57 protein-coding genes and 1 tRNA gene (2 of these 58 only partly in view) are annotated in these 57,671 nt (G+C 38.7%); 13 read left to right on the forward strand and 45 right to left on the reverse strand.

The genetic code is table 11. The features are described from left to right. From BUW93_RS00305 to BUW93_RS00380, 16 genes are all read right to left on the reverse strand, one after another. Positions 1-325: the 5' portion of a sugar phosphate nucleotidyltransferase gene (locus BUW93_RS00305; RefSeq protein ID WP_081208079.1), read on the reverse strand. The gene continues 686 nt to the left of window position 1, outside the view; 325 of the gene's 1,011 nt are visible here — the first part of the coding sequence; its start codon is at positions 323-325; the stop codon falls past the left edge of the window. A 90-nt stretch (positions 326-415) separates the two neighbouring features. Beyond that, positions 416-850, reverse strand: coding sequence for a dUTP diphosphatase (gene dut / locus BUW93_RS00310; RefSeq protein WP_081208081.1), 435 nt, complete (start codon positions 848-850; stop codon positions 416-418). A 39-nt stretch (positions 851-889) separates the two neighbouring features. Next, the gene (locus BUW93_RS00315; protein WP_081208083.1) at positions 890-2,329 is read right to left on the reverse strand and encodes a lipopolysaccharide biosynthesis protein; all 1,440 of its coding nucleotides are present in this window, start codon (positions 2,327-2,329) and stop codon (positions 890-892) included. Between the two features lie 27 nt (positions 2,330-2,356). Continuing rightward, positions 2,357-2,797: a hypothetical protein gene (locus BUW93_RS00320; protein ID WP_081208085.1), complete on the reverse strand. Its 441-nt coding sequence runs from the start codon at positions 2,795-2,797 to the stop codon at positions 2,357-2,359. Positions 2,798-2,910: 113 nt separating this feature from the next. Then, the gene (gene atpG / locus BUW93_RS00325) at positions 2,911-3,771 is read right to left on the reverse strand and encodes an ATP synthase F1 subunit gamma (protein WP_081208087.1); all 861 of its coding nucleotides are present in this window, start codon (positions 3,769-3,771) and stop codon (positions 2,911-2,913) included. Positions 3,772-3,852: 81 nt separating this feature from the next. Beyond that, on the reverse strand, positions 3,853-5,433 hold the full coding sequence (gene atpA / locus BUW93_RS00330; RefSeq protein WP_081208089.1) for a F0F1 ATP synthase subunit alpha: 1,581 nt from the start codon (positions 5,431-5,433) through the stop codon (positions 3,853-3,855). Between the two features lie 41 nt (positions 5,434-5,474). Then, positions 5,475-6,032 carry an ATP synthase F1 subunit delta gene (gene atpH, locus BUW93_RS00335; RefSeq protein ID WP_081208091.1) on the reverse strand — a complete coding sequence of 186 codons (558 nt, stop codon included), beginning with the start codon at positions 6,030-6,032 and terminating at the stop codon, positions 5,475-5,477. Positions 6,033-6,038: 6 nt separating this feature from the next. Further along, positions 6,039-6,536 carry a F0F1 ATP synthase subunit B gene (locus tag BUW93_RS00340; RefSeq protein ID WP_081208093.1) on the reverse strand — a complete coding sequence of 166 codons (498 nt, stop codon included), beginning with the start codon at positions 6,534-6,536 and terminating at the stop codon, positions 6,039-6,041. A gap of 89 nt (positions 6,537-6,625) precedes the next feature. Further along, entirely contained in the window at positions 6,626-6,847 is a 222-nt protein-coding gene (atpE, locus tag BUW93_RS00345; protein WP_072553516.1) for an ATP synthase F0 subunit C, read from the reverse strand. Between the two features lie 23 nt (positions 6,848-6,870). Then, entirely contained in the window at positions 6,871-7,959 is a 1,089-nt protein-coding gene (atpB, locus tag BUW93_RS00350) for a F0F1 ATP synthase subunit A (protein WP_081208095.1), read from the reverse strand. A gap of 135 nt (positions 7,960-8,094) precedes the next feature. After that, positions 8,095-8,481, reverse strand: a complete 387-nt coding sequence (locus BUW93_RS00355) for a hypothetical protein (RefSeq protein ID WP_081208097.1) — start codon at positions 8,479-8,481, stop codon at positions 8,095-8,097. Between the two features lie 4 nt (positions 8,482-8,485). Beyond that, on the reverse strand, positions 8,486-8,701 hold the full coding sequence (locus BUW93_RS00360) for an AtpZ/AtpI family protein (RefSeq protein WP_081208099.1): 216 nt from the start codon (positions 8,699-8,701) through the stop codon (positions 8,486-8,488). After that, the gene (locus BUW93_RS00365) at positions 8,682-9,083 is read right to left on the reverse strand and encodes a bactofilin family protein (protein ID WP_081208101.1); all 402 of its coding nucleotides are present in this window, start codon (positions 9,081-9,083) and stop codon (positions 8,682-8,684) included. Before BUW93_RS00365 ends, BUW93_RS00360 begins: the two co-directional genes overlap by 20 nt. Before the next feature lie 10 nt (positions 9,084-9,093). After that, complete coding sequence (gene porW / locus BUW93_RS00370) at positions 9,094-11,613, reverse strand: type IX secretion system periplasmic lipoprotein PorW/SprE (protein ID WP_081208103.1); 2,520 nt, start codon at positions 11,611-11,613, stop codon at positions 9,094-9,096. Positions 11,614-11,703: 90 nt separating this feature from the next. Next, positions 11,704-12,429 carry an ABC transporter ATP-binding protein gene (locus BUW93_RS00375; RefSeq protein WP_081208105.1) on the reverse strand — a complete coding sequence of 242 codons (726 nt, stop codon included), beginning with the start codon at positions 12,427-12,429 and terminating at the stop codon, positions 11,704-11,706. 11 nt (positions 12,430-12,440) lie between these two features. Continuing rightward, on the reverse strand, positions 12,441-13,925 hold the full coding sequence (locus tag BUW93_RS00380) for a DUF5687 family protein (RefSeq protein ID WP_081208107.1): 1,485 nt from the start codon (positions 13,923-13,925) through the stop codon (positions 12,441-12,443). Between the two features lie 97 nt (positions 13,926-14,022). On the opposite strand from BUW93_RS00380, the gene BUW93_RS00385 reads away from it, so the two are divergent. After that, entirely contained in the window at positions 14,023-15,069 is a 1,047-nt protein-coding gene (locus BUW93_RS00385; RefSeq protein WP_081208109.1) for a ferredoxin--NADP reductase, read from the forward strand. Between the two features lie 57 nt (positions 15,070-15,126). Here BUW93_RS00385 and BUW93_RS00390 read toward each other — a convergent pair whose 3' ends face one another. The 3 genes from BUW93_RS00390 to BUW93_RS00400 form a co-directional block, all read right to left on the reverse strand. Next, the gene (locus BUW93_RS00390; RefSeq protein WP_081208111.1) at positions 15,127-16,194 is read right to left on the reverse strand and encodes a glycosyltransferase family 9 protein; all 1,068 of its coding nucleotides are present in this window, start codon (positions 16,192-16,194) and stop codon (positions 15,127-15,129) included. A 96-nt stretch (positions 16,195-16,290) separates the two neighbouring features. Continuing rightward, positions 16,291-16,896 (reverse strand): DUF4254 domain-containing protein, encoded by a 606-nt coding sequence (locus tag BUW93_RS00395; protein ID WP_081208113.1) that lies wholly within the window; start codon positions 16,894-16,896, stop codon positions 16,291-16,293. 130 nt (positions 16,897-17,026) lie between these two features. After that, complete coding sequence (locus tag BUW93_RS00400; RefSeq protein WP_081208115.1) at positions 17,027-17,950, reverse strand: DUF6427 family protein; 924 nt, start codon at positions 17,948-17,950, stop codon at positions 17,027-17,029. Between the two features lie 119 nt (positions 17,951-18,069). Between BUW93_RS00400 and BUW93_RS00405 the strand changes: the two genes are divergently transcribed. Next, positions 18,070-18,300 carry a DUF6341 family protein gene (locus BUW93_RS00405; RefSeq protein ID WP_081209467.1) on the forward strand — a complete coding sequence of 77 codons (231 nt, stop codon included), beginning with the start codon at positions 18,070-18,072 and terminating at the stop codon, positions 18,298-18,300. On the opposite strand, the gene purD is transcribed toward BUW93_RS00405, so the two are convergent. After that, positions 18,292-19,566 carry a phosphoribosylamine--glycine ligase gene (gene purD / locus BUW93_RS00410; protein WP_081208117.1) on the reverse strand — a complete coding sequence of 425 codons (1,275 nt, stop codon included), beginning with the start codon at positions 19,564-19,566 and terminating at the stop codon, positions 18,292-18,294. The two genes, BUW93_RS00405 and purD, sit on opposite strands and share 9 nt — an antisense overlap. Positions 19,567-19,652: 86 nt before the next feature. On the opposite strand from purD, the gene BUW93_RS00415 reads away from it, so the two are divergent. After that, entirely contained in the window at positions 19,653-20,960 is a 1,308-nt protein-coding gene (locus BUW93_RS00415) for a phenylacetate--CoA ligase family protein (protein WP_081208119.1), read from the forward strand. On the opposite strand, the gene BUW93_RS00420 is transcribed toward BUW93_RS00415, so the two are convergent. The 7 genes from BUW93_RS00420 to BUW93_RS00450 are packed head-to-tail and all read right to left on the reverse strand — an operon-like array spanning position 20,957 to position 28,228. Next, positions 20,957-21,730 (reverse strand): glycosyltransferase family 2 protein, encoded by a 774-nt coding sequence (locus BUW93_RS00420; RefSeq protein ID WP_081208121.1) that lies wholly within the window; start codon positions 21,728-21,730, stop codon positions 20,957-20,959. The genes BUW93_RS00415 and BUW93_RS00420 overlap by 4 nt on opposite strands. Next, positions 21,730-22,719 (reverse strand): UDP-glucuronic acid decarboxylase family protein, encoded by a 990-nt coding sequence (locus BUW93_RS00425; protein ID WP_081208123.1) that lies wholly within the window; start codon positions 22,717-22,719, stop codon positions 21,730-21,732. The genes BUW93_RS00420 and BUW93_RS00425 overlap by 1 nt, the downstream gene beginning before the upstream one ends. A gap of 28 nt (positions 22,720-22,747) precedes the next feature. Further along, a complete protein-coding gene (gene rfbD / locus BUW93_RS00430) occupies positions 22,748-23,611 on the reverse strand; it encodes a dTDP-4-dehydrorhamnose reductase (protein ID WP_081208125.1) in 864 nt (287 codons plus the stop codon). Next, positions 23,608-24,153, reverse strand: coding sequence for a dTDP-4-dehydrorhamnose 3,5-epimerase (gene rfbC, locus BUW93_RS00435; RefSeq protein ID WP_081208127.1), 546 nt, complete (start codon positions 24,151-24,153; stop codon positions 23,608-23,610). Before rfbC ends, rfbD begins: the two co-directional genes overlap by 4 nt. Positions 24,154-24,163: 10 nt before the next feature. After that, complete coding sequence (locus BUW93_RS00440; protein WP_081208129.1) at positions 24,164-25,849, reverse strand: DUF6909 family protein; 1,686 nt, start codon at positions 25,847-25,849, stop codon at positions 24,164-24,166. Positions 25,850-25,852: 3 nt separating this feature from the next. After that, positions 25,853-27,352, reverse strand: a complete 1,500-nt coding sequence (locus BUW93_RS00445; RefSeq protein ID WP_081208131.1) for a GH3 auxin-responsive promoter family protein — start codon at positions 27,350-27,352, stop codon at positions 25,853-25,855. A 6-nt stretch (positions 27,353-27,358) separates the two neighbouring features. After that, positions 27,359-28,228 (reverse strand): M23 family metallopeptidase, encoded by an 870-nt coding sequence (locus BUW93_RS00450; protein WP_081208133.1) that lies wholly within the window; start codon positions 28,226-28,228, stop codon positions 27,359-27,361. A 239-nt stretch (positions 28,229-28,467) separates the two neighbouring features. Here BUW93_RS00450 and tatA point away from each other — a divergent pair, with 239 nt between their 5' ends. Beyond that, positions 28,468-28,659, forward strand: a complete 192-nt coding sequence (gene tatA, locus BUW93_RS00455; RefSeq protein ID WP_081208135.1) for a twin-arginine translocase TatA/TatE family subunit — start codon at positions 28,468-28,470, stop codon at positions 28,657-28,659. Positions 28,660-28,713: 54 nt separating this feature from the next. Here the strand turns inward: tatA and BUW93_RS00460 are convergent, their stop codons facing one another. From BUW93_RS00460 to BUW93_RS00470, 3 genes are read right to left on the reverse strand one after another with little or no spacing between them, the layout of a single operon-like run. Continuing rightward, positions 28,714-29,691 (reverse strand): DUF4837 family protein, encoded by a 978-nt coding sequence (locus BUW93_RS00460; protein WP_081208137.1) that lies wholly within the window; start codon positions 29,689-29,691, stop codon positions 28,714-28,716. Between the two features lie 25 nt (positions 29,692-29,716). Further along, positions 29,717-31,294 carry a lytic transglycosylase domain-containing protein gene (locus BUW93_RS00465; protein WP_081208139.1) on the reverse strand — a complete coding sequence of 526 codons (1,578 nt, stop codon included), beginning with the start codon at positions 31,292-31,294 and terminating at the stop codon, positions 29,717-29,719. A 54-nt stretch (positions 31,295-31,348) separates the two neighbouring features. Beyond that, entirely contained in the window at positions 31,349-32,530 is a 1,182-nt protein-coding gene (locus BUW93_RS00470; protein WP_081208141.1) for a phosphoglycerate kinase, read from the reverse strand. Between the two features lie 70 nt (positions 32,531-32,600). Here BUW93_RS00470 and BUW93_RS00475 point away from each other — a divergent pair, with 70 nt between their 5' ends. Both BUW93_RS00475 and BUW93_RS00480 read left to right on the forward strand, forming a co-directional pair. Then, on the forward strand, positions 32,601-33,755 hold the full coding sequence (locus BUW93_RS00475; RefSeq protein ID WP_081208143.1) for a DNA polymerase III subunit: 1,155 nt from the start codon (positions 32,601-32,603) through the stop codon (positions 33,753-33,755). Between the two features lie 2 nt (positions 33,756-33,757). Then, positions 33,758-34,153: a DoxX family protein gene (locus BUW93_RS00480; protein WP_081208145.1), complete on the forward strand. Its 396-nt coding sequence runs from the start codon at positions 33,758-33,760 to the stop codon at positions 34,151-34,153. Between the two features lie 69 nt (positions 34,154-34,222). Here the strand turns inward: BUW93_RS00480 and BUW93_RS00485 are convergent, their stop codons facing one another. The 5 genes from BUW93_RS00485 to BUW93_RS00505 all read right to left on the reverse strand — a co-directional run bounded on the left by BUW93_RS00485 (position 34,223) and on the right by BUW93_RS00505 (position 41,469). Next, positions 34,223-34,735, reverse strand: coding sequence for an OmpH family outer membrane protein (locus BUW93_RS00485; protein ID WP_081208147.1), 513 nt, complete (start codon positions 34,733-34,735; stop codon positions 34,223-34,225). A gap of 233 nt (positions 34,736-34,968) precedes the next feature. After that, the gene (locus BUW93_RS00490; protein WP_081209469.1) at positions 34,969-35,778 is read right to left on the reverse strand and encodes a class I SAM-dependent methyltransferase; all 810 of its coding nucleotides are present in this window, start codon (positions 35,776-35,778) and stop codon (positions 34,969-34,971) included. Between the two features lie 121 nt (positions 35,779-35,899). Next, on the reverse strand, positions 35,900-37,771 hold the full coding sequence (gene mnmG, locus BUW93_RS00495; RefSeq protein ID WP_081208149.1) for a tRNA uridine-5-carboxymethylaminomethyl(34) synthesis enzyme MnmG: 1,872 nt from the start codon (positions 37,769-37,771) through the stop codon (positions 35,900-35,902). Positions 37,772-37,781: 10 nt separating this feature from the next. Then, positions 37,782-38,198 carry an rRNA maturation RNase YbeY gene (gene ybeY, locus BUW93_RS00500; RefSeq protein WP_232778307.1) on the reverse strand — a complete coding sequence of 139 codons (417 nt, stop codon included), beginning with the start codon at positions 38,196-38,198 and terminating at the stop codon, positions 37,782-37,784. Further along, positions 38,194-41,469 (reverse strand): DUF4175 family protein, encoded by a 3,276-nt coding sequence (locus BUW93_RS00505; RefSeq protein ID WP_232778308.1) that lies wholly within the window; start codon positions 41,467-41,469, stop codon positions 38,194-38,196. The genes ybeY and BUW93_RS00505 overlap by 5 nt, the downstream gene beginning before the upstream one ends. Before the next feature lie 144 nt (positions 41,470-41,613). Here BUW93_RS00505 and gltX point away from each other — a divergent pair, with 144 nt between their 5' ends. Together gltX and BUW93_RS00515 are read left to right on the forward strand one after the other, a co-directional pair. Further along, on the forward strand, positions 41,614-43,131 hold the full coding sequence (gene gltX, locus BUW93_RS00510) for a glutamate--tRNA ligase (protein WP_081208155.1): 1,518 nt from the start codon (positions 41,614-41,616) through the stop codon (positions 43,129-43,131). A 110-nt stretch (positions 43,132-43,241) separates the two neighbouring features. Next, on the forward strand, positions 43,242-44,228 hold the full coding sequence (locus BUW93_RS00515) for an SPFH domain-containing protein (protein ID WP_081208157.1): 987 nt from the start codon (positions 43,242-43,244) through the stop codon (positions 44,226-44,228). Positions 44,229-44,323: 95 nt separating this feature from the next. On the opposite strand, the gene BUW93_RS00520 is transcribed toward BUW93_RS00515, so the two are convergent. From BUW93_RS00520 to BUW93_RS00535, 4 genes are all read right to left on the reverse strand, one after another. Further along, a complete protein-coding gene (locus tag BUW93_RS00520; protein WP_081208159.1) occupies positions 44,324-44,557 on the reverse strand; it encodes a DUF6327 family protein in 234 nt (77 codons plus the stop codon). 3 nt (positions 44,558-44,560) lie between these two features. Then, positions 44,561-44,911 carry a phage holin family protein gene (locus BUW93_RS00525; RefSeq protein ID WP_081208161.1) on the reverse strand — a complete coding sequence of 117 codons (351 nt, stop codon included), beginning with the start codon at positions 44,909-44,911 and terminating at the stop codon, positions 44,561-44,563. Between the two features lie 7 nt (positions 44,912-44,918). Then, positions 44,919-45,293 carry a YtxH domain-containing protein gene (locus BUW93_RS00530; RefSeq protein ID WP_081208163.1) on the reverse strand — a complete coding sequence of 125 codons (375 nt, stop codon included), beginning with the start codon at positions 45,291-45,293 and terminating at the stop codon, positions 44,919-44,921. Between the two features lie 128 nt (positions 45,294-45,421). Next, entirely contained in the window at positions 45,422-47,098 is a 1,677-nt protein-coding gene (locus tag BUW93_RS00535) for a glutamine--tRNA ligase/YqeY domain fusion protein (RefSeq protein ID WP_081208165.1), read from the reverse strand. Between the two features lie 114 nt (positions 47,099-47,212). On the opposite strand from BUW93_RS00535, the gene folB reads away from it, so the two are divergent. Next, positions 47,213-47,569: a dihydroneopterin aldolase gene (folB, locus tag BUW93_RS00540; protein WP_081208167.1), complete on the forward strand. Its 357-nt coding sequence runs from the start codon at positions 47,213-47,215 to the stop codon at positions 47,567-47,569. A 52-nt stretch (positions 47,570-47,621) separates the two neighbouring features. Then, a tRNA-Cys gene (locus BUW93_RS00545) sits at positions 47,622-47,692 on the forward strand. Positions 47,693-47,750: 58 nt separating this feature from the next. On the opposite strand, the gene BUW93_RS00550 is transcribed toward BUW93_RS00545, so the two are convergent. Genes BUW93_RS00550 through rnr form a run of 3 tightly spaced genes read right to left on the reverse strand, consistent with a single transcriptional unit; the run spans position 47,751 to position 51,369 of the window. Beyond that, entirely contained in the window at positions 47,751-48,449 is a 699-nt protein-coding gene (locus BUW93_RS00550) for a LysE family translocator (protein WP_081208169.1), read from the reverse strand. A 30-nt stretch (positions 48,450-48,479) separates the two neighbouring features. Further along, positions 48,480-49,157 carry a head GIN domain-containing protein gene (locus BUW93_RS00555; RefSeq protein WP_081208171.1) on the reverse strand — a complete coding sequence of 226 codons (678 nt, stop codon included), beginning with the start codon at positions 49,155-49,157 and terminating at the stop codon, positions 48,480-48,482. Positions 49,158-49,170: 13 nt separating this feature from the next. Next, positions 49,171-51,369, reverse strand: a complete 2,199-nt coding sequence (rnr, locus tag BUW93_RS00560; protein WP_081208173.1) for a ribonuclease R — start codon at positions 51,367-51,369, stop codon at positions 49,171-49,173. A gap of 451 nt (positions 51,370-51,820) precedes the next feature. On the opposite strand from rnr, the gene BUW93_RS00565 reads away from it, so the two are divergent. The 3 genes from BUW93_RS00565 to BUW93_RS00575 all read left to right on the forward strand — a co-directional run bounded on the left by BUW93_RS00565 (position 51,821) and on the right by BUW93_RS00575 (position 53,601). Next, positions 51,821-52,063, forward strand: a complete 243-nt coding sequence (locus BUW93_RS00565; RefSeq protein ID WP_081208175.1) for a putative signal transducing protein — start codon at positions 51,821-51,823, stop codon at positions 52,061-52,063. A gap of 517 nt (positions 52,064-52,580) precedes the next feature. After that, positions 52,581-53,015 (forward strand): ribose 5-phosphate isomerase B, encoded by a 435-nt coding sequence (gene rpiB, locus BUW93_RS00570; protein ID WP_081208177.1) that lies wholly within the window; start codon positions 52,581-52,583, stop codon positions 53,013-53,015. 145 nt (positions 53,016-53,160) lie between these two features. Next, the gene (locus BUW93_RS00575; RefSeq protein ID WP_081208179.1) at positions 53,161-53,601 is read left to right on the forward strand and encodes a GNAT family N-acetyltransferase; all 441 of its coding nucleotides are present in this window, start codon (positions 53,161-53,163) and stop codon (positions 53,599-53,601) included. Here BUW93_RS00575 and BUW93_RS00580 read toward each other — a convergent pair whose 3' ends face one another. From BUW93_RS00580 to BUW93_RS00590, 3 genes are all read right to left on the reverse strand, one after another. Next, positions 53,602-55,230 (reverse strand): S41 family peptidase, encoded by a 1,629-nt coding sequence (locus tag BUW93_RS00580; protein WP_081208181.1) that lies wholly within the window; start codon positions 55,228-55,230, stop codon positions 53,602-53,604. Positions 55,231-55,265: 35 nt separating this feature from the next. After that, positions 55,266-55,643, reverse strand: a complete 378-nt coding sequence (rnpA, locus tag BUW93_RS00585) for a ribonuclease P protein component (protein ID WP_081208183.1) — start codon at positions 55,641-55,643, stop codon at positions 55,266-55,268. 210 nt (positions 55,644-55,853) lie between these two features. After that, positions 55,854-57,671, reverse strand: partial view of a M1 family metallopeptidase gene (locus BUW93_RS00590; protein WP_081208185.1) — the 3' portion only. Its footprint extends 21 nt past the window's final position; the window shows 1,818 of its 1,839 coding nt (coding positions 22-1,839); its start codon lies off the right edge, out of view — the gene reads right to left on this strand; it ends in the stop codon at positions 55,854-55,856.

A 57,671-nucleotide genomic window follows, 5' to 3' on the forward strand; every position in this document is an offset into this window, starting at 1 on the left:
ATGCTATTACTGCAGGACCTTCAAGGGATTCTTTAGCGCACATTATAGCGTGCCCTGTGCCCAAAGGTTGATCCTGATAATAAATTGTTCCTTTTGCTCCTAAACTCTCGGCTATAGCTTTCAAATCGGTTTCTACTTTATCGCCAAAATCCTCAGCGATCACGAAAGCGATCTCGTCTATTTTTTCATCCAGCACCCCGGCAATATCTTCTACCAGGCGGTGTACTATTGGTTTTCCAGCAATAGGGATTAATGGTTTTGGTACTGTTAAGGTATGTGGGCGAAGTCGCGAACCACGACCTGCCATTGGTACTATAATTTTCATAGGTTTAATTTGTGACTCCCAAAATTACAGGGAATCTTCTGTTAATATTAATTTTCCGCACAACCGGTTATTTCCGGTTAAATTATATTCTTATTTATGACCCGTACTGCCAAATCCGCCGGCACCTCGGGTGGTCTCTTCAAGAACTTCTACTTCCTCCCAGGTAATATGTTCGTGTTTAGCAATAACCATCTGGGCAATTCTTTCGCCGTTTTCGATAGTGTAAGCCTCATTGGAAAGATTTACCAGAATCACCGCTATTTCTCCACGATAATCGGCATCTACTGTACCCGGGGAATTTAAAACTGTGATTCCTTTTTTAGCGGCGAGACCACTTCTTGGTCTAACCTGTGCCTCGTATCCTACCGGTAACTCCATAAAAAGTCCGGTTTTTACAATTGCACGCTCAAGTGGTTTAATAGTTATTGATTCTGATATATTTGCACGCAAATCCATACCCGCAGAAGCTTCAGTCCCATAGTGAGGCAGATTATGCGCCGATTTGTTGATAATTTTAACTTTCATTTATTTAATTTTAAAAGTTGATTTAAAGACAAATGCCTGTTACTTTATTAGTTCTTGTACCTGTTTCCTTTCATTAAAAAATGCTACCAAAAGGAATCCCAAAACCAGGGCCGAACCGGCGATATAGTTTTCCCTGAAAAAGGCAAAGGAAATTATGGAAAAGCCGGTAGACAACAACAGGTAAAAAGCTATTTTTTTAACGTTATAAGGCACCGGATAGTATTTTCTTCCGAGGAAATAAGAAATTACGGCCATACTTGCATAAGCCGCAAGAGTAGCCCAGGCGGCCGCGATAAAACCAAGTACCGGAATGAGGACAATATTGAATAAAACGGTAATAATGGCTCCAAAAATAGAAATATACATCCCCATTCTCGTCTTGTCGGTAAGTTTATACCATACCGAAAGGTTATGATAGATTCCTAAAAACAGGTTAGCAAGCAGTACGATAGGCACGATAGAAAGCGCTATCCAATAATCGCTGTTGCGGATTATGAGTTCCTTGAAAATATCTATAAAAGCCACCAGGAACAGTAGAATAAAGCTTCCTGCAATCACAAAATAAGTAAGGATAAGGGAATAGGTCTTTTTTGCATTTTCAGCCTTAGCCTGATTGAAAAAGAAAGGTTCGGCGCCAAGCTTAAAAGCCTGCACGAAAATAGTCATAAACACGGCCAGTTTGTAACAACCCGCATATGCTCCCATAACTTCATCAGAAATCATATCCTTAAGCAGCAGTTTATCCAAATTTTCATTGATCACAAAAGCAAGTCCTGCAAACATAACCGGCCAGCCGTAATGCCACATCTTCTTCAGCAAGGAAAAACTGAAATCTATCTTTGTTCTGAAGAAATACGGCAATAAAATCAAAAATGTAACCGCACTGGCAGCAAGGTTGGCAAGGAAAATATATCCCACCTTATCGGCATCGGAATAATTATTAAGAATAATCTGAGGCGTAGATCCCGGAAATCTTTGAACCCACCATAGAAAATAAAAATTCAGCAACACCACAATCGCAATATTGATAATTTTCACTCCGGCAAATTTAACCGGTTTATTAGAAGCACGTAGCCAGGCAAAAGGTACTACTACAAGGGTATCCAGTGCAAGGATTCCCAAAAGGATATTGAAGTAAAATGGCTGCAGATCCAGAAGGCCAAAAATATAATCTCTAAAAAGAAAGACCAGGATAAAAAAGAAAAGCGTTGTCACGGAAAGTGTGATGAAAGCCGTAGAAAATACTTTCCCCTTTTCTTTAGAATGGCTAAAAAACCTAAAAAAAGCGGTCTCCATTCCATAGGTTAGGATCACGTTAAAAAACGCCGCCCAAACATAAAAAGTAGTGTTTATGGCATAGTTTCCCGTACTAAGGGCAGCAGTGTGCAGGGGGACCAAGATAAAGTTCATTAACCTGGGAAGCACCGTGGCAAAACCGTAAATTATAGTGTCCTGAAAAAAGCGTTTTAAAGTACTCAACCGGAGACCTGTTTTGTCGTCAAGATATTAATTTCTTTGCTCTATTCCGGTTAACTTATAGTATTTTGTCTTATCGGTTTGTTTGAATACAAGGATAGCTTCATCTTCTTTAATTTCAAACGGACTCTTTTCGGGAGCTTGTGGAGCTTTATTGCCGTATTCTTCTTTAGGATCTTCATGCATGATCTTATCTCCTTTTCCCAAAGCAAAGGAAGCTACATAAAGATTAGGTTTCTCTGCATCCAACTGCAGGGGGGAATGCATCCCGCGAAAATAAACACTTTCCAACTGCACCCTGTTTTCCTGAATAACAGCTACAGGAATGTAGAGATCTAAGCCATCTTCGGTTTCAGAATAATAAACCTCATTGAACTGAGCCGGAGCTCTTTCCTGAAGTTCTTTATTACTGCCGCAGCTGCTTAAAACACTTAAAAGTACTATACTGAATAGAAAAAAGGGAGCTTTCATAATCAAGGATTTTGTGATTTTAAAGTTACAAAAACAAAAGATATACCAAATAAATAAACCCTGCCGTTAGACAGGGTTTATTAACGGAAAGAAATTCCGCTTATTTTATATAATTAGCCATTTAGGGCTTCGGCTCCACCAACGATCTCAAGGATCTCATTGGTAATAGAAGCCTGTCGGGCTTTGTTGTAAGATAATTTAAGATCATCTCTAAGCTCTGTAGCATTCTCTGTCGCTTTGTGCATGGCTGTCATTCGTGCGCCGTGTTCTGAAGCGAAGGAATCTCTAAGGGCTTTGAAGAATTGCATCTTCAATGACTTAGGAATAAGATCTTTTACGATTTCCAGTTTTGAAGGTTCAAAAATATAATCCAGTTGTTTGTTTTCTTCAGAATCGAATTGCTCGATAGGCAAAAACTGCTCATGCTGAACAATTTGAGTTGCAGCATTTTTAAACTGGTTGTACATTAAAACTATCTTATCATACTTCTCATCAAGGAAAAGTTGCATTAGTTCTTCAGCAATGACTGAGGCATTCTCAAAGCTTAGATCATCAAAGACTTCATTGTTATTCTTATAGATATCATACTCTTTTTTAAGAATATCATTCGCCTTTTTCCCAACGGTATAAACATCTACATTTTTAGCTTTGTAATCGTTTTTAGCCTTGTATTTTACGGCCTTAATTACATTGGTGTTAAAAGCACCTGCTAACCCCTTATTTGACGAAACAGCAACGATTAACACATTGTTTACCTCACGCTCCTCGGCGTATTTACTGCTGGTATCATCATCTAAGGTAGCACTTAAATCCTGTAGCAATTGGGTCAACTTCTCAGAATAAGGACGCATTTGGGTAATGGCATCCTGAGCTCTGCTTAACTTTGCAGCCGATACCATTTTCATGGCACTGGTAATCTGCATGGTTGATGAGACCGAAGTAATCCTGCTACGTAAATCTTTTAAGTTTGCCATAAGTTTCTTTATGTCATTCCCTCGAAGGAGGGAATCTTTAATTCTCTATGAGATTTCCGTCTTCGCGGAAATGACAATATCTTATTTTTTATACTTCTCTGAAATCTCCTTAGCTACCTGCGTAAGGGTATCAGTAATTTCGTCGGTTAATTTACCTGATTTAAGACCATCTAACACATCCCTGTGCTTTGTGTCAAGAAACTCCAGGTAATCCTTTTCAAACTCCTTAACCTTTTCTACAGGAACATCTCTTAATAGGTTTTTAGAACCTGCGAAGATAATCGCAATCTGGTTTTCTACCGGATATGGATCGTTTTGCCCCTGTTTAAGAATTTCTACGTTTCGCTTACCTTTTTGAATAACCCTTAAGGTAGCAGGGTCAAGATCTGAACCGAACTTAGCAAAGGCTTCTAATTCACGAAACTGTGCCTGGTCAAGTTTAAGAGTTCCGGCAACTTTCTTCATCGACTTGATTTGCGCCGAACCACCTACACGAGATACAGAGATACCTACATCAATTGCAGGACGCACCCCCGAGTTAAATAGATCGGAAGTAAGGAAAATCTGCCCATCGGTGATCGAGATCACGTTAGTGGGAATATATGCCGAAACGTCTCCTGCCTGGGTTTCAATAATTGGAAGTGCTGTTAGGGATCCTCCACCTTTTACCTTATCTTTTAAAGGGTCGGGTAGATCGTTCATTCCTTTAGCGATATCATTGTCATCAATCACTTTAGCCGAACGCTCAAGTAATCTTGAGTGAAGGAAGAAAACATCTCCAGGGTATGCCTCACGTCCCGGTGGACGACGAAGCAAAAGAGAAACCTCACGATAAGCAACGGCTTGTTTAGAAAGGTCATCATATACGATTAATGCAGGACGACCAGTATCACGGAAGTATTCCCCGATTGCCGCACCAGCAAATGGAGCATAAACCTGCATTGGAGCAGGATCTGATGCGTTTGCAGCAACAATTGTTGTATAGGCTAGAGCCCCCCGGTCTTCAAGTACCTTGGCGATACCGGCAACGGTAGAAGCCTTTTGGCCAATAGCCACGTAAATACAGTATACCGGTTCTCCGGCATCATAAAATTCTTTCTGATTCAGAATAGTATCAATACAAACGGTAGTTTTACCGGTTTGACGGTCACCAATTACAAGTTCCCGCTGGCCTCTACCTACAGGTACCATAGCATCAATTGACTTAATACCCGTTTGAAGCGGCTCATTTACCGGCTGACGGAAAATCACCCCAGGCGCTTTACGCTCAAGAGGCATCTCAATGGTTTCTCCTTCAATTGCACCTTTTCCATCAATAGGATCACCTAAAGTGTCAACAACGCGTCCAACGATGCCTTCTCCAACCTTAATGGAAGCAATTCGCTGAGTTCTTTTTACTACCGAACCTTCTTTAATCTCTTTAGATGGTCCTAAAAGTACAACTCCAACATTGTCTTCTTCCAGGTTAAGCACCATCCCTTCAAGGCCGCTTTCAAATTGAATCAATTCTCCGTATTGAGCATTTGCCAAACCGTAAACATTAGCAATACCGTCACCTACAGTAAGTACGGTACCCACCTCGTCTAAACTGGCTTCTGACTCAAAACCTGATAATTGCTGCTTTAATATTGCTGATACTTCAGCAGGATTTACTTCTGCCATAATTATTTAGGATAAAATGTCACACTAAAAGTGTGACGGTTTTAATTAAATTTTGAAACGTATGTGTTGTTTTTTAATTCTCTTTTAAGCCTGTTAAGGTTGCTAGCCACACTGGCATCATATTGCAAATCACCAACCCTCAATACAAAACCACCAATCATATCTTCATCAACTATATTTTTGATGCTGGCTTCATTTCCGGTTAGTTCTTTAATTTTAGCTTGAACCTTTTCTTCAAGCTCCCTGGTTAAAGGAACCGCGCTTGTAACCACAGCCCGCTGAGTATTATTAATATTATAATACATAGCAATATACTGCCTGGCTACAATCTCTAAAAGATTAATACGGCCGTTCTCTACAAGGATATCAAAACTACTTAATGTTATAGGGTGAGCATTTTTAAATATCTCCCTAAGAGCACTTTTTTTAACTCCGGATTTAACTACCGGGCTACCAAGCATACTTTTTAGGTCTTTACTGTTAGCAATGGTTTGAGATATGCTTTGCATATCATCATATACCGCATCGGTGGCGTTTTTATCTTTTGCCAGACCGATTATTGCCTTAGCGTAACGTTGTGCTGCCCTGGTTCCTTTCATCTTAAATTAGTTTAAAGTAGAAACATCGCCAAGCATCTTTTCAATCATTTGATGCTGTTTTTCATCACTTGAAAGTTCCTTACGAATTACTTTTTCTGCGATTTCAATAGAAAGTGTTGCAACATGATTTTTCAATTCAGTCATTGCTGCCTGCTTTTCCAATTTAATGTTTTCCTGGGCCTGAGTTACAATCCTATCGGCTTTCTTCTGAGCATCTTCAGTGGCTTCGGCAATTATCTTTTCCTTAATTTCACGAGCTTCTTTAAGGATGGCATCTCTCTCGGCACGAGCTTCTTTTAAAAGCTGCTCGTTATCGGCTTTAAGATTTTGCATTTCCTTACGGGCTTCTTCAGCAGAAGCAAGGGCATCGTTAATTGATTCTTCCCGCTTATTAACTGCGCCAAGGATTGGTCTCCAGGCAAACTTCGCCATAATGAAGATAAGCACCAGAAACACAATTGTTTGCCAGAAAAATAATCCAAATTCAGGAGTTATTAAATCCATAATCTATATAATAAAAAAGTTTTAAAGCATCATTTGTAAAAAACCGCTTCGCAACCAACCGTTGCGAAGTGGCTTTTTTTAAGGTTTGATTATCTAAGTACACCAAGTAAAGCGGCAACCACCCCAAAAAGGGCAACACCTTCTACAAGTGCAGCGGCGATAATCATAGCTGTTTGGATCTTTCCAGAAGCTTCTGGCTGACGGGCAATAGCGTCCATTGCTGAACCACCGATTTTACCAACACCAATAGCCGCTCCAACTACTGCTAATCCAGCTCCTAGAGCTGCAAGACCTACATACAATAATTCCATAATAGATAAATTAAAAATTAAAATTAATGATGTTCATGTTCCGCAACCGCCATTCCGATAAACAGGGCAGACAGCATTGTAAAAATAAACGCTTGAAGGAATGCTACCAGCAATTCCAGTATTGTGATGAAAAGTGCAAACGGTACCGAAATTCCGGCTACACCGGCACTCTCCAGTATAAATATCAATCCTAATAAACTCAAAATAATAATATGACCCGCCGTAATATTAGCAAACAAACGAATCATAAGGGCGATTGGCTTAATAAAAACACCCAACACCTCCACTACAGCCAAAATAGGCTTTACAAACGTAGGAATACCCGGCATCCAGAACACGTGTTTCCAGTAGTCTTTATTTCCATTCATAACGATAAGTGCAAGGGTGAATAACCCAAGAGAAACCGTTACTGCAATATTACCTGTTACGTTAGCCGCCCCAGGCAAAAGACCTAATAAGTTGGTGATCCAGATAAAGAAAAACACGGTAAGCAAAAAGGGCATAAACTTCATATACTTCTTTTCGCCAATTTGTGGTTTTGCGATCTCATCGCGCACAAATAAAACCAGGGTTTCCAATACATTATTGAAACCTTTTGGAGCGTGTTCGTTCTTCTTATGAAAACCGGCCAATCCAAAGAAAAACCAGATCATTAAAATCACGGTTAAAAACATGGCCGCAACATTCTTAGTAATAGAAAGATCCAGAGGTGCAGAAGCATTTTGTGGGTGATGCTCTTCATCAAAAACCACAGTTTCAGCTCCATCTTCCAATTTATAGATGGTTTCGTGATAGTTTACAAAGCTCATCCCATCCTTTTCCACGATGTATTCCCCTTCGGTATCATGATGGAACTCACTGGACATAAAAGTCACCAGGCCGTTCTCAGTCCATAGAATAACAGGTAACGGAAGTGTAAAAGAATTATCGCCTTTCCCGAAAAAATGCCATCCATGGGAATCTCCAATATGATGCAGGATCATATCTGTAGGATTAAATTTTTCTTCAGTTTCATTTTCAACCGGATCGGCCGAGGCAAAAGCTAAAAAAGGAAGTAAGGCGAAGGCTAGTGTTAACGTCACTATAATCTTAAAAGATTTATGTGCTATCATAGTACCTGTTCTGCTTAAAAATTATGGGCTCTAAATTTCGCTGCAAAGGTATACTTTTAATTTTTATCTGAAAGCCCCACTTATAAATTTTTAAACCGAAACTTCATTTTAAGGATTTCGTTGAGAGACAATCACTTATTTTAAATTAATAAGCTTCACGACATAAAGGGTTTCAAAGATCAAAAACAAAAAATAAGGGATAAAAAAAGCAAGGATATTTAAAAAAACCGAGGAGACTTCACTTAAAATGAGGGGTAAAAGGAATACAATCGCCGCCAGCATCTTTAAAAGACTAAGACCCATAAAAGCAAAACCGGTTTTGTCCTGAAAATTATGATGCACCCAAATCAGAATGCTGTAAATGATGAAAGTAGCGAAAAAGTGAAAAAGATAAACCGCCCAAACAGGATAGAAGAGCTCACTTTCAAAAATAAAATTCAACAGTAAATATTGTGTTACAAAAAGTAGGATGCTAAAAGGAAGAAAAACCTTTAAAAATCCTGATAATTTATTATTCTGCATAATATTAATCCTCGTCGCTTATATCCTTTAAACCTCTAAAAACCTGGTAAAGGGCCACAAACACCCCCAGCAGGGAGAGTGAAATGGTATAAGCTGAATATTTATTCGGAAATTTTTCGTCCAACCAAATCCCAGCAAAAACACCGGCTGCGATAATAATGCCCATCTGAAAGGCAATATTCACATAGGCCAAATACTTATTAGGCTGATCTTTTTTCATCCTTTTGTTTAAGCGATTTCACATCGCCATTCATCTGGCAGGTGGCATTAAAAGTGGCTCCAGGCTCAATAGCAAGTTTCCCGGCACTAACTTCCCCTTCAATAACCGCCGAGGCCCTCAGGCTTAAAGTTCCTGTTACATGTAGATTTCCGTCTATTTTACCTTCAATATCGGCATGTTGGCATTCCAATTTACCTTTTATTAGTCCGCCTTCGCTAATCACCACCTTCCCGGCGGTTGTAAGGTTGCCGTCTAAAGTGCCTTCAATCCTGAATCCTCCTTTCCCGCTAATGTCTCCGGTGATAGTGGTTCCGGCGGCAATTCGGTTTTGTTCATTGGTATTTCCTGGTAGGGACTTAGATTTTTTTTGATCTGAAAACATAAGTAGGGTTTTAATTATTGGGGAGTGGGTAAGCGTCTAAATTTTTATGAATTTGTACAATTCTATAATTTTCTGTTGATATGGCAATGGCCTCATCATCAATTTTAAATTCCTTATTCTGAAGCAATTCTGTAAAGCCTAAAGCCCTTTTTCTGTTCTCTAATCCATGAACCACTACAAAAATAGTAGCGGGATCATAAATATCCACAGAAGTTTTAAGCCCGTAACCCAGCTTCGCAATGGCATTGTCTATTTTCGCTTTTAGGCTTGAAGCCGCTTCCTTTTCGGCAAAATCAAAGGTGTAGATCAACTTAAAATTAGTTTGAATACTGTCCCGGTTAAATTCCATTCCCGAAAGTGCTGGAATAGTCTTATTGATTAATTCCCGTGCTTTCTTCCCCTCTTCAGTTTGAGAATAGGTTAAAGCAACATGGTTAAGGGCATCCTTATAAGCCTCAAGTCCAAGTAATCTACCGGTGGCCATAGCTTTTAATAATTCAAATTTTGGCAGGATCTCCTCTCCAGAAAATTCATTGATATACTTGTTGGTCTCCACGAGGACCTCATCATATTTTTCCTCTTCAAATCTTCTGTAAACTTCAGCATAAATCGCTTCAGGAGAATTCTCATCTTCTGTAATAGCCCGGGGATTTAAAATATAAGTAGCATAACGTGAATCGGGATAATTTTTGAGGATATCCTGCTTTATGCTTTCCTGATCAGCGAGACGGCCCATAGTCCCATATATTTGGTATAAATTATATTTAGCGGGAAGAATAAGGTCTTCGTTTGTACTGTCATTCAGCAAGGCTTCGAGATTTTCAGCAGCTCTTTGATATTGCTTATATTTTTCTTTGTAAATAATTCCCAATTGATAGCGGGCCATATTGCGATCACTGGCCAGGCTATCCAGGATTCGTTGATCTGTAGGGATCATATCTACGTAAGTCATAGGATCAAAACGCGGGTCATCCTCAAAATTTATTTCAGCAAGTTCAGATTCTTCGGTCGTATCCCGCTCAACAAAACCAAGTTCACCCCATCGCCAATTATCTGCTAAAGGCCGGTTCCCCCAAATATTTTTAAAAGTCTGAAGTCCGTTTTGCAACCTGCTTTCGTTATAAAAATAGAAATTACGGGCGCCTCCGGGAGCTGGCATCCCCCCTGGACCCGGAAGTGAAGTCTGCGGAAGATCTTCCACAACGATTCCAGCGAGTCTATCAGACTCGGCTTTTGTTTTTAAGTCTTCAATATGAGCCGTAAAATACTCAAGTTGTTCATCAGGAAGCATACTGCTCAGTCTTAAAATACTGTCGTTTCTTGCCAGACTTTCTTCATATAAAATAACATCTTCCAGGTTATCGCGTTTCTTTTTGATAGTCCGGTATTCCCTTAGTCGGGGAGACATCACCGCCAGGGTACTGTCGTAATATTTACTGGCATCGCGATATTTTGCATCCTCAAAGTTCCTGTTGGCCAGGATCTCATAATTAATAGATTTTAAAAATTTATCGCTAATTGGGGCTCGCAATGATTTATTATAATATTCCACCGCAAGACGCGTGGAATCGATATTCCGGTAATATTCCCCTATTTGAAAATAGATCTTATCGAGATACGGCCGGTTTTCCCGGTCTTCTTCCAGTTCTGTAAGCAATTCTCTTAATTGGTAATTTTCTCCCTGGTTGTAATCGAAATTCCGGGCTTTTGCCACATAGGCGTTAACCATATAAACCCTTGGAGATTTTCGGTTTAATTCTATAACCTTATCGAAAGCCTTATTCGCAGGACCGGGTTGTTCTATCCGGTTATACAGCTGCCCCAGAATGTAATAATATCTCCCTTTTTGCTCATTTTTATCGGTAAGTTCTGCAGCTTTTTGGAGTGGTACCACGGCACTATCAAGCTGTTGAAGATTAACAAAGGCCTGGGCTAAAGTGGCATTGGCATCGGCGAAGGCCTGACTTTCCAGGTCTTCCTGCCTCAGGATATTTTTTAAATTTTTGATTGCAAGCCGATTATTGTCCAACCGCATATTCGTTTTTTCCCGCCAAATCTGGGCGGTATTTATATTATTGCTCGCCGGATATTTGTGCAGGATATAGTTGAAGGCTTCGAGCGCCGGGATAAACCGCTGCTCATAATATCTTGCCTTTCCCAGCAACAGATAAGCTTCATCTATTTGTGGGTTTCGCTCCTTCCCTTCAATTAGCATGGAGTGTTTCTGAATGGCTTTTACTGCTTTTTCTTCGGCTACACCAAAATTCTTATTTCTAATGCTATCCGGAAGCAGGATTTGCTCATCAATTTGCATACGCTCTATAGGAAGGATATCCCAGAAATTATCTTCGTAAGCCTGGATAAGTTCCTCCCGCCCTTGCTCCAGAGCGAGATTGCCGTTATAAAGGGTATTATACTCTGTAGTTACCGCATGGTAGTTCCGGTTTAGAAATTTGTTTTTTTTGCGCGAACAGCCAAGAACACCGCCCACCAGGATAAGAAGCACAAAAATTTTAGTAAAAATATTCAAAATCAACCGGTTCTGGATAGTATAATTAACTCAACTACCACTGTTTTAGTATGTAAAAATACGCTTCTTTTTAGAAACAAAAACCGGTTTTTAGATATTCTCGGGTTGGTGCAGCTTATGTTCTCCCGAAAAATAATCTTCCAGCTCCTTCAAGGTTGCTTCTGAAGTCTCTATGTCTTTCACCACTTCCCCTTTATCCAACACCACTATACGTTCACAAACTTCGGTAACATGAATCAAATCGTGGCTGGAGATAAGAAAGCTGGTGGTATTAGTTGCGGCCCGTTCTCTAATGATCTTTTTTAACCGAATCTGGGTAGTTGGATCAAGGTTGGCAAAAGGTTCATCTAAGATCACTACCCGTGGATCCCCTATAAGAGCGGCTACAATGCCTACCTTTTTCTGATTTCCTTTGGAAAGGTCACGCAGGTACTTTTTACGGCCGAGAATCTCCCCATGGAAAAAGTCTTCAAATTCTGCTAAAAGCCCATCTACATCGGCTTTGTTGCGATTTCTTAACTCCCCCACGAAATAAAAATATTCTTCAGGGGTGAGATATCCAATCAGGAAGCTTTCATCAATAAAAGAAGAGGTAAAGCTTTTCCATTCTTCGTTTTGACTTACGGTAATTTCGTGATTGAATATATTCCCCGTGGTGGGTTGAATAAGATCCAGGAGAAGACTGAAAAACGTGGTTTTTCCTGCCCCGTTATTTCCAACCAGGCCAAAATTCTGGCCAGCCGGGATATCGAGGTGCTCTATATCAAGAACCTTTATTCCATTGTAAACTTTGGTGATATTCGTTGCGGTAATCATAAATTAGATATTTATTCTGTGGTTTCTTTAAAACCATTAATCATTGCATATTTTCTTTCCTGGTAGCGTTTGGCGATGCCATTTAACAACAGCGGCCTTAAAAGCAGGCCGGCAACTCCCAGAGCCGACAAGAGTCCTAAGGCTGTTTCCATTCCTAAAAATTTGTCTGTAAGCCAATAAATCAGCACGGGTAACGCCATTAATGGCAAACTTACCAGCCATTGTGTGGCTCCGGTTCCCTGATAATTCATAAACGGACTTTTATCCAGGTCTATTCGCTTTTTATTAAATGATCCGGCATATAATAATATGGGTACGTTCACGCCTATATTATATAACGCACAAACCATATTTATTAATAAAATATTCCACCCAAAGTAGATATAAGGTGTAGATAGGACCGCTAAAACCACTACGCTAAAACTTATAAGCCCGGCTTTAGAGGCCAGGTATTGTTTCATCGGTATATTCTGCGACATGATCATCGGGTAGTAGGAAGCATCCCAGGAAGGCACAAACTGGCCGAAATTGATCATAAAAATACCTGTGATGAAAATTCCGACGAAAACATAAAACCAGGGCATCCCCTGATAAATGTCATTGGGATAAAAGAAAAGCCCGTATCCCAATAACAACAGAGACATATAAATGGTGGTCTTTGGCCTTTTATTTCTCCAAATAAGTTTGAGATCTAATTGTAGAAAAGGCGCTATACCCCCAAATTTTCGGGTCCACTCGAAATCACGGGTATCGTTGCTGGCCTTTTTTTGCTTCAAACCGGCATCCAGGTAGAATTCACCTTCCAGGTTATGTTGGTTCCATTTGTAAAGAATGACCAGTAAAATAACCGGAATCACAGCTAAATAAGGAGTGACCAAAACAAAATCCAAAAGCCTTCCGAAGTAAAAACTAATTTCAAAAACCTGAAAATATTCTAAGGCCGCTAAAACCACAATGAATAAGATCACGGGGATAAGCGCCTTCAGGTTGTCGGTGAAGCGTTTTTTAATGATAAAATTACTGTAATTCACACATAGGCTTAAGGCAATCATTGCTACCATCCAGCCCAGTATTGATGACACAGAATATTCATTTTTATAGATATTGAAGAGTCCAAAGGGAATTATAATAAATAAAGGAAGGAAGTTATAGAAGGAATACAGGCTTTTTATAAGCACGAAATTCACCACTTTTCGCCTGGGAATAGGCAATAACATAAGCGGTTTTATATCCATCACAGGGAGGGTTTGCAGCATAAACCTCAACCCAAGCTCAAGGACCAACCAAAACAAAACAAAGCTATTTACAAGTTGAAGCGGATCTTCGCCGGGAAAAAATTCCTGTAAAAGTGGGTATAAGCCTACCCCGAAAAATAAAAATACAGCAGAGAAATAAAGAGCCAGGAAAAACATCAGAATTCTAAGGCCCAGACTTTTCCCCAGACTTGCCGACCTAAAAAAAGCTTTCCACTCCAGAGATAAAAAACGAGTAAACATAATTGCTAATTTCCAATGTAAGTAATGAAAAATAGTCAATTGTTACACTATAAAGTAGCACATACTTTGTATTTTTGCACTCAAAATTATTTTTTGAATGCAAAAGTTTCACAAACTAAAGATTAAAGAAGTAATAAGGGAAACCCCCCAAGCGGTAAGTTTATCCTTTATAATTCCTGAAGATCTAAAGGAAGAATTCACTTATAAAGCCGGCCAGTATATCACCATTAAAACAGAGGTAGACGGCGAAGAGATACGCAGGGCTTATTCGCTATGTTCGGCTCCGGGCAGCGGAGATTTTAAAGTTACCGTAAAGGAGGTTGAAGGCGGAAAATTCTCTGTGATCGCAAATAATAAACTCCGGGCCGGGGATGAGTTGGAAGTACATCCACCGGAGGGTAAATTTATCCTGGAACCTGGTACTGAACCTAAAAATTACGCGGCTTTTGCCGCCGGAAGCGGGATCACCCCGGTGCTTTCTATTCTAAAAACCGTGTTAGCCGAAGAGCCAAAAAGCCGTTTTATCCTTACCTACGGAAATAAATCTCCAGAGGAAACCATATTCTTCAAAGAATTATTGGAGCTTCAGGCAAAGTTTCCAGATAGGCTGTTCATCGAATTTGTATATAGTCGTACCAGAGAAGAGAAATCACATTTTGGCCGCATTGAGACCAGCACGGTGAATTTTGTAGTGAAAAATAAATTCAAAGATCATCCTTTTGCTGGCTATTACCTATGCGGCCCGGAGGAAATGATCGATCAGGTAAAGGGAGTACTTAAAGAAAATGGAGTTTCTGATGATAAAATCCATTTTGAGCTTTTTACCACAGAAGGTACCGGAAGCATCGAAACTAATGTAGAAGGCCAGACAGAACTTACTGTTTTGGTTGATGATGAGGAAAGCACTTTCAGTATGGATTCTAAGGCAACTGTTCTTGATGCCGCATTAGAGCACGACCTTGATGTTCCCTATTCCTGCCAGGGCGGGATTTGCAGTTCCTGCATCGCCCGAATAAAAGAAGGAAAAGCCGAAATGCGCAAAAATCAAATCCTTACCGAGGAAGAAATTGCTGAAGGGCTTATTCTTACCTGCCAGGCTCAACCTTTAACGTCAAAACTTATAGTCGATTACGACGATGTATAGTGCATGATTAAAGGAAAGATTAAAACTAAAAAGGCGGCAATTGCTGCCTTTTTTATTTTAAAACAGGATCTCATAGATCTTTCCCAGGATTTGTTCGGGGGAAATTTCCCGAATGGCGTTCTCATATCCTTCGGGATACTTATTTCCGTAGATTGAAGTAGGGATCTTAGGGTATTTTTCCAAATCAGGCAACAGGCTATTGCCTTCAGGCTGATTAAAAGGCCTGAACCCGGCATAAGGATGGGTAACACCCCAAATACTTATAACTGGGATCCCATACATTGCAGCCATATGGCCATTACCACTGTCCATAGAGACCATAGCATCAAGGTTAGAGATCAGGGCCAGCTCTTCTTCAAAACTCAGCTTCCCGGCCACACTTAAAACACCATCAAATTGTCTTTCCCACAGTTCCAATTGTTCTTTTTCTTTGCTTCCGCCGCCAAAAAGCAACAGCTTTATTTTTTCATTTTTTGAAAGCTTTTTGAGTACTTGGTCCATTAAATCTATTGGATAAGCCTTGGAGTCGTGCTGTGCGAAAGGAGCGATACCCAGCCATTTTTTAGGTTCGGAGCCAAGGAGCTTCTTAATATTTTCTGAAAGTTGTTTTTTCTTCGGAAATTGGTGTGAACTTAAATCTATTGGATACCCCAGGGCTTCAAAAACATCGGCGTAACGCTGATGGGTGGATTTCAGGGGTTTAAAAACCTTGTCTTTTTCACGGGTTAAAGCTTTTTTCTCTTTCCGTCCTTTATTAATCTGTTCCACCGGAATCCCAAAAAGATAAAACACCGATTTCAATACATTGCTCCTTAAAACATTATGAAGATCAGCTACGGCATCAATACCTTCATTGCGTAAATCCTTAGCCAGCCGGGATAAGCCTAAAACCCCTTGATGAACACCATTCACATCGGCCTCGTAAACCGAAACATTAGGAATATCCTGAAACATGGGTTTAAAGAAACCCCGGGTAAGCATGGTGATTTTTAATTGTGGATAGGTAGCAGTAAGGGTTTGCAAAACCGGAACAACCATAGCCACATCTCCCATTGCAGAGAGCCTTATTACCAGAATATGGACGCTCTTTTGGGGAGATGACCAAGCTTGGTTCTTTGTGTTCATTCTACTCATAATTCCGGTGTCGTTTTCCGCAGAAAAAAAGCCATGATTTCACAACATTTTAAATGAAATATGGCTTCCCTCAATTCTAAATGCTGATTATTTCCCCCTTAAAACAGGGTTTAGTTCATCGTCATTATACATCTTCATTTGCTTATAAACTTTCATATATTTATCACCATTGGCAATATCTTCCAGCAACTGATTGATCGCCGTAGAAAGATCTACTCTTTGTTCTAATAAAACCTTCAGTTTTGCATCACATTTTAACTGATGTTCCTGTGACGCATCTTCCCGGTTGGCTTCCTCGTTCATATGATAAATTTTCAAGGCAAGTATAGATAATCGATCTATCGCCCAGGCTAGGCTTTCAGAATTAATTGTGGCATCCTTCTTTGGTTCAACATCCTTAAATTTTTCAAGAAAATAACTATCTATATATTCTACGGTATCGGTGCGGTCCTGATTAGAAGCATCGATCTGGCGTTTAAGCTTAAGTGCCTCAACCGGGTCTATATTTTTATCTCTTATAATGTCTTCATAATGCCATTGAACGGTGTCTATCCAGCATTTACGATACAACAAATGTTCGATAAGCTCACTATCACTGTCGTAGGGATTTGAAAAGGCCTGATCTACCGTATCCTTTTCATGATATTTTTCGATTACTTCCTGAAATATTTTATTCGCTTTGTCTGAAAACATATTCTCTTATTTTCTGAAATGTATAACTATTTGATGCCTCTAAGGCAGTTCTTTTTGCTCAGGCAAAGGTACCATATTTTGAAATAGTTATAAAGCATAAGCCCGGGCATCCCTTAGATCTTCTAAACCTCTAGTTAAGAAACGGGACGAGTAGGGGCATTAAAATGAGTAATCCCAGTAAGATTTCTTTAAAGAGCTTATCTTTTTTCCGCTCAAACCAGGTTGAAGCGATAATGCTCAACGGAACAAAAAAGAAAATAAGTTCGCTTCCATCTTTGGTTGGTGAAAAAACTGCGATAGCAATTGAGGTAATAAGACTAATCAATACCAGGTTAAGCGACGGCCGTAGACTTATACTGGCTTTTTGGAGCAATCTCAGGTAATTGCCTAAGGTCCAGATTAGCACTGCAAGGATTAGGCTTAACGGAATAAGCAAAGAAAGGTCCCTATAATTGCTGAAATCAAAATTCATCGGTTCATACCATTGGGAAAACCCGTAGATATTTTCGTAGGCCACCAAATGGAAGCTTAGATTAAGCAGGTATACCCCCAGGAAAGCTACCAGGGGAATCAACCAGTTCTTAAATTTAGGCAGGTAAAAGAGAATTCCAGCAAAAACCACTACCAGAAAAAGGATAGACCAGAAATAAAAAATTGAAGCGATACAGATCCAAAAGGTAGCGTCGAAAACTTTTTTCTGCATAATCTTTTTAGAACGCAAACTCAGGATGCGCCTAAAGGCAAATAAAACACATAGATTTGCAAAAATCACCTGGGTATTATTGAGCAGGGCAAAAAAAGAAGTGGTAAAAACTGCGAATAACAGGATCTTATAGGCACTGCGCCGGGTGAGTTCATTTTTCTTGGCAATAAAATTAAGCACATATACACTTAGCAGAAAAGCAAGAAGAACCGCCAGGTTTTCCAAAAAGATAGCCAGGTTAAAAGCCAGGAAATTATCTCTGAAATTAGCGATCACAAAAATAAGCGTCATAAAAAGCGCTACCACTATTCCATTATGTGGTTTTGATTTACCAAAAAAGCTTGTTAGCATTCCCGTTTTTTATATTTTTGTAATCTAAATTATAACAAAGTTATCATTTGAAGGCCTTTTAGGCCAGTTATCAATTGGCCACGCTTTATAAACAGCAAAGAGCCATAAAAATTATTAAAATGAAAGATTTTTTTGAAGGAATCGCATGGCTTTTTGAAGAGGTGTTGTTTATCCCATTAGATGCGCTTCGTAAATTGGAATTAGACTCCTGGTGGGCAGCCAACGCCATTAATTTTATTTTTATCCTTATTGGATTTGCTGCTTTTTTCTACTGGATGAAACAGCTTAAAAAATTTAACGATAACAACGAAGAAAACCGGGATCCTTCTGCTCATTCATTTTTAGGATAAGTCGAAACCAAGGTCCTTTCTATAATACATCTTATCAAAATGTAATTTCTCTGCATTTTGATAAGATTTTTTTAGCGCTTCTTTGTAATCTGTTCCGAACGAAGTTATTGCTATAACTCGTCCTCCACTGGTCACGATTTTTTCTTCCTCTATTTTAGTGCCAGCATGAAATACAATGCTATCCTGAACAGCATCAAACCCAGTGATTTCTTTCCCTTTTTCATAAGCCTCAGGATAACCACCTGAAACCAACATTACAGTAGTAGCCGCCTGCTCATCTATCTCAAGGCTTGCCTCATTCAGCTTTACCTCAGAGACCTTTTCCAACAATTCAACAAGATCAGATTTTATCCTGGGTAGTACAACCTCCGTCTCGGGATCGCCCATTCTAACATTGTATTCTATTACAAAAGGCTCCTCCCCCACTTTTATTAAGCCTATAAAAATAAATCCTTTATAATCTATTGCTTCTTTTTGTAAACCCTTTACGGTAGGTTTTACAATTCGTTCTTCAATTTTCTCCATCAAGTCCTTATCGGCAAATGGCACTGGGGAAATAGCCCCCATTCCTCCGGTATTAAGCCCGGTGTCTCCTTCTCCTATTCGTTTATAATCTTTTGCGGTGGGAAGAATCTTATAATTTTTACCATCGGTAAGCACAAAAACGCTGAGCTCTATTCCATCTAGGAATTCTTCTATCACCACTTTAGCACTCGCTGCTCCAAATTTCTTATCAGAAAGCATACTTTCGAGTTCAGCTTTCGCCTCATCAAGGCTGTCAAGGATCAAAACCCCTTTCCCGGCGGCAAGACCATCAGCTTTTAAAACATAAGGAGGTGTTAGCGTTTCCAGGAATTTTTTCCCCGCCTCCAGGCTTTCTACAGTAAAACTTTCATAAGCCGCGGTAGGGATGTTGTGCATGGCCATAAATTCCTTGGCACGCTCTTTACTGCCCTCAAGCAAAGCCCCGCGTTTGGAAGGTCCAATTACTTTTACCGACTTCAATTCCGGGTCTTCAGCAAAAAAATCGGTTATTCCCTGTACCAAGGGATCTTCTGGACCTACAATGAGCATTTCTATTTCTTGCTCTAACACGAAATTTCTAATACTTTCAAAATCGCTGAGCTTTAGGTCTACATTTTCAGCAATTTGAGCGGTTCCAGCATTGCCGGGCGCCACAAAAAGTTTAGTGCATTTTTTGCTTTGGGCAACTTTCCATGCAAAGCTGTGTTCACGGCCTCCGGAGCCAAGTATTAAAATTTTCATTCTGAAAGTCTTTTAAATGTTGTCCCAAAAATAATTGTTTGTAAATTGAAGCACCAATTTATTTCGAATAAAAACGCAATTTGCCCTTGAACTGGTTTAAGCTGTCCCTACAACTCAATAAATTTCCCATAAACCGGGCACAAAGACTTTTAGGTAAAATCCGGGAGATTCCTGAAGATTATTATGGGGATTACCTGGAGAGCAAAAAATTCGAAATCCTTGATTATCATTTAAAAAATAATCCGTTCTACCGGGAATTTAGTGGAAAAGATAAGTTTGAAAAATGGGAAGAGGTGCCGGTACTTCATAAAGCTCAACTTCAACAGAAACTAAAACACAGGCTCAGCAAGAATTTCAAAAAACGCAATATTTATGTGGGGAAAACCTCGGGCAGTAGCGGAGAGCCGTTTATTTTCGCCAAGGACCGGTTTTGTCATGCCTTAAGTTGGGCCGGATTTCAGGATCGATACCAATGGCACGGCATAGACCTCAACAAGAGTTTACAAGCCCGTTTTTACGGGATACCCCTGGATCTTTACGGCAATCTTCAGGAACGATTTAAAGATAGAATCAGCCTACGAAGACGCTTCAATATATTTGATCTCAGCGACAGGAAGATGGAGATTTTTCTTGATCGGTTTCAAAAATCAAAATTCGACTACATAAACGGATATACCAGTGCAATCCTTCTTTTCGCTAAATACCTTAAAAGCAGAGATATTATTTTAAAAGAGGTTTGCCCCTCCTTAAAACTTTGTATTGTGACTTCAGAGCGACTTTTTAAAGAGGATAAGGAGCTTATTGAAAGTGCAACGGGTGTTCCGGTGATTAACGAGTATGGAGCCAGTGAGGTTGGTTTAATCGCCTTTGAAGACGAGCATAAAAACTGGATCGTGAATTCGGAAGATCTTTATGTGGAAATCCTGGATGAAAACAACCTCCCGGTGCCCAATGGGCAGGAAGGCCGGGTGGTAATCACCTCCCTTTATAACCTTGCTCATCCTATGATAAGATACGATATAGGTGACACCGGGATACTTTCTGAAAGAAGTACCCCAAAAACCCCTATTCTTCAAAAACTCATTGGCCGAACCAACGATGTGGCAAGGCTGGCAAACGGTAAACTGGTACCCGGACTAACATTTTATTATGTAACTAAAACCATTATTGAAGATAACGGGAACATCAAGGAGTTTGTGGTGGCCCAAACCGCACCCGATAAATTTAAAATTGATTATATAAGCGAAAAAGCTTTTACCGAAACTCAAATTGAACGAATTCTTAGGGCAATTGAGAAGTATGTTGGGGAAGATCTAAAGGTCTTTTTTGAAAGAAAAGAGGTTTTAGATCGGGACAAGAGTGGTAAACTTAAGCAGTTTACTTCCCGAATCTAAGTAGTCTTAAGTTGTTTTCTCTTCACGAAAAAATGTTCTTTCAGAAACATTAGCATACAACGCAGGCTTTTGAAGAAACCAAAGCCAAGAACTTTATTATAAATATTAAAATTGTAGCGCAGCATTTCGAATTTATTTCCTGAAACAGAATTTCTTCTAAGCCGGTAAATCGCCAGAGGTTCCTTTATGCTTTTTGCAGTCTCCGCCCTTTTTACCGCTGCCAGCCATAACCCCCAATCCTGTCTTTTTCTAATTTCAGGGCCATAGATTTTACCGAGTTCTGCAGCATTATAGATTCCGGTAAGATTTCCGATATAATTTGATTTTAATAGTTTCTGGTAAGTTACATAAGGTAAAGCTTGCACGACTTCCCTTCGTTTCTTCCCGTTTTCTGTGATATGTTCATAGCTGGAAAAACAAACCGAGACTTCATTTTCACACATAAAATCCAGCTGAGTGCTGAGTTTATGTGGTTTCCAAAGGTCATCGGCGTCCAGAAATGCAATGTATTTACCATTTGCAGCGCTTATTCCTTTGTTTCTCGAAATTCCTGGCCCTTGATTTTCTTTATTCTGAATTAATTTGATACGCTGGTCTGCAATTGCGAACTCTTGGATTATTACTGAAGTATTATCTGCTGAGGCATCATCAATCACGAGTAATTCCCAATGGGAATAAGTTTGCTCCTGCACAGATTTAATGGAAGCTTCAATAAAGCGTTCGGCATTATAAGCCGGCATGATAACTGAAACCAACGCATTCTGATTCATCACCTTCTTATATGTTTGGAAAAATCTTTATGTTCACTCTTTTTCAGGTCCTCAGGACTTAGATTTTTAAAGTATTCGTAAGTAATTTTCATTCCCTGATCCCGGGGAACCTTAGGCTCCCAGTCTAAGATTTCTTTTGCCCTGGTAATATCGGGTTGGCGTTTAAGGGGATCATCTTGTGGAAGTTCTTTATAAACGATTTTTTGTTGTGTGCCGGTAAGTTTAATGATCTCTTCAGCAAAATCTTTAATGGTGATTTCATCTGGATTACCAATATTCACCGGATCGGTATAATCGCTCAAAAGAAGTCTGTAAATCCCTTCAATCTGGTCGTCTACAAAGCAAAAGGAACGCGTTTGTAGTCCATCTCCAAAAACGGTTAAATCTTCCCCTCTTAATGCCTGGCCAATAAACGCCGGAATTACCCGACCGTCATTGAGTCGCATTCTTGGACCGTAGGTATTAAATATTCGGGCAATCCTGGTTTCCAGCCCGTGAAAACGATGATAAGCCATGGTAATAGATTCCATAAAGCGTTTTGCCTCATCATAAACCCCGCGCGGGCCAATGGAATTTACATTTCCGTAGTATTCTTCGTTTTGAGGATGTACAAGGGGATCTCCATAAACCTCGGAAGTTGAAGCGATAAGAATCCTTGCATTTTTCTCCTTGGCCAGACCAAGACAATGTAAAGTTCCCACCGAACCCACCTTAAGGGTTTGTATTGGAATTTTAAGATAATCTATAGGGCTGGCAGGTGAGGCAAAATGAAGGATGTAATCAAGCTTACCGGGAACATGTACAAATCTTGTTACATCATGATGCAGGAACTCAAAATTCTCATTACCGAAAAGGTGCTCAATATTTTTAAGATCTCCGGTAATGAGGTTATCCATTCCAATCACTCGAAAACCTTCTTTAATAAACCTGTCGCAAAGATGGGATCCCAGAAATCCGGCTGCGCCGGTAATAAGTATTCGTTTTGCCATGTAAAAATCGTTTCTTCCCGTAAATTAATTAAATTTCACGAGAACTGTTGGTGATTAAATTTTCCAGACTTTTCTTCCATTCAGGCACCAGATAATTAAAATTCTCCTGTAATTTTCTTTTATTTAAAACGCTAAAAACCGGGCGTTCTGCCAGGGTTTTATAAAATCCGCTTTTGTTTAGTTCTACCTCATTGCTTTTTCCTGATAGCTCCAGGATTGCCCGGGCAAAATCATACCATGTAGCCTCACCCTCATTACTGAAATGATAAAGCCCAAACTGCGCGTTTTCTTCGCTGATGAGCTGAAGCACAAACTGCGCAAGATCTTTAGCGTTAGTTGGGGTTCCTGTTTGAGCGGTGGTGATATTGAGTCTTGCCCCCTCTTCTGCTTTCTTCAGAATGGTATTGAAAAAATTATGACCGAATTCTGAATATAACCAGGAGGTTCTAAAGATAAAATACTTTTCCATGCCCTGCATGATATATTTCTCCCCTTTCAACTTGGAAGCGCCATACACATTGATGGGATTAACCTTATCGGTTTCCTGGTAAGCTTTGGTTGTTTTCCCGTCAAAAACATAATCGGTCGAAAAATGTATTAAAACCGTCCCGTTATTTTCACAAACCTCAGCCAGGTTCTTCACTCCTTCAGCATTGATTTTAAAAGCCGTTTCTTTATCACTCTCGGCCTTTTCAACATTGGTATAAGCGGCGCAATTAATACAGTAATCGGATTTTTCTTCTGAAAATATTTTCTGTATTTGGTTTTGATCGGTAATATCAAGTTGAGAGGAGTCGAGAAATATAAATTTCAACTCGGGATGTCCCAAAGCGATCTTTTTAAAACACTTTCCCAGTTGTCCCGAAGCACCTGTAACTAAAACCTTTTTCATCCAAAAACCTCCTTTAATTTCGGCTGCGCGAGATCTTTATCTGAGATAATCATCTTTTCCTCCGGAAACTCCCAATCAATGGCGAGATCGGGATCGTTATAGATAATCCCAGCTTCGGCATCGGGATGATAATATTCGTCGCACTTATATGCAAAAACAGACGTTTCAGAAAGGGTTACAAAACCATGCCCGAAGCCTTTGGGAATATACAGCTGATGCAGGTTAACATCATCAAGAATAGTTTTAAACACCTGTTTAAAAGTAGGGGATTCAGGCCTAAGATCAACAACCACATCCAGCACCTTTCCATAGATAGCACGCACTAACTTGGTTTGACCAAACTCACCACGCTGGTAATGCATCCCGCGCAAAACCCCGTGGGTGGAAATAGATTGATTATCCTGCACGAACTCCTTGGTGATTCCCGTGAGATCGATGAATTTTTTCTTATGATAACTCTCCAAGAATAGTCCTCTTTTATCTCTAAAAATATCGGGCTTGATGATAAAACAATCTTTCAGCGGTGTCTCTTTTACCTGCATTTATCCTGGTTTAATTTTCAAAGATCTGGTCAAGGATCTTTTCGGTTATCAAATATGTAGGTTTTACGCCGGTAGTCCCCAATCCCCCTGAGGCAAGAGTGCTTCCGGTTTCCAGAGGATTATCTGAGGCATAATAGGCATATCTCACTTTCACATCTTCTTTGATACTACCCCGCAGCTTGGAGGCTGCCTGGATGGCTTTTTGATAGTGGGCCCCTTCCATTTCGAGGCCGCTTACATTCCAGGTAGAATCATGGAAAAATTTTAAAATATCTTTATTCTGAAGTGAGGTTCCTAAAACCGTGATCATCGCCCCGTCTACAATCTTGATCCCATGGTTTTCAAGATCCTCTTTTTTCAATTCATTTCTGAAAGGATAGTTGTCGGCTGTACCTTCAAAAACGTGAGCGGTAGGGACCATAATATCACCTTTGCCTCCATCAAGAATCCCGGCTTTTCCCATAATGGAAATGGAGGATACGTTCATTTTAATTTCGTTGCCTTCAAAATTAAATGGTTTCAAAAGCTCATCCATAGTTTCGTAAGCCTGCTCTCCAAAGGCGTAATCCATAACCACAATAACAGGTTTTTCGTCCTTCTTAACACCAGCTTTCTTTCCATTATAAGCGTTTTTGAGCTTTGCCGTATCAAAAACCTGCACATCTATATTGGTGCCGCTTTTATCTTCTATGAAATGCATCCCGTTATCCAGAGCTGCTTTCATAACTTTATTCCTGAGTTTCCCATTCCCGCTATCGCTAAGGGCCTCATAAATCTCAAGAACTTTTTTCTTCTTTAGTTCTTCCTTTAAAGCAACCGGCGAATAAAGGGTATTCATAACGCTATGCATATTCGCACTAATAATATGTACCGGGCGATGCATAAGATTTTCCTTTAGGAGAAATTGTTTGATATTATCGGCCCAGATCTCTCCGTGGATATGGTGACCTAATCTTTCCCGCAATACCGGACTAAAAGTTATTATGCGTTTTTCATTTTTTACCGTTTCTGCAATTGCCAGCTTTCCGAGGCTATAGATGATATTAAGAAAACGTTCGGGTTGCCCGGTAGAAGCAAATTTTGGATACAGTGTACACACTTCATTAAAGGTACGTCCAAGAATATTCGCGGTATGTGTTAAAGCAACCTCTCTTTCTTCCCTGCTGAGTTCCGTATCCTGAAGCACCGCTTTTTCCAGTTTTTCCCAATCTCTGGTTACACTGCCTTCTTCATCAATAAGCACACGTCTCATTATTTTATGGGATTCCACAAAGAGAAAAGTAAGATGCGTAAGAATATCGTAGATCTCCGATCTCCCCCGAGTTATCTCAATATTCATCTGCTCTTCGTCAATTCTGTAACAGTTTCTACGACGTTTTGGAGGAACGATAGGTTTAAAATGTGAGTTTCCGTAGCCCTCATCGCTGGTTAAATTGATATAGGTACACTCCTCAATACCAATTGGGAGTCGGTCTACTACATAGAGGAGACCGTTTAGCTCAACTTTATCTTCAGCGATAGATCCATAGATCTCAGGCCTTAGCGTAAGCAAGGCTTCTCTTAAGGTTTCACCAGAAACCCCCATAGGTTTATAGAAACCCCGGTTAAAAAGGTGCCGCATAGTAATGTACATTCGCTCAATGGCATGTGTACTTTCCTGTGCCCGGGTACGGCCTTGTAGTTTTAAATTCACCATATATTATACTTTTATAATTTCTTCCAAAACAGCAGCAATTTTCCTGTCGTTAGCAAGTCGTGGAAGCTTATTCTGTCCTCCAAGTTTTCCAATGGATTTCATATACTTCTGAAATCCGTTCGAGGGAACCCGGGTGATTTTTAGGGGTTGAAGTATTTTTCCTTCAATAAGATCAAAATAATAAGAATTTTGCTCCTGAAGAGATTTATCAAGAATTTTTCTGAAGGCATCTACATCCTCAGGTTCTTTTTCAAATTCTATAAACCATTCGTGGTAGGGCAATTCATCATTTCCTGGAGTGATCTGCGGGGCGACTGTAAATTCACTAATACGTGCCTTTGTTTGTGTGGTAGCGAGCTGCATAGCTTCTTCTACCTCTTTGGCAATAACGTGCTCTCCAAAAGCCGATATAAAATGCTTAATCCTTCCCGAAACGATTAGCCGGTAGGGTCTGGTGGAAGTAAATTGAACCGTATCGCCGAGATTATAGGCCCAAAGGCCGGCATTACTGGAGATAAGCATCACATAGTTAACGCCGGTTTCAACTTCACCAATCGTGAGTCGTTTGGGATTTTCATCGAAAAATTCATTGGTCTTAATGAATTCGTAGAACATCCCTGAATCCAGCTGCAATAGCATTCCTTTCTCGTTTTGTTTATCCTGAAAGGCGAAAAATCCTTCCGAAGCCGGGTAAAGCTCGATACTATCTACCTTCCTCCCGATTAGATTTTCAAATTTTGCACGGTAAGGCTCATAGTTTACCCCGCCATAAATAAAAAGTTCGAAGTTTTTAAAGAGGTCTCCCACCTTTTGCCCGGTTTTCTGCTGAAGTCGCTCAAAATACATCTGCACCCAGGATGGAATCCCGCTAATAACGGTCATATCCTCGCCCCGGGTTTCTTCAACTATAGCGTCTACCTTGGTTTCCCAATCTTCGATACAATTGGTTTCCCAACTTGGCAACCTGTTCTTCTGAAGGTATGAAGGCACATAATGTGCAACAATCCCCGAAAGGCGCCCTAATTTCACTCCGTTTTTTTCATCAAGCTCCGGACTTCCCTGTAAAAAGATCATTTTTCCATCTACAAAAGATGCATTACCTGTCTCGGCGATATAACATAATATCGCATTCCGGGCAGCATTAATATGCGTTGGCATAGATTCTTTTGTAAGAGGAATGTATTTCGCTCCACTGGTAGTACCGGAGGTTTTTGCATAATACAGCGGTTTTCCCGGCCATAGAACATCAGCTTCCCCGGCAACCATTTTATCTACCCAGGATTTTAATTCTTCATAGTCCCTAACAGGAACTTTTTCTGCAAAATCGCCATATGTTTTTATGCTTTGGAAATCGTGATCTCTCCCAAAGCTGGTGTTCCCTGCCTGGCTAATAAGTTTTTCGAAGACCTTTTGCTGAGTAGCTTCAGGTTTTGAAGCCCAGGCATCAATTTTTTTGCGTATGTATCGGGCAAATAATTTTGCTCCTATGGATTTTAAAGACATATAGTTTTAATCAAAATCAATATAATCGGTTGGGTTTACCGGTACTCCTTCGTTCCAGAGTTCAAAATGCAAATGAGGGCCGCTGGTATATTCTCCGGTAGATCCTGCTGTGGCTATCACTTCCCCGGTTTTTACAATATCTCCCTGTTCTTTAGTTAAGGAGGCATTATGTTTATATACCGAAAGGAGGCCATAGTTATGCCGTACAATAATAACATAACCGGTTTGTGTAGTCCATTCTGAAAAAATCACTCTTCCTTCAGCCACCGATTTTACTGCAGAATTTTTTGGCACTACAATATCTATGGCATAATGCCTGTCTTTAAGATTAAAACCTTCAGAAATAGATCCTTTTACCGGCGGAAATAAAGAAAAATCAACATTATCTACTGCAGAGGCCAGGATATTATATTTATCTTCCTGTGCTACTTCTTCCCGTAAAAGGGAATCTGCCCGGGAAGGTTCTATTTGTTCTATTTCTCCAGGTGGTTGTGGGCTTTCCATAAGCGAATCCCTGTTAAGCGATCTGGTTTCAGCTTCTCCTGTTAAAACACTTTTTATAGAATTGAGATATTGGTCATTAAGCTTCAAAACCCGCTGCAATGAGTCTGATTTATAAGCGAGATCTACTGCCCTGCTCTTTAATTCAGGAGAAGAATATCCGGGAATATATTCCCGTAAAGGCGTAAAGGCAATAATAACCGTGGTGGCTGCCACCAGGAGTATAGCACTAAGAGTGACCGTTACGAAAACGTTCAGGCGGGTAAGTTTAAATGAAAGTCGCTCCTCAAAAGTATCTTCATTTAATATTACCAGGCGGTACTTATGAAGTAGTTTTTTGGCGAATTTCTTTTTATGTTTCTTATTGGCTGCCATAGATTACAAAGCTTTCGCAAAGATAAATTAAAATTATTCGGTGCAATTGTGATTTGAATATCAAAATAGATTCCAAAACTTATACTATAATGCTCAAATAGGTATTTTATTTAGTAATGGCTTTAAATTTAGAGCGACTTATAATGAAGCAATTAAAAGAACCTAATGAAATTAATTTGTGTTAATAAAGGGATATTTTAATGAATTCTTGTTAAGTTTGTGAAATCTAAATTAAAGTTATGAATACATTTATTTTACCATTGGCGATAGGAGCACCGCAAATCATTTTAATTGTAATTGTGGTTCTACTGTTATTTGGAGGTCGAAAAATTCCTGAATTAATGAGAGGATTGGGTAGTGGAATTAAAGAATTCAAGGACGCTTCCAAAGATGATAATGACGAGAATAAAGTTCCCGAAGAGAAGAAATAACTACCTTATTTTTATAAAAGAAAAAGCCCAACTTTCCAGTTGGGCTTTTTCTTTTTATTTAATCTTCGCAGATTGTAGGATAGCATCCAACTCGAAGATATTGTCACGTTTTCCTCTTGCTGGTGAAAAAACAAAACCTTCAACAACCAAATAACGGTTGTTGGCTTCATCTCTAATTGCATAGTTTACAAAGGGTCCGGCCATAAAGGCATTCTTAACCTCCCAGGTTCCCCGGGTTTCATAGGCAAACTTTCCGTCTATCTCGGTTTCAAAAAGATAAGGCGCATAGGCTTCTTCGGTAATCATATAACTACCTTCCACCGGGCCGGGAATATAAGCTTCTCCAATAGAATCTCTCATCTTAATGATATTGCCAATTATATTAGTGTCTTTTTCAATTTGATTGAGAGGAACCTCGTAAATGAGTAATTCCATATTTCCCTTCGTGATCTCTTTTCTAAGCCAAATAAAACCATCTTCTTCAACTGCATAACGATAAATTGAGGGAAATTTAAGAGACAGGCCAAACTCCTCTTCCAGTTTCTGATCTTTCCCGAGAGATTTTTGCATTCTGCGTTGTTTCTCCTTCATTTCAGTCTCTTTGAAGACAGCAATAGCCTTATCTGCACCCTCATTAATGGCTCGAATAATTTCTTCTTCATTAGGCCCGGAAATAATTATTCCGGTTTGCGGACGTGCATATACATTGTTTAGCACCTTAACTCCTGCTTCATTAGCTTTTTCAACCTTTATAAAGGAACGGTTTCTTCTTACAAAGCCGGTAAAGGTTTCCGGTGGGATTTGCTTAAGAGAAAAGGTAGGTTCCTCCTGGGGCAAACCATCTACGGTTGCGGCAAAATTATTGCGAAGTGCCTCTCCCACGGGGCCTTCCCAGAGATTGTTTTCAATTATTAAAGTTACCTGATTGATATTCCCCGAAGAATCTACTAAAATACGTTCCTTTTTCTCGTTTTGGTCATCGCAGGAAATAAAAAGAAATAAGGATAAAAGAAGAACTAAAGATTTTTTCATTTTTGGCTTAATTTGATTTACAAATTTACCCTTTGGAAACTTTAAGTTTCATCCCGGGTTTCAGGCTGGAAGAGCCCACATCATTCCAAGCCCTCAAATTCTGTACCGTAACTCCCGGAAACTTACGGGAAATACTCCACAAGGAGTCTCCTTTTTTTACCGTATAGATTTTTGTAGCCTTTGGGTTAGTATTATTTTGAGAAGATGATGATTGGGAAACAGCAGGTTTTCTGGGATAAATAGTAAGGTATTGCCCTATTCGTAAATTATTGGACCTCAAATTATTCCATCGTTTAATACTACTTATTCCCACGCCGTAGCGGGCGGCTATCTTCCCGAGATAATCTCCACTTTTCACCTTATACCGAATCCTGTCTTCAGTTTCAATATATTTTGGTAGCTTTTTTTCTTTTACGGCAAGATCTTCAGTTACATACTCATAGATCTCGTCTTCATTAGTCACAAAAGCCCCAGATACCGATCTTGGTAATCTAAGGCTATATTTTTTTTCTTCTACAAAGGGAATAATATCCAGTTTGTAGCTTGGGTTTAAAAATTGAAGCATTTCCTTTTCAACACCAGTAATCGCCGAAATATGATCAAAAGTAAGCATCTTCTTTACCCTGATAGTATCGGTTTCAAAGAAAGCTACGTCCGGCTTTTTAGGCTGAAAATCATGCTCCTCGGCATATTCAAATATATATAAGGTAGCAAGGAAAGCTGGTACATAACCCGCTGTTTCACGAGGGAGATATCTTCTTAAATGCCAGTAATTGGTAGAGCCGCCGCTTCTTCTTATCGCCTTTGAAACATTACCCGGCCCGGAATTATAAGAAGCCAGGACCATATCCCAATCCCCAAAAGATTTATAGAGGCTCGCCAGGTATTTGGCTGCGGCTTCAGTAGATCTTTCAGGATCCATTCGTTCATCCACATAAGAACTAACATCCAGATCCAGCATTTTTCCGGTAGGAAACATAAACTGCCATAAACCAGTGGCTCCCACCCGGGAGCGCGCCCGTGGATTCAATGCCGATTCTACAATCGCCAGGTATTTAATCTCCAGGGGAATATCAAACCTATCCAGTTCTTTTTCGAACATCGGGAAATAGTAATCGCTTAAAGCCATTAGGTTTTCCATGGCTCTTTTATTGCGCTTTAAATATGATTTTATTACGCTTTCCAGGATTGGATTATACTCTATATTAAAAGGGGTTCTGGAATTAAGTTTCTCCAAACGGGCTTTTAAGGTGTCTGTTGGCAGGTCCTTATAAACAACTTCTGAATAATCCTGTTCGTGAATACTTTTCTGAATAGTATCGAATAAGCTGGTATTAAGAAGCTGTAATTTCCACAGCGAATCTATTTCTGCAGCTTTGGGAAGATCCTGCAGGTTTACCGCTGCAGAATCTTTTATCAAAGCTGAAATTGGAAGTTTATTTTTAAATTCGGGATCAGGCTCAGTAAGGATGATCTCTGAAGTGCTGGGTTTTTCAAAGATCTGAACTCTGAAATTTGCTTTTTCAAGCCTCTTTTCTTGCTCTACCTGCGCTAATATGCCCAGGCTAAAAAACAACAGCGATAGGGAGAAAATATACTTCATCAAATAGATTCTAAAATTTTATAAGGAAAACGAAATTTTCTCAATTTTCGTACCTTATTTTTCAATAGCCTCAATCCCAGGCAGGGATTTTCCTTCAAGCATTTCCAGCATAGCTCCACCCCCGGTAGAAACATAACTCACCTTATCTTCAAACCCAAATTTCTTCACGGCGGCAACCGAGTCTCCGCCACCTACCAGACTAAACGCTCCTTTTGCAGTGGCATCAGCGATAAATTCACCTAATTTGATGGTTCCTTTAGCGAATTTGTCCATTTCAAAAACTCCAAGCGGGCCATTCCAAAGGATAATTTTGGATTTTTTGATCACCGCCTCAAAATTCTTAAGCGATTCAGGTCCGGCATCAAGTCCCATCCAGCCATCAGGAATATTATCAATACGTTCCACCTGTGTGCTGGCTTCTTCAGAAAAACTATCTGCGATAACCGAATCAACCGGCAAGTGAATTTCTACTCCTTTATCCTTAGCTTTTTTCAGGATTTCAAGAGCAAGCTCCTTTTTATCTTCTTCGACCAGGGAATTTCCAATTTCTCCCCCCTGGGCCAGAATAAAGGTGTAGGCCATACCGCCACCTATAATTAGATGATCTATTTTGTCAAGAATATTTTCAATTACTGTAATTTTGGAAGATACCTTTGCACCGCCAAGAACAGCGGTAACCGGTTTTTCTTTACTGTTTAAGACCTTATCCAGGCTTTTAATCTCTTTTTCCAGTAAATACCCAAAGCATTTCTCTTCAAAGAATTTAGCAACAATAGTTGTTGAGGCGTGCGCGCGATGGGCTGTTCCAAATGCATCGTTTACATAAATATCACCTAATTCAGAAAGCTGTTTGGCGAAATCTTCATCTCCTTCTGTTTCCTCATCATAAAACCTAAGATTCTCCAATAAAAGAACTTCGCCGGGTTGTAGATTATCTGCGGCGGCTTGCACCTTATTTCCAACACAATCATCTACAAATTTGGTTTCAACTCCTAAGACCTCTGATACTTTATAAACTATATTCTTAAGTGAATATTTTTCTTCTTTTCCTTTTGGCCTACCCAGGTGAGACATAAGCACCACACTACCACCATCTTCAAGTATTTTTATTATTGTAGGTTTGGCAGCTTCTATCCGGTTGGCATCTGTTACTTTCGAATCTTTCAATGGCACGTTAAAATCTACTCTAATAAGTGCCTTTTTATTTTTAAAATTGTAATCGTCTAATGTTTTCATAGTCTTGCTTTAATTACAAATATAATTTTTTCCGAAGATATAAAAGTGCATATAAGTTTTATATTTGCTTATGCTTTTTGAAGATATAATAGGCTTAGCCCACATAAAAAACCATCTTTCCACAACCGCAGATAACAACAGGATTCCACATGCGCAACTCTTTGTTGGAAATTCTGGAAGCGGCACTTTACCTATGGCAATTGCCTATGCACAATACGTTTTATGCAAAAATAAGGGTGGGGAAAATAATTCGGGCCTCGAAACCTGTAATCTCAGGTTTGAAAACCTTGCTCATCCCGACCTGCATTTTGCCTTTCCTGTTGCAAACAATGAAAAAATTAAAAGCCATGCAGTTTCAGGTCACTTTATGGAGGAATGGCGCAATTTTGTAAAGTCTAATCCCTACGGAAGTTTATTCGATTGGTACCAGGAGCTTGGCATTGAGAACAAACAGGGAAAGATAGGAGTTGATGAGGCTCAGGATATTGTAAAATCGCTTTCATTAAAAGCTTATGAAGGCGGTTTTAAAGTAATGCTTATCTGGATGGCGGAAAAGATGAATCGCGAAGCCGCTAATAAGTTGCTAAAGCTCATTGAGGAACCGCCAAATAAAACGCTATTTATTCTAATAGCTGAAGAAGAGGAGCAGATTATTCAAACCATAAGATCCAGGTGCCAGACGCTGCATTTCCCTCCTCTACCCGAAGCTGAAATTGCAGAATTTCTCATTAAAAAGGAAAACTGCAACCAGGAGGAAGCATTAAAAATAGCACATCAGGCCAATGGTAGTTTCACCAGGGCTTTGCATCTTTTACAAAAAAATGCAGGAGATGAACAATTTGAAATGTGGTTTATTAATTGGGTAAGAAGTGCCTTCAAGGCAAAAGGGAATAAATCTACCGTTTTAGAACTAATTGCCTGGAGCGAAGAAATCGCAGGACTGGGAAGAGAAAGTCAAAAAAGTTTTCTTCTGTATTGTATGGATTTTTTCCGGCAGGCACTTATGTATAATTATAAAGCTAATAATTTGGTATATCTGGAACCCAGGACAAAAGGTTTCCAAATAAAAAAATTCGCCCCCTACGTGCATGGAGGAAATATCCTGGAAATTAACCAGGCCCTGGAAGAGGCCATCTACCACATTGGCCGTAACGCAAATTCAAAGATCGTTCTTACTAACCTTTCAATTAAACTAACGCGATATCTGCATAAAAAAACCGCATAATTATGACCAATCTTTACAACTTTATCACCGAAATTCTTATTCTCTTATTTATTCTAATCACTTTTTTTCAATCGGGTATTGACAAAGCGACCGACTGGAAAGGAAATACAGGCTGGCTAAAAGAACATTTTAAGGGTACATTTATGGGGGGAATGGTTCCCCTTATGGTTGGGATTATAATGATATTAGAAATACTGGTGGGTATTCTGAGCTTATTAGGAATAGCCTGGATCCTATTATATAATAGTTCGGCCTGGGCATTTTATGCATGTCTTTTGGCTGCTATCACTCTTTTAATGCTCTTATTCGGGCAAAGAGTAGCTAAAGATTATGCCGGGGCCTTTACTCTTACAGGTTATTTTTTAATCGTGATCTTCGGAGTTTTTCTCCTATCTTAATTTCACTACTCCTTCTAAAAATAAGAAAGCCCCAACTTGGGGCTTTTCTATTTTTTAATCCGAAAAGAATTAGTTCTTTTTATAAGAAGCATTTAATTCTTCCAATATTTCTTCTGTGATATCCAACCCATCTTTTGCATACATAATATTTGCAGATTCATTGGAACCGAAAATATAAGTATAGCCATTTTCTTCTCCGTATCCTTCTACGTAATTTTTAACCTTCTCTACAATAGAGTCTATTGCAGCATCACTTTCCTGGCGCAATAAACCACCTCTTTGCTGTTGCTGCTGCTGTAGCTGTTGCTGTTTTTGCATTAGCTGCTGTTCTCTTTCCTGGCGCTGCGCCTGAGACATAGAGTTCATCTTAGACTGGTAAGCCTGCACTTCTGCCTGAAAAGCAGACGCAACAGAATCCAACTCCCCTTTAACAGCATCAGATTTTTTACTGAACTCGGCTTCAACATCCTTCATTTCCTGATACTCCTGAATAAGTTTTGTGGTATCAACATAAGCTGTCTTGTCCTCATTACAGGAAACAAAAAATACCGAGAGAACCGCGATTAAAAATACTTTCTTCATTTTACTAATTTTTGTTTGGACAAATGTATAAAACTCTAATCTTTAAATTTTGCATTTGCAAACCATATTTGGTCCGATATCTAAAAAAGCTATGGATGATAGAGGTTGAATAAATATCCTTTATTAAAAATGAAGCATTCTCATCGATTCTGTAAAGGAAAAAGGAAGAAGCATAGTGTGTTCCCCTCCCGAAGCTTAAAAAGCTTTTAAATGAGCTTAAAATGAGAATTCAGCTATTTTTGAAAGAAATATACCAAAGAAGAATACTCAGAATCATATTTTGCCTGTCGGTTTGATTTCCACCCCCGATAAAAAGCATTTACCAAATTTGAGGAACCAGTCTTATTTTTTTCAGAAAGCAGGCTCACATAATAGGCATCAAAAATTAGAGCTCGGGTATCGATTAAATCAAAATCAAATTTGGAGAATAATTTTTTAATTCCGTTTTGAGAAAAATGCCAAATATGTCGGGGCACATCATAAGCTGCCCAAAATTCCCGGTAATATTTCGCATCATAACTTTTAAAATTGGGTACGGCAATTACCAGGATCCCATTTTTCTTAAGCATTGCTTTTAATCTGGAAATTTCTTTTTCAAGATCAGGAATGTGTTCCAGGACATGCCAAAGACAAATAACATCAAATTTTTCCCCGTCAAATTTTGAAAGCCCTTCCTTAAGTTCAAGATTTTTGTGAATCGCCAATTCCCTGGCAGATTTATTTGGCTCAACCCCGCTCACCTGCCAACCTCTTTTTTTTGCACTTAAAATAAAATCCCCGGTTCCTGCACCTACATCCAATAATTTTCCCGGCGATTTTAATGCTTCTATCCAATTTAATTTTTGATCAAGCATATAGTTTTTTACAAGCTGATAAACTTTATTGGTTATTCCTTTAGAAGAATCTGTATGCGAAATATAATTTTCACTTTCATAATAAGGCGCTAAATTTTGAGGAACAGGAGATGTTTTTAAAATCTCAAAATCGACAACAGGAAGAAGCTGAAATTTTTCTTTCGAAACCAAAAAATCCCTGCATTCCATAAAAGCTTTTTTTTCTTTTTCTATTTGCGTATCTGCCAAGGATATAAATTAAATCTTGGTATTAGGCCTTAAAAAAATCACTCAAATTATTAGAATTGTTCCACGTGGAACTAACCGGATCCTATCTCCCCATATATACCAATAATACCGAAACATCATTGGGGCTCACTCCGCTAATACGGGAAGCCTGAGACACACTTGTTGGTTGAACCTTATTCAACTTTTCCCTGGCCTCAAAAGACATTGATTTAATCCTCGAGTAATCAAAATCCTTCGGAATTTTCACATCCTCCAACCTGTTGAGCTTATCGGCATTGTTTTTTTCTTTTGCGATATAGCCCGAATACTTCACCTGGATTTCGGTTTGTTCCAGCATTTCTGAATTTAAATTATTCTCCTGAATGTATTCCTCGACACCCGGGAAATTCCGAATATCTTTCATGTCGATATTCGGCCTCGAAAAAACCTTAAATATCTTATCACTTTGTTTCATTGGAGAGGAATTATATTTCTCCAAAACAGGATTTGCATCTTCAGGGGAAACACTTTTATCTTTCAGATAATTTACAAAAGCAAAAGACTTGTCCTTCTTCTCTTCCATTTTCCGCATCCTTTTTTCTGATGCCAGGCCTAATTTATAAGCACGCTCAGTTAACCTGAAATCGGCATTATCCTGTCTTAAAAGAGTTCGGTATTCAGCCCGGGAAGTAAACATTCTATATGGCTCTTCTGTACCTTTTGTAATAAGATCATCAATCAAAACTCCGATGTAAGCCTCGTTTCTTTTAAGGAGAAATTCCTCTTTTCCCTGAATTTTCAGGGCGGCATTTAACCCGGCCATTAATCCTTGTGAGGCCGCTTCCTCGTAACCTGTAGTACCGTTTATTTGCCCGGCGAAATATAGATTTTCAACCAGTTTGGTTTCCAGACTGTGCTTTAATTGAGTTGGAGGAAAATAGTCATATTCTATGGCATATCCAGGACGAAAAAATTTCACGTTTTCAAAACCAGCAACAGATCGTAAAGCTTTAAATTGAACATCTTCCGGCAGCGAAGTTGAAAAGCCATTTACATAAACTTCTACGGTATTCCAACCTTCAGGTTCCACAAAAAGCTGGTGCCTGTCTTTATCAGCAAAACGATTAATTTTATCTTCGATAGAAGGACAATATCTCGGGCCAATGCTTTGAATTCTTCCATTAAACATAGGCGATCTTTCAAAGCCTTCTTTTAGAATCTCATGAACCTCATTTGAGGTATAGGTCATATAACAGGATCGTTGTTTACTTAAAGGTTTTGTTTCATCAAGAAATGAAAATTTAGAAGGAACTTCATCACCCGGCTGTTCGGTCATTTTGGAATAATCCAAAGATCGACCATCAACCCTTGGAGGGGTTCCTGTTTTCATTCTGCCAGTTTCAAATCCTACATCTACAAGATCTTTTGTGATTCCTGTTGCAGCTCTTTCCCCTGCTCTACCTCCACCAAAATTTTTATCTCCTATATGAATAAGGCCATTTAAAAAAGTACCATTAGTAAGAACCACAGATTTCCCTTTTATCTCCAGACCCAGGGAAGTTTTCACACCTATTACCTTATGATTCTTTATAATTAATCCGGCCACCATTTCCTGGTAGAAATCAAGGTTTGGGGTTTGCTCCAGGCGTATCCTCCAATCTTCTGCAAAACGCATTCTATCACTCTGCACTCTCGGGCTCCACATTGCAGGGCCCTTGGATTTATTAAGCATCTTAAACTGAATAGCGCTGGTGTCGCTCACCAATCCGCTATAGCCTCCCATCGCATCAATTTCGCGAACAATCTGCCCTTTGGCGATTCCGCCCATAGCGGGATTGCAGCTCATCTGTGCGATGTTTTGTAAATTCATTGTAACCAGAAGGGTTTTACTACCCATATTCGCAGCTGCTGCAGCGGCCTCACTTCCTGCGTGGCCAGCACCAACTACTATAACATCATATTCCTTTTCAAACATAAATTTCTCTTTATTGTTCCACGTGGAACATTGAAATCTTTTCGTCTTCTTTCTGTCGCATCAAGATGCTTTCACTTTCAGTTTTATCTTTGTATCCGCAAAAATGAAGTATTCCATGAACGAGCACTCTTTTTAATTCCTCTTCAAAGTTCACATTAAATTCCAGTGCATTTTCTTTCACTCTTTCTATGCTGATAAAAATATCTCCAGCTAAATGATCGCCTACGGAATTGTCGAAACTAATAATATCGGTATAGGTGTCGTGATCCAGATATTGAAGATTTATCTTATGCAAATACTCATCATCGCAAAAAATAAAATTGATTTCATCAATCCCTTTTTTTTCCGATGCAATCACCCGGTTTAAACCTTGACGGTAGGCATCTTCACTTTTCAAAATGAAATCCGTTTCTGAAAAAAAGTTAATTTGTCCCTGATTCGCGTTCAAAATAATTCTTTACTTTTTGTTTGTAAATTTCGCGCAAAGGTAAGATTTGTCTTTTTAAAATTTCAGTTTGATTAAAATATTCTTTGGCCTTAAGATTTTGATCTTTAGCAGGATTAGCAAATTCTTTTGTATTGGTTTCACTTTTTCTGGTATTCTCTTCCCCTTGTTGCATCCTGGCCTTATCAAATTTTAATAATTCATGCATCAAGTTACTCATTCGTTCCAGGTTTTGCGGACTAAACCCCTTATCCAACAAACCTTCTTCCAATTTCTGCATATTATTTCTCAAATTATCCCCATCATTGCCCTGGCCCTCTTCCTTCAATAATTTTTCCAATTCCATCCTTAGTTCTTGCTGCTGCTTATATATTTCAAACAGCTCTCCATTTTCCTGCTCCTGTTTATTTCCTATCCGCTTCCCACTGCCTTCTCCTCCTTGCTTTTTTTCAAGACCCTCTTCAAGTTTCTCTTGCAATTCCCCCTGTTTTTTAATAATGTCTGGTAACTGAAATTCCTCTCCTTCTCCTCCGCCTTTTCCAAGTTGCGGATTAGCCTGCTGTTGCATAGAAGACAAAATATTACTCAGCAAATAGGCAAGATCATTGGCGCCAGTTACAATATATTGTTGGCTGGCAGTACCCTGCGGAAGTTCATTCTCTGCAAGTCTTTCCAGGGCTTTATTAATATCAAATTCTATATCAGATAATTTTCCTGTTATCTCCTCGCTCAGCATCGGATTCCTTAGCGCAAGGCTATATAAACTATCATCTATATGCCTGAAGTTTTCTCTAAGATCATTCTGAATATTTAATTTTACAGCATAAGTAGGATCATCTCTGTTCATCGATTTAAATGATTCCAACAAGTCTTCCTGTTGAAAGGAAAATCTTACAAGATTATCCAGAATTTGGCGCAGACTTTCAATATCTGCTTTTAATTGTTCACCGGATTCTGACTTCATATTTTTCTTCATTTTAGAACTCATCTCCCGCATTTTCTTCGCAGCATTCTTTTGCTTTTCTTTTGCTGAGGCAGGTTGATTCTCTCCTAAGTTCTTTTCGGCATCACGCTGATCCTTTTTTATACTTTCTTCATCCACTTTATCCCGATCCAGGTCTACAGGTTCCTTAAGTCGTTCATTATCTTTTTCAAGATCATCCATCTCTTCCCTGAATTGATCAAAGTCCCCGGAAATCTGCTGTTGCGATTCAGTATTATTTTTTTCCTTAGCTTCAGAAAGCTGTTCCTGGCGTTTAGCCAATTCCTCCAAATCTCTGGCTAATTTTTGATTTTTTTCTTCTACATAATACCGTTTGGTTAACTCAAGCAACTGTTCCATATTTCGTTGCTGAGATTGGTTTCTCTTGGAAAGTTCTTCAAGTTTTTCACCCAGCTCCTCCCTGCTTATCTTTTCAGAAAATTCTTTTAATTCTTCCATTAAAGCTTCATTTTCTTCCAGGCGTTCTTCGTTGTTGCCAAGCCTTTTTTTCAATTCCTCTTTATAGGAATTATCTTCTATAGAATCATTTTCTTCCTCTAAACTTTGCTTAAGTTCCTTAGAATAATTCTTCATCATTTCATTCTGCTGTTTCTGCCTTTCAAGAAAATCCTTAAGCTTTCTTCGGTCATTATAATCCAATGATTTATTTTCCTTTTGTTTACGGGAAAGTTCATTTAATTCTTCTTTGGAATACTCCATTTCTTTCAGAGATCTATTAAGGTTCTGGATAGATTCTCCCTGTTGCAGCAATTTTTCCTGTTCTATTTCTTCGAAACTTTTTTTTCTGAAGCCAAAAACCTCACTCCTACTACTCTTGGTCCCATTCACAGCGTCATTATCGAAAACCTGAAAATAATAAAGGTAATTTACCCCTCTTTTCAAATCCAGATCCCCCGGAAAAGTAAAGAGAAAATTAGCAAAGGCTTCCTTTGCCACCGGTATTGAAACCTTCTGCAGGCTGTCCTTAGAATCTTCAGGATAATAAACCAGTTGCAGTTTATTCACGGCATAATCATCAGAAACTTTTCCGAAGAAATAATTAATCTGTTCATCAATACTATCAGATTTTCTAAGGACTTCTATTTCAGGAAAACGGTCTTTGACAACCTCAATTTTGTAAGAAACCGGTTCAAAATTGCTGATTTTAGCATTGGAGGTACTTATTGAATAATTAAAGCTAGAAAACACGCGGGACTCGTGGGATACCTTACCGGAATCTGTTTTGAGATTAAGCCTGGTATCGGGCAGAGTAAAATGAAGTTCATCCGTTTCCCGGGTATCGATTCTCCAGCTAACCTCTGTGCCCTCCGGAATACGCGCATTTCCAGTTCCTGAAATCGCCTCATCCTTCTTCCCGGTATAGCCAGGATAATCAAAATTCATTTCAAGATTAATGAGGCCAGGCACTTTTATAACCTCAAGCTTATAAAAAGAGGAAGAAACTCCATTGGAGCTAAGCCTGAATTCCAAATCCTCCTGAAGCCGCTTAAAAGTATATTCAAAAACTGCGGGCTCAACCTGCCTTAAAAGATAAGTCTGATTATTATAAGATACATTCATCTCTTCAGGTCTCACTTCACCAATTGTTTGAACTCTTAAAGTGAAATCCCGATTTTCACGCACTTCCAGGTTTTTATTTTCCAGGTGAAAAGAAAAAGGTGCAGGGGGCTCAAATTCCGAATTGTAATTCACCACCCTCCCATAAGATTCAGAAAAAAAGGAAGAGTTTCCAGTAAAAAGAATAGTTAAAAATATGATAACTGGAAAAGCTGCCCATTTTAAATATTTGAGACTGCTCTTAAAATTAATGGCCGAATTAAAAGGAATTGGATGTAGCTCCCTGGCTTTTTGATCTATTCCGGCAAGTAAAAGATCCGACCTTTTTTCTGAATTCTTAAGCTGAAGAAGGTTAAGTAGTTTGTCCTTCACCTCAGGAAAATGCTCTCCAATGATCCTGGAGGCATCTTCTTCAGATAATACCCCGGATAACCTGAACAATTTGCTTAAGGGAATAAAGATGAAATAGATTAAAAGACCGGTTTCGAGAATTAGAAAAAGCCAGAAAAGCACTTGCCGCCCTGTGGTATTAAGCCAGAAAAAATACTCTATAGAAAGGATCAGTAAAAAATACAGCAAGCCAACTGCCGTAAAAAGAATAGCTCCTTTAAGCAGTTTGTTTTTGTAGTATTTTGATATAAAAGCACTTAGCTTATTTTTTACCCTGGTGTAATTTTCCATCGACAACTTCACTTTCAAGCTTAAAAATACAATTTTTATCCTTCTGAAACAGCAAGGATTACAGCTATGTCCATTTTAAAAATTATTAAACCTCCAGGGAATAGTGTTTAGGAATGCTGCCTAAAGCTTGTATCTTTGCTTTTTAAAATTAAAACTATGAGTGCTAAAGTAAGGGTGCGTTTTGCACCAAGTCCTACGGGACCCCTGCATATTGGCGGAGTTAGAACTGCTTTATACAACTATTTGTTCGCTAAAAAAAATGATGGGGTTTTTGTGCTTCGTATTGAAGATACAGATCAGAACCGTTTTGTAGAAGGAGCAGAACAATATATTATTGATGCACTTAACTGGTGCAATATTCCATTTGATGAAGGCCCGGGAAAAGAAGGAGATTTTGGCCCTTATCGCCAAAGTGAGCGAAAAGATATTTACCGGGACTATGCCAAAAAGCTGGTAGACAACGGCCATGCATATTATGCTTTTGATAAAGCCGAAACCCTGGACAATCACAGAAAAGAACATGAAGCTAAAGGCAAAACCTTTATTTATAACTGGCATAACCGCCAGAAACTGGATAATTCTTTATCCCTTTCAGAAGAAGAAGTTAAGCTAAGGCTTGCTGAGGGTGAAGATTACGTGATCCGTTTTAAGTCTCCTGAAAGTGATATTCTGCATCTCCAGGATGAGATTAGGGGTGATATGGAGATCAACACTGAAATTCTTGACGATAAAGTGCTCTTTAAAAGTGACGGAATGCCCACCTATCACCTCGCGAATATTGTAGATGATCATTTAATGAAAATTACCCACGTTATCCGTGGGGAAGAATGGTTGCCTTCTTTAGCGCTACACGTTATGCTATACCGTGCTTTTGGTTGGGAAGCACCTAAATTTGCCCATCTTCCTTTAATTCTTAAACCACAAGGCAAAGGTAAACTCAGCAAGCGTGATGGTGACAAACTTGGTTTTCCGGTCTTTCCTTTAGAATGGAAAGATCCAAAAACCGGCGAAATATCTGCCGGATACCGGGAAGATGGATATTTTCCTGAAGCAGTTACCAATATGTTGGCCTTTTTGGGATGGAATCCCGGTACCGAAGAGGAATTTTTCGATATAAATGAATTAACCAGGGCCTTTGAACTCGGTCGCGTTCATAAGGGAGGTGCAAAATTTGATCCCGAAAAAACAAAATGGTTTCAGCAACATTATTTTCAAGAAGCAGATGATAATTTTTTGGCGCAGGAATTTCATAAATTACTTAAGGAAAAAGAAATCGATGCCGATTTAGATTACGTTCAAAAAGTTGTTGAGATTGTTAAGGAGAGAGCAACTTTTGTCAAAGATCTTTGGGAACAAGGGGATTATTTTTTCATCTCCCCTACTTCCTACGATCCTAAAAATACTAAAAAGGCCTGGAAAAACGATACTTCAGAAATAATGCAGGAGTTAAGCGAACTCCTAAAAAAACAGGATGATTTTTCAGCCTCTAACCTGCAGGAAAATGTAAAGGCCTGGATAGGCGCCAAGGAAATAGGCTTTGGAAAAGTTATGCAACCTTTACGCCTGGCCCTGGTAGGTGCAATGCAGGGAGCCGATCTTTTTGTTATTGCCGAAAGTATCGGCAAAGAAGAAACGCTTAAAAGAATTGAAAAAGCGATCTCGACCCTGGGCTAAAATTTTTCCAACCAATTTAAAAACCGGAAGAAAATTTATTTCTTCCGGTTTTTTTGTTTCCGAAGTGAAGCAGATTATTTGCTATCTTGAGACAAATATAAAAACGCACTATGAGCTATATTTTCTTACCCGTTATCCTGGTTTTAGGCTTACTAATTTTATTTTCAGGCGTATTTATAGTCAGGCAACAATCAGCTGCTATTGTTGAACGCTTCGGAAGATTTCAAAGCATCCGTAATTCCGGACTGCATTTAAAAATTCCCATTATTGATAATATTGCCGGCAGGATCAATTTAAAAGTTCAGCAACTCGATGTACTTATAGAAACCAAGACAAAGGACAATGTATTCGTTAAACTAAAAATTTCTGTACAGTTCCAGGTGGTAAAGTCCAATGTCTACGATGCTTTTTATAAACTTGAAAGTCCGTCAGATCAAATTACTTCCTATGTTTTTGACGTAGTTAGGGCCGAAGTACCAAAAATGAGACTCGATGATGTTTTTGAAAGAAAAGATGATATTGCTATTGCCGTAAATAGAGAACTAAACCAGGCTATGCAAGATTACGGCTACGACATCATTAAAACGCTTGTAACAGACATTGATCCCGATGTGGAGGTGAAGGCTGCCATGAACCGTATAAATGCCGCAGAACGCGATAAAGTGGCTGCAGAATACGTTGCAGAAGCCGATAGAATTAAAATAGTAGCCAAGGCTCGTGCCGAGGCCGAGAGTAAACGCTTGCAAGGCCAGGGAATCGCCGATCAAAGAAGGGAAATAGCACGCGGACTTGAAGAAAGTGTTGATGTCTTAAATAATGTAGGGATAAATTCACAGGAAGCTTCAGCATTAATTGTGGTTACCCAACACTATGATACTCTCCAGGCTATTGGGGAAGAGACCAACAGCAATCTTATTCTTTTACCTAATTCTCCTCAGGCAGGCAGTGATATGCTCAATAATATGGTCGCTTCATTTACTGCTTCCAATCAAATTGGGGAGGCGATGAAGAAACAAAATGAGCAACAAGAAAGAGAAAAGAAAAAGGAGAGCGCAGCAAGAAAAAATAAAAGAGATAATAGCAATCCCGAAGAATAAATAATTTTTTAAAAGTAAACAGCTGTGTAAAATAAAGAGAAATGAGCGAAAACGCATCTAATTTCATCTTATTCACACAGCTGCTAAGCCAAATTTTAATCTTTTACCGTGGCGGTTACTCTTTTAAGGCCGGTTAGTTTAGTTACGGCTTTCAAGACAAGGGCTTTTTCCAGAATTGAACCTACAATACTTCCCGCAATCGACAGTGGGGAAATACCTTTTTTAGCTTGTTCTATGCTAAGTTTAATCTCCTCCTTATCTATTTCGGTTTGAAGTTTTAATATCTTCAAATCTCTATCAATATCTTCAAAAGAACTGTATTCTCTCATAAGTTAATCGTTAAAGAAAATTTTGGAGAATTTCTGTAACATAAATTTTTCTATAGGTTTCTTTCCAAAGACCAAGATCAGAATAAATAAAATAATATAGAATCCTGCCATAATAAAATATCCTGCGCTTGGTTGGCCTATGGCTTCACTAATAGCAATAGCCACAGCAAACGAAAGCAGGAAAAAGGCAATGACCGTTATAGCACCCAAAATAAGGAAGCGCACCAAAGAGGTGGCTCCACTCATCGCCTGCTTAAAGAATTTAAGCTTATAATATTCGGCATTTGTATGAGCAAATGCCTGAAGATTCTGGTTTAATTCATTAAGACTGTTGGATAATTTTTCGAATGCCATAAATATCTTATACTACAGCTTTTTTTGTTTTAGATTCACCTTCCTGGCTCTTGGCATCCTTCTGAAGTTTAGAATTTTGCTTTCTCAATTCCTCAAGTTTTGATTCCATAGCAGAAAGTATATCATCGGCTTTATGGCTTGCAGAAGAAAGGGTTTCACCCAGACGTTCTTCAAAATCTAATCGAGCCTTTTTAGCTTTTTCACTTAAATTGGAAGAAGTTTCATTGTATTTTTTATTAAAACGTTCCTGAGCTTTTTCAGACTCACTTTTAAGTTTTTTTCGGGTTTTCTCCCCACTATCGGGAGCATACAATAAACCGATACCTGCACCAATAGCAGCTCCAGTAACAAGTGCTAAAAGTGTATTTCCTGTATTTGCCATAATAATTTTTAGTTTAAATTAATTATACTTCTTCTCAAAGATACAAGATGACTTGTAGCGCTGCTGTTAATAACCGGTTAATATGTTAATTTTCTTTACTAAAATATTCTTAAAGACAACCTCCTGGCTTATTTCTTCTTAGCCCAGGAATCACGAAGACTTACGGTACGATTAAACACAGGTTTCTCTTCTGTAGACTCTTTATCTACACAAAAATATCCAATACGCTGAAACTGAAACTTATCCTGAACTCCGGCATTTTTTAAACTTGGTTCCAGATAGCCTGTAATAATCTTCAGGGAATCCGGATTAATAAATTCGGTAAAGTCCTTTTCCTTATCAGCATCCGGAACTTCTACTGAAAACAACCTGTCATAAAGCCTTACTTCGGCCTCCAGGGCGTGTTTTACAGAAACCCAGTGCAAGGTACCTTTTACTTTTCTAAGCGATTCTTCGGTGCCGCTACCACTTTTACTTTTGGGATCATAGGTGCAGTGAATTTCGGTAATATTCCCTTCATCATCTTTTATAACTTCTTCCCCTTTGATGATATAAGCATTTTTAAGCCTCACCTCTTTTCCAAGTGTTAGCCTGAAAAACTTGCGGTTGGCACTTTCTTTAAAATCTTCTCTTTCAATAAAGATTTCCCGGGAAAACGGCACTTCTCTCGTTCCGGCGTTTTCATCTTCAGGATTGTTTTCGGCGCTTAGCCATTCTTCTTTTCCTTCAGGATAATTGGTGATCACAAGCTTTACCGGGTCGAGTACGCCCATAACTCTTGGAGCGGTTTTATTAAGATCTTCCCTGGCGTGAAATTCCAAATGGGCTACATCTATCATATTCTCACGCTTTCCAACCCCTATGGAATCGGCAAACCTCCTAATGGAGTTTGGAGTATAGCCCCGGCGTCTCAATCCAGAAATCGTAGGCATTCTTGGATCGTCCCAGGAATTCACAATTCCCTTATCCACCAGTTGCATTAATTTTCTTTTACTAACTACGGTATGACTTAAATTACGACGGGCAAATTCCCGCTGTTTGGGCTGCATTTCTCCGGGCTTGCTTACTTTTTCAACGAACCAGTTATAAAGTTCGCGATGAGGTAAAAATTCTAAGGTACAGAATGAATGGGAAACCCGTTCAATAAAATCACTTTCCCCGTGGGCCCAGTCATACAGAGGGTAAATCATCCAGTCATTCCCGGTACGATGGTGACTTTTATGCAAACACCTGTACATTACCGGATCTCTCATAATCATATTAGGAGAAGCCATATCTATTTTAGCCCTTAAAACATGGCCCTTTTCAGGGGTTTCGCCATTTTTCATTTGCTCGAACAACTGCAGGTTTTCTTCTACGGAACGATCTCTGTAAGGACTGTTTTTACCAGGCTCGGTAGGCGTTCCTTTTTGGGAAGCTATTTCTTCCGAAGTCTGGCTATCAACATAGGCATATCCATTCTTGATTAAGTCTACCGCCCAGTCATACAACTGCTGAAAATAATCTGAAGCATAACATTCTTCGGCCCATTTAAAACCTAACCAAAGAACATCTTCCTTTATGGCATCTACATATTCCTGTTCTTCTTTAATGGGATTGGTGTCATCAAACCTAAGGTTTACAGGAGCATTGTACTTCTCCCCCAATCCGAAGTTTAAACAAATTGAAGAGGCGTGACCTATATGTAAATAACCATTAGGCTCGGGAGGAAACCTGAATTTTAAATCTTCTCTTGAATGTGTAGATCTAAGATCTTCTTCTATAATTTGCTCAATGAAATTGAGTGATTTTTTTGTTTCTGACATATCGAACTCTTTAAAGGCTCAAAATTACTTAAAATTAAGCTGAATATAAGCTGCAATGTTTATTTTGATTCTTTCCACTTCTTCAGGACTTCTTATCTTTGTTAAAAATTTCAAGTGGGAAAGATTAAACTGAAAAATATAAGGATTTTTGCCTATCACGGATGTCTGGATGAAGAGGGTAAAATTGGCAGCGACTACCGGGTAGATCTTAGCGTGAAAGGAGATCTGTCTAATTCGGCTAAAACAGATTCTTTGAGCGATACCATAGATTATGTACATTTAAACCGAATTGTAAAGGAAGAGATGGCCAAACGGGCAAAACTTCTGGAAACAGTAGCGGAAAAAATTATAAACCGAATTCTTGACGAAATTATAATGGTTCAGGAAGTTAAGGTGGATGTTTCTAAAATAAATCCACCAATTGGCGGAAATGTAGCCATGGTTACCGTTAGCAGAAGCAAATCACGTTAATTATTGGTTTTATAACCTAAAAATTTTATTACATTTGCCAACCGAATAAAACGGCATCGTGGCCGAGTGGCTAGGCAGAGGTCTGCAAAACCTTGTACAGCGGTTCGAATCCGCTCGATGCCTCAAAAAGCTCCTTTTTTAAGGGGCTTTTTTTATTTCTGAAATTGAAGTTTTAAATAATTTATTCTGAAAGACTATCCGCCGGGCTAATAGTTTCTATCTGGTCGGTAATATTATTCACCTGACTGGGAAAAAGCCCCTGGCTAATTAGTATTCCCCCAAAAATAATAAGCAGCACACTTATTCCTTTTTTCATAACATATATGCGATTAGGAGTAAGTTTCCTATTTAGCTTTTTAGCCAGTAAGATCTTAAAAATATCCAGGATAAGATAGGTAGCCAGCACACTTCCGAAGAAAACCATAATACGATCCCCCTCCATCTCAAGTTTGGGACCGAATACAATAATTAGCCCCAGCCAGAATCCTAAAACCCCAATATTTATAAAATTAAGCAGGAAACCTTTTACGGCCAGGCCCATATAGTCACTTTTTTTAAGCTTTCGTATCTCCGGGGTTTCATCTTCCTGCTGCAAGACTTTCCTGGTTTGTACAAAGCTCATTACCCCATAGGTCGCCAGAATAACGCCACCAAAAATAAATAATGCAGGGTCATCCTTGATACTGGCAAGCAGTTTTGTGGTACTCAAATAGGCGATGAAAAGAAAAACAACATCGGCGATTATCACGCCAAGGTCAAAGGAAAAAGCTGCCCTAAAACCTTTTATAGCAGCGGTTTCCAGTAATACAAAAAATACTGGTCCCAGAAGAAAAGCCAGAAAAAAACCCAGTGGAATTGCTGCTAAAACGTCTTGATACATACACCCGTAATATAGTACAAATGTAGGATTTTAGTTTTTTCTATTCACTTTGCCTCCAAAAAGGGTGTCTTTATCTATTACTTCAGGATCTCCATAAACATTCACAGTGCCTCCAGCTCTAACCTTTGCATCTACCTGTCCTGAAGCATTTATATCGGCAACGCCGCCGGCACTAATACTTATGTAAATATTCTGGGATTCGAGATAGCGCGCATAATACTGGCCTCCAGCCCTTATCTTAATATCCTGGGCAAGGGCCTTGCCTTTCACTTCAATTTCTCCACCTGTAAGACTTTTTACATTAAGTTTTTTTACCTCAAAATTAGCATAAATCTCAGCTCCTTCCGAGGCTTCCAGGTTTAGTTCTTCAGTTTTATAAGGCCCTGAAAATTCTACTGATGAATTTTGCTTGGCATCTATATTTTTAAGAAATGTAAAATATAGATCAACTTTGGTATTATCCTCTTTCCAGATGTTATCCAGATTCATCTTTACTTTTAAGATCCCATTTTCAACCTCAAATTGAACGTCTTCGCGACTTTGGCCGGTTACTACAGCCTTATTCTCATCGGCATAATGCAAGTTAAGCTTCAGGCCATTGTAGACTTTTACTTCTGAAAAACTTTCAAGTTGATGGCTAATTCCTTCCTGGCCCAACAAAGAACCGGAAAAGAGAATCGTGAAAACCACTATTAAATTCCTCATCATTAAAAAATTTAAATTAAGCTTCTTCTACCTCTTCTTTAGCTCCTATTAGTTTAAAATCGAGGTGTCTTTTTACTAAATCGGCATTTTTAACGCCTACATAAACCTCATCCCCTAACTGATAGGTTTTTTTGGTTTTTCGGCCTACAACTGCATAATTTTCCTCATCAAATTCATAGTGATCGTCTCTCAGGTCGCGAAGTCTTATCATTCCTTCACATTTATTCTGAATGATTTCCACAAAAATACCCCAATCTGTCACTCCCGAAATAACTCCCAGAAATTCTTCATCCTGGTGATCCTGCATAAATTTAACCTGCATGTATTTAATAGAATCACGTTCGGCATTGGTTGCCAGATTTTCCATCTCGCTGCTATGATGACATTTTTCGTCGTATTCATCCTCTTTTGCAGAGGGTTGCTGGTCAAGATATCTCTGCAATAAGCGGTGTACCATTACATCGGGATACCTACGAATAGGTGAGGTAAAATGAGTGTAGTGTGAAAATGCGAGCCCGTAATGCCCAATATTTTCGGTGCCGTAATAGGCCTTGCTCATAGTACGAATAGTAAGGGTATCTACCAGGTTTTGTTCTTTGGTTCCCTGTACACTTTCCAATAAATTATTAAGGGAAGAACTAACAGATTTTTTATCCTTAAGATTTAGTTTATGACCGAATTTAGCCACCAAATTGCTTAAGGATGCAAGTTTAGAATCATCTGGTTCGTCGTGACAACGATAAACAAATGTTTTCTTTTCCTTCTGTTTTCCAATAAATTCGGCAACCTTTCTGTTAGCCAGTAACATAAACTCCTCGATGAGCTTATTGGCATCTTTTGAAGTTTTAAAGAAAACTCCTACCGGTTCATTCTCTTTATCCAATTCAAATTTCACTTCCACTTTATCAAAAGAAATGGCCCCTTCCCGCATACGTTCTGAACGCATTTTTTTGGCAAGACTATTCAAAGCCTTAACTGCTTCAACGATTTCTTCTTTAACCGAATAGGCTTTATCTTGAATAGAAATCTCTTGAGGAATATCGCCCGAACCGGTTTCTATAATATGTTGTGCTTCTTCATAGGCAAAACGGGCATCAGAATAAGTTACGGTTCTCCCGAACCATTCCTTTTTGATTTTTGAATTTTTATCGATTTCAAATACCGCTGAAAAAGTATATTTTTCTTCGTTAGGTCTCAGGGAACAGGCATTATTAGAAAGTACCTCCGGCAACATGGGAACAACGCGATCAACCAGATAAACCGATGTTGCTCTTTCATAAGCCTCTTCATCTAAAATAGTTCCGGGTTGTACGTAATGGGCTACATCGGCAATGTGAATCCCAATTTCATAATTCCCATTTTCAAGTTTTTGGAAACTCAGGGCATCATCAAAATCCTTGGCATCTTCAGGATCTATCGTAAAGGTTAAGACATCCCGCATATCCCGGCGGTTTTTGATCTCTTCCTCTTTAATAAAAGTGTCGATCTTATCGGCGAATTCCTCTACTTCCGGCGGAAAATCGTGTGGTAAACCATATTGGGCTAAAATAGAGTGAATTTCGGTATGGTGTTCCCCCGGGGTTCCGAGGACTTTTTTAATTTTTCCAAAGGGAGAATCGGCTTTTTCAGGCCATTCTTCAATTTCAACTACAACTTTATCCCCATTTTGAGCATCTCCGATTTTATTCTTCTGAACAAAAACATCGGTATACATCTTTGGATCGTCTATTACCACAAAGCCAAAGTCTTTTTTAAGCTGAAGCACCCCAACAAACTCGGTGCGTTTACGGTTAATAATTTTAGTTACTTCGCCCTCAGATTTTTTATTTCTTCTGCGGTTATAAATATAAATTTCAACTTCGTCTCCGTTAAAGGCGGTATTTAAATGGTTTGGTGAAATAAAAACGTCCTCATCCAGTTCTTCTACAATAACATAGGCGTAGCCTTTAGTTGTCATATCGATGATTCCACGGTAATAATCACGATGATCGTTAATCTTAAATTTACCGCGTTCTACCTCTTCAATTTGTTTTTTAGCCGCTAATTGAGAAAGTTTTTTTATGATTTGATTCCGGCTATTAGCATCATTAACCTCTAGTTTGGATGCAATTTGTTTATAATTAAAGGCTTGGCCCCCATTTTTTCGTAATATATCAATTATGCTCTTGGCCAGATTTCCCGGCACTTTAGACGTATTTTTCTTCTTTTTACTCATGTGTCTTATTAAAAATATAAAATTACAGCTTATAACTCACATGCATATATTTTGAATGTAAAGTTTTGTTAACGCAAATTCCAGCCAGTAATTTTAGATATATTTAACTGATAATCAAGACTAGGGAAAACCCTTATTTTTTGGATTTACAAAGTATTTTGTTATAAATATCTTAAAAGTTCCTTAAATTTGATTTAACCTCCACAGAGCTTTAAAGACCTAAATTTGATTTTATAGAATGTTTCTAAATGAACAATCCAACGAAAATATCTCTATTGTTTTTTCTGATATTTATTATCGGGGTGTTGTTCTATGTAAGCATTATTAATCATTCTCTGAATAAAAAAACAGAGATCGAAATTTATAATTTTACTATTTCTCACGAAGAGACCTTCACCAGTCTTACCTTTCAGGAATAACATTTTTAATTTAATAATAATCGGGTAAGGTTATGAAAGCTTATTTGCATTTAGCTACTTTCACTTATCAATACGAATACCTCGTAATACAAGGGCTTCTGGAAGAAGAAGGCATTCGTTATTTTAAAAAAAACGAAACACTTGCAGGTCTTTTACCTTTTTATTCGAATGCTTTGGGAGGCATACATCTTTTAGTTCACTCCGAAGATTTTAACCAGGCAAAAAAGATCATTGAAGACTTTCAAAATACCAATCCTCATTTAAAAGTAGTTTAGTTATTAACTATTCAAATTATTATTATTTCTTTTTTCTTTTCTAAAAATTAAAAATGAATGTTATTATAGTGTGTTAACTTGTAGAACAATTTTTCTTCTTAAAATTTGATTTTTCAGTTAAGGCTATTTGATAACATCTTGTTAACAGGTTTAAAAATATATAAGTATCTGTAAATCTTATGATTTTATGATTTAGTTAACAAATGTTAAAAAGAAAATCTTAATTAAAAATGATGATATTTAGAGTATTCAACTTTGTTCACAACCTGTTTTTGAATGCTCATAACTTGAGAAAAAATAACCGGCTTATAATTTGAATTATCCATCTTAAAATTCCTATTGAAATAATAATTATAATCTCCAAATAAGGTTCTCAGATTCTCATCATAGGTTATCCACATCAACTTGTAAATATTAAAGGCTTGAAAATAAAGACATTTTAAAAAGTAATTAACAATCCATTTTAGAGGGGTTAATAAGCGCTTTTTTTATCTTTGTTTTCTCTAAACACATAACTATGAAAATTGCAATTGGAAACGATCACGCTGGAACTCAGTATAAGAAAAAGGTAGTAAGCCTTCTTAAACAAAAGGGAATTGAAGTTATTAACTACGGTACCGATTCTGATGATAGCGTAGATTATCCCGATTTTATACATCCCGTTGCCGACGATGTTGAAAACAATAAGGTAGACTGGGGAATTATTATTTGTGGTAGCGGTAACGGTGCTAATATGACCGCTAATAAACATCAGGGAATAAGATCTGCTCTATGTTGGACGGGAGAAATAGCAAAACTTGCACGCGAACATAACAATGCCAATATCTTAAGTATTCCTGCCCGATTTGTTTCAGAAAATCAGGCTTTGGATATGGTAAAGATATTCCTTGAAACTGATTTTGAGGGAGGACGTCATCAAAAAAGAATTGATAAAATTCCCGTTCAGAAGTAATAAGTTTTTATACCCGTTTACTTTAAGCTAAAAATTTTCCTCGGCAATGTGGTTTAAAATCCTGCTGTAAGAAACTTCAATATAAGCCGGCATCTATTTTCATGCCTTCTGTTTTTATTAACCCCAATAAATATTTGACTTAATCTTGGAAATTCTAATCAAAACCTTTGAAGAATTCAGTTTAAATGAACTATACCAGGTCCTGCAGCTGCGCTCTGAAGTCTTTGTGGTAGAACAGGACTGCGTTTACCAGGATATTGACGGAAAAGATCAAAGAGCATTACATATATTGGGATATAAAGACGATGTTCTTGTTGCCTATACCCGGTGTTTTGATAAAGGAATTTATTTCGAAGAAGCCGCAATAGGCCGGGTGATTGTTAAAGAAAATTACAGAAAATTTGGTTACGGTCATGAAATTATAGAGGCTTCTATTAAAGCAATTCAAGAGCGTTTTAAAACCAACAAAATAAAACTTTCGGCCCAACGATATCTTATAGATTTCTATGAGTCACACGGTTTTAAAAGCATTGGGGAAGGATACCTGGAAGATGGAATTCCCCATATCGCGATGGTAAAAAATTAATTATTTTAAAATTCCTGAATACCGCTCAGAATTATTAAGAATTGCCAAAGATTCCATTATTTCGGGATTATGTTCAACATAATGTTCATATAGCCCTTCTTTATAGAAATACCGCTTTATAATTTCATCGGTGAGCAAACTAACTATTTCCGGTTTTTTATCCTGTAATTCCTGGTTTTTCAATTGGTTAAGTTCCTGGGTGATATCTTTATAATTACTTATTATTTGCTTTTCATAACCTTCTTCCTTTGCAGCAATTAAGACCTGTTCCAGTTCTTTTTCTGTTTTGGTTTGATAGTTGAAATCTATTTTTTCTAGATAATTACTAAAGTTTTTAAAATCATTATCAGTAAACCTAAAATCTTCAGGATTTTCAAGCTTGTGCTTGTAATAATATTCGGTCGCAAAATCAAAAATTGCATCCTTCATCAATAAGGCATTGGTAATAGCACTATACTCTGATGTTTCCAATTTCACATCAGGAAGAATTCCTCCTCCGTCAAAAACTTTTCTTCCGTTTCGGGTTTTAAACTCATTATAATCCTGAAATTTTACAGCTTCCCCCTGGTCATCCCTACTCCTATAATCTAAAGCCTGAATACATCTTCCGCTGGGCGTATAATACCTGGAGATTGTTATTTTAAGTTGGGTGCCGTAAGCTAATTCTTTTGGACGTTGCACCAGACCTTTTCCAAAGCTCCTGGCGCCCACAACTACCCCCCTGTCGAGATCCTGGATCGCACCCGCTACAATTTCACTTGCTGAGGCACTTCTACCATTTACTATAACTACTAAAGGAATTTGAGTATCCAGAGGTTCCTTTTGGGTAAAATATTGCTTGTTGTATTTTTCAATTACAGATTTTGTTGTGGTAATCAACTCCCCTTTCTGTAAAAAAATGTTACTAACGTTAATCGCTTCGCTTAAAAGTCCGCCAGGATTTCCTCTTAGATCCAGGATCATCTTTTCTGCACCCTGGTTCTTTAAATCTTTTAAGGCCCTTGCAGTTTCGGCCGAGGCTCTTGCATTGAAGCGCGATAAAACAATATATCCGGTATTATCTTCCAGGAGTTTATAGAAGGGAACCGCTTTAAGATCTACAGCACCTCTTACCAAACTTGTGGTTTTTGTTTCTCCCCTCCGGTTATAGGTTATTTTTAGACTGGAATTTGCAGCGCCATTTAAAAGTTCTCTGGCGTCTTCTTTAAAATCTGAAACCTTGATATCCCCAATCTGAATAATTTCATCTCCGGCCTTTAAACCTGCTTTATCGGCAGGGTAATCCTTATAGGGTTCTATTACCTTGATAAATTCGGGAGTGGCTTTCACCAAAGCTCCAATCCCGGTATATTCTCCCGAATTATTAATCTTAGCGGCCTCAACATCCTGCTCGTTCCAATAGTTGGTATATGGATCAAGATCTGTCAACATAGCTTTAATCGCGGTATCCATAAGTTCTGCAGGATTCGTCTCATCTACATAATTCATATTGATCTCCTTGAAAAGCGTGGTGAAGATTTCTATTTGCTTGGCTATTTCAAAAAAATCTGATTTAAACCCAAGCGTGCTGAAAATAAGGCCGGCTCCTAAAACCAGGATTCCTGCTTTTTTTATAAGATTCTTTTTCATTTTAATATAATTTAAGCGAGCCGGGGAGTTTCCTTTTATTCCTGTTTTTCCCTGTCAATAAAGTTTTGAAGAAGTTTTATCATCGTCCTGTTCAAACTATCATAATCTGCCTTATCCCTGGAAATATAGATAATCATAAAGGCATAAGAACCCGGTATGTTGTTGGTTACAAGATACTTATTTTTTCTGAAAGCTTCACGCATCAGCCTTTTAATCCTGTTTCGCCTAACTGCGGTTTTAACCAGTTTTTTAGGTACAGAAATTCCTGTTTTTAATAGTGGTCCTTCTGAGACGTTTATTGGAAGATATACCAGTTTTAAAGGAAATTTCTTAACCGATTTTCCTTCAATAAAAAGCTTTTCTATCAGCTTCTCGCTTTTTAATTTATCCTGTTTTCCAAAACGCTCGTCCATAGCCCAAAAGTAAGGATAGGTTTTAATCCTGCTTACATGAACTAAAAATTATTTTCATCTGTTTATATTTTAACCAGGATTTGGAAATAGGCACAGGCTTATAATTCTCCTCCTATGTGTTGTTATTTTGGGTCCAGCAGCATGCTGGTTTCATATAAAAAGAAAGCCCTTCCAAACGGAAGGGCTTTCGGGTTAAATTTTAAAAGGAATCTATTCTTTTTCAGAAGTTTCTTGAGGATAAAGATTATTGTTTCTATTAACATCGGCCATGAGATGAGTATCATCAATTTCTATACTTTCAATCTCACTAAAAGGGCTATCTATACTAAGTTCATAGGTAGGATATGCCCATGCCCAGTCTTTTTCCTGAATCCAGTTATTTGTTTCAGCATCCTTTTCCCATCGCATTAGTTGCAGCGGGATGTAATGTATCTGGTGATCGCCATTGGCAAATCTTATGCTTAGCTCCACTGGCATAGGCATTTCTCCAAGTCGCTCTAAGGTGATCTTTGTTGAATTTCCCTCTGTTTCTTCAACATTTTTAATAGCATAATCTATTTGATTCGTGGTTTGGGTCCAGTCCATTAAATACCAGTCAAGTTCGGCCCCGGAAACCTTTTCAGCAACACGGATAAAATCGTTTGGCGTTGGATGTTTAAATTTCCAATCTTCATAGTACCTTCTAAGCGTTTTATCCAAATTTTCCCTTCCAATCACATAGCCAAGTTGGGCAAGAAAGACAGCACCTTTAGAATAGGCTGAAGCACCGTAGGCTGCATTGAGGGAGTAACGGTCTGCATGGGTGGTTTGAGGCTGTTCTACCCCTGAATTTGCAAGCTGAAGATATCCACGGTACGACCCGGTATGGGGATTCTCTGCATCGGTTTGCATAACACGATTCATCGCTTCGCTGGAAATGTATGAGGTAAAACCTTCATCCATCCATTCATGTTTGCTTTCGTTAGTCGCCATTAAATGCTGAAACCAGGCATGAGCCATCTCATGCGTTGTAACCCCTACAAGGCTTTGAAAGCTTCTTTCCCCGGTAATTAAGGTAAGCATGGCATATTCCATCCCTCCATCTCCCCCCTGGGCAACAGTGTATTGATCCCATGGGTAAGGTCCAATCTTTTCGTTAAAAAACAGTAATAATTCTTCTGTTTTAGACTGAAGGTTTTTCCAGTTTTCTTTGATCTCTTCGTTATCCTTATAGAAAAAGTGAAGTTTGGTACCATCTTCGGCAATTCTTGTATCGTGAATATATTCAGGATCTGCAGCCCAGGTAAAATCGTGAACTTTTGGAGCTACAAAATGCCAGGTATGTTTATCGCCTTCGGCTTCAATTGCTTCTTCAGTGTACCCGTGACCAATTTCATCGGCATTCTGAAGATATCCGGTGGCAGCTACAGTGTAGTTTTTATCTATGCTTAATTTTACGTCAAAATCACCCCAAACGCCGTGAAATTCCCGACCAATATATGGATCGGCGTGCCAGCCCTGAAAATCGTATTCGGCTAATTTAGGATACCATTGAGACATGGAAAGTGCTATTCCCTCTGAACTGTTTCTTCCAGATCTTCTAATCTGTTCAGGCACCTGCCCATTAAATTCCATTTTAAAAACGCTTTTCTCTCCAGGAAGAATAGGTTTCTGGAGTTCTACCTCCAGTACGGTTCCTACCTCTTCGTAGTTAAGCTTTGCTCCATCCTGGGTTAAGCTTGAAACCTTTAAAAAGCCTTGTTGATCAGGTGTTAATTTCGAAATTCGGTCTCCTACCCTTCTATCCGGATCCTGGATGGTTCTGGAACGCACATCCATTTCGCTTCCTGGTTGGAAAGCATTGAAAAAAAGATGATAAAATACCCTGTCTAAGGTATCTGGTGAATTGTTGGTATACTCGAGTTCCTGGGTTCCTGTATACTGGAAGTTTTCAACATTCATATCTACTTCCATCTTGTAGTCTACGTGTTGCTGCCAGTAAGCGGTATTGTTTTGGGCTAGCATGAAAGAGCTTGCCAGCAAACTAAG

It is taken from the genome of Salegentibacter sediminis (genome assembly GCF_002078605.1).
Lineage (GTDB): Bacteria > Bacteroidota > Bacteroidia > Flavobacteriales > Flavobacteriaceae > Salegentibacter > Salegentibacter sediminis.

Excerpts from the sequence above, each read along its gene's own strand:
- dut (WP_081208081.1), bottom strand. The coding sequence starts at position 850 with ATGAAAGTTAAAATTATCAACAAATCGGCGCATAATCTGCCTCACTAT.
- BUW93_RS00320 (WP_081208085.1), bottom strand. The coding sequence starts at position 2,797 with ATGAAAGCTCCCTTTTTTCTATTCAGTATAGTACTTTTAAGTGTTTTA.
- atpG (WP_081208087.1), bottom strand. The coding sequence starts at position 3,771 with ATGGCAAACTTAAAAGATTTACGTAGCAGGATTACTTCGGTCTCATCA.
- atpA (WP_081208089.1), bottom strand. The coding sequence starts at position 5,433 with ATGGCAGAAGTAAATCCTGCTGAAGTATCAGCAATATTAAAGCAGCAA.
- atpH (WP_081208091.1), bottom strand. The coding sequence starts at position 6,032 with ATGAAAGGAACCAGGGCAGCACAACGTTACGCTAAGGCAATAATCGGT.
- BUW93_RS00340 (WP_081208093.1), bottom strand. The coding sequence starts at position 6,536 with ATGGATTTAATAACTCCTGAATTTGGATTATTTTTCTGGCAAACAATT.
- atpE (WP_072553516.1), bottom strand. The coding sequence starts at position 6,847 with ATGGAATTATTGTATGTAGGTCTTGCAGCTCTAGGAGCTGGATTAGCA.
- atpB (WP_081208095.1), bottom strand. The coding sequence starts at position 7,959 with ATGATAGCACATAAATCTTTTAAGATTATAGTGACGTTAACACTAGCC.
- BUW93_RS00355 (WP_081208097.1), bottom strand. The coding sequence starts at position 8,481 with ATGCAGAATAATAAATTATCAGGATTTTTAAAGGTTTTTCTTCCTTTT.
- BUW93_RS00360 (WP_081208099.1), bottom strand. The coding sequence starts at position 8,701 with ATGAAAAAAGATCAGCCTAATAAGTATTTGGCCTATGTGAATATTGCC.
- BUW93_RS00365 (WP_081208101.1), bottom strand. The coding sequence starts at position 9,083 with ATGTTTTCAGATCAAAAAAAATCTAAGTCCCTACCAGGAAATACCAAT.
- BUW93_RS00375 (WP_081208105.1), bottom strand. The coding sequence starts at position 12,429 with ATGATTACCGCAACGAATATCACCAAAGTTTACAATGGAATAAAGGTT.
- BUW93_RS00380 (WP_081208107.1), bottom strand. The coding sequence starts at position 13,925 with ATGTTTACTCGTTTTTTATCTCTGGAGTGGAAAGCTTTTTTTAGGTCG.
- BUW93_RS00385 (WP_081208109.1), top strand. The coding sequence starts at position 14,023 with ATGCAAAAGTTTCACAAACTAAAGATTAAAGAAGTAATAAGGGAAACC.
- BUW93_RS00390 (WP_081208111.1), bottom strand. The coding sequence starts at position 16,194 with ATGAACACAAAGAACCAAGCTTGGTCATCTCCCCAAAAGAGCGTCCAT.
- BUW93_RS00395 (WP_081208113.1), bottom strand. The coding sequence starts at position 16,896 with ATGTTTTCAGACAAAGCGAATAAAATATTTCAGGAAGTAATCGAAAAA.
- BUW93_RS00400 (WP_081208115.1), bottom strand. The coding sequence starts at position 17,950 with ATGCTAACAAGCTTTTTTGGTAAATCAAAACCACATAATGGAATAGTG.
- BUW93_RS00405 (WP_081209467.1), top strand. The coding sequence starts at position 18,070 with ATGAAAGATTTTTTTGAAGGAATCGCATGGCTTTTTGAAGAGGTGTTG.
- purD (WP_081208117.1), bottom strand. The coding sequence starts at position 19,566 with ATGAAAATTTTAATACTTGGCTCCGGAGGCCGTGAACACAGCTTTGCA.
- BUW93_RS00420 (WP_081208121.1), bottom strand. The coding sequence starts at position 21,730 with ATGAATCAGAATGCGTTGGTTTCAGTTATCATGCCGGCTTATAATGCC.
- BUW93_RS00425 (WP_081208123.1), bottom strand. The coding sequence starts at position 22,719 with ATGGCAAAACGAATACTTATTACCGGCGCAGCCGGATTTCTGGGATCC.
- rfbD (WP_081208125.1), bottom strand. The coding sequence starts at position 23,611 with ATGAAAAAGGTTTTAGTTACAGGTGCTTCGGGACAACTGGGAAAGTGT.
- rfbC (WP_081208127.1), bottom strand. The coding sequence starts at position 24,153 with ATGCAGGTAAAAGAGACACCGCTGAAAGATTGTTTTATCATCAAGCCC.
- BUW93_RS00440 (WP_081208129.1), bottom strand. The coding sequence starts at position 25,849 with ATGGTGAATTTAAAACTACAAGGCCGTACCCGGGCACAGGAAAGTACA.
- BUW93_RS00445 (WP_081208131.1), bottom strand. The coding sequence starts at position 27,352 with ATGTCTTTAAAATCCATAGGAGCAAAATTATTTGCCCGATACATACGC.
- BUW93_RS00450 (WP_081208133.1), bottom strand. The coding sequence starts at position 28,228 with ATGGCAGCCAATAAGAAACATAAAAAGAAATTCGCCAAAAAACTACTT.
- tatA (WP_081208135.1), top strand. The coding sequence starts at position 28,468 with ATGAATACATTTATTTTACCATTGGCGATAGGAGCACCGCAAATCATT.
- BUW93_RS00460 (WP_081208137.1), bottom strand. The coding sequence starts at position 29,691 with ATGAAAAAATCTTTAGTTCTTCTTTTATCCTTATTTCTTTTTATTTCC.
- BUW93_RS00465 (WP_081208139.1), bottom strand. The coding sequence starts at position 31,294 with ATGAAGTATATTTTCTCCCTATCGCTGTTGTTTTTTAGCCTGGGCATA.
- BUW93_RS00470 (WP_081208141.1), bottom strand. The coding sequence starts at position 32,530 with ATGAAAACATTAGACGATTACAATTTTAAAAATAAAAAGGCACTTATT.
- BUW93_RS00475 (WP_081208143.1), top strand. The coding sequence starts at position 32,601 with ATGCTTTTTGAAGATATAATAGGCTTAGCCCACATAAAAAACCATCTT.
- BUW93_RS00480 (WP_081208145.1), top strand. The coding sequence starts at position 33,758 with ATGACCAATCTTTACAACTTTATCACCGAAATTCTTATTCTCTTATTT.
- BUW93_RS00485 (WP_081208147.1), bottom strand. The coding sequence starts at position 34,735 with ATGAAGAAAGTATTTTTAATCGCGGTTCTCTCGGTATTTTTTGTTTCC.
- BUW93_RS00490 (WP_081209469.1), bottom strand. The coding sequence starts at position 35,778 with ATGGAATGCAGGGATTTTTTGGTTTCGAAAGAAAAATTTCAGCTTCTT.
- mnmG (WP_081208149.1), bottom strand. The coding sequence starts at position 37,771 with ATGTTTGAAAAGGAATATGATGTTATAGTAGTTGGTGCTGGCCACGCA.
- gltX (WP_081208155.1), top strand. The coding sequence starts at position 41,614 with ATGAGTGCTAAAGTAAGGGTGCGTTTTGCACCAAGTCCTACGGGACCC.
- BUW93_RS00515 (WP_081208157.1), top strand. The coding sequence starts at position 43,242 with ATGAGCTATATTTTCTTACCCGTTATCCTGGTTTTAGGCTTACTAATT.
- BUW93_RS00520 (WP_081208159.1), bottom strand. The coding sequence starts at position 44,557 with ATGAGAGAATACAGTTCTTTTGAAGATATTGATAGAGATTTGAAGATA.
- BUW93_RS00525 (WP_081208161.1), bottom strand. The coding sequence starts at position 44,911 with ATGGCATTCGAAAAATTATCCAACAGTCTTAATGAATTAAACCAGAAT.
- BUW93_RS00530 (WP_081208163.1), bottom strand. The coding sequence starts at position 45,293 with ATGGCAAATACAGGAAATACACTTTTAGCACTTGTTACTGGAGCTGCT.
- BUW93_RS00535 (WP_081208165.1), bottom strand. The coding sequence starts at position 47,098 with ATGTCAGAAACAAAAAAATCACTCAATTTCATTGAGCAAATTATAGAA.
- BUW93_RS00550 (WP_081208169.1), bottom strand. The coding sequence starts at position 48,449 with ATGTATCAAGACGTTTTAGCAGCAATTCCACTGGGTTTTTTTCTGGCT.
- BUW93_RS00555 (WP_081208171.1), bottom strand. The coding sequence starts at position 49,157 with ATGATGAGGAATTTAATAGTGGTTTTCACGATTCTCTTTTCCGGTTCT.
- rnr (WP_081208173.1), bottom strand. The coding sequence starts at position 51,369 with ATGAGTAAAAAGAAGAAAAATACGTCTAAAGTGCCGGGAAATCTGGCC.
- BUW93_RS00565 (WP_081208175.1), top strand. The coding sequence starts at position 51,821 with ATGAAAGCTTATTTGCATTTAGCTACTTTCACTTATCAATACGAATAC.
- rpiB (WP_081208177.1), top strand. The coding sequence starts at position 52,581 with ATGAAAATTGCAATTGGAAACGATCACGCTGGAACTCAGTATAAGAAA.
- BUW93_RS00580 (WP_081208181.1), bottom strand. The coding sequence starts at position 55,230 with ATGAAAAAGAATCTTATAAAAAAAGCAGGAATCCTGGTTTTAGGAGCC.
- rnpA (WP_081208183.1), bottom strand. The coding sequence starts at position 55,643 with ATGGACGAGCGTTTTGGAAAACAGGATAAATTAAAAAGCGAGAAGCTG.